The organism is Aquimarina sp. I32.4, assembly GCF_002924285.1.
Classification (GTDB): Bacteria; Bacteroidota; Bacteroidia; order Flavobacteriales; family Flavobacteriaceae; genus Aquimarina.
On the sequence record NZ_PGUB01000042.1, the window covers coordinates 1 to 41,310 of the forward strand.

At 32.3% G+C, this 41,310-nt stretch carries 11 protein-coding genes and 1 pseudogene; all 12 read left to right on the plus strand.

Going from position 1 to position 41,310, the window contains the following annotated elements; all coding sequences use genetic code 11:
- Positions 1 to 508 precede the first annotated feature (508 nt).
- Positions 509 to 1,033, plus strand: a complete 525-nt coding sequence (locus CVD18_RS11070; protein WP_103865509.1) for a UpxY family transcription antiterminator — start codon at positions 509 to 511, stop codon at positions 1,031 to 1,033.
- A gap of 577 nt (positions 1,034 to 1,610) precedes the next feature.
- The gene (locus tag CVD18_RS11075; protein WP_146052759.1) at positions 1,611 to 2,414 is read left to right on the plus strand and encodes an alpha/beta fold hydrolase; all 804 of its coding nucleotides are present in this window, start codon (positions 1,611 to 1,613) and stop codon (positions 2,412 to 2,414) included.
- Between the two features lie 398 nt (positions 2,415 to 2,812).
- Entirely contained in the window at positions 2,813 to 14,803 is an 11,991-nt protein-coding gene (locus CVD18_RS11080) for an SDR family NAD(P)-dependent oxidoreductase (RefSeq protein ID WP_103865511.1), read from the plus strand.
- An 11-nt stretch (positions 14,804 to 14,814) separates the two neighbouring features.
- Positions 14,815 to 20,922, plus strand: coding sequence for an SDR family NAD(P)-dependent oxidoreductase (locus tag CVD18_RS11085; protein ID WP_103865512.1), 6,108 nt, complete (start codon positions 14,815 to 14,817; stop codon positions 20,920 to 20,922).
- An 89-nt stretch (positions 20,923 to 21,011) separates the two neighbouring features.
- On the plus strand, positions 21,012 to 34,562 hold the full coding sequence (locus CVD18_RS11090) for an SDR family NAD(P)-dependent oxidoreductase (RefSeq protein ID WP_103865513.1): 13,551 nt from the start codon (positions 21,012 to 21,014) through the stop codon (positions 34,560 to 34,562).
- Positions 34,563 to 34,568: 6 nt separating this feature from the next.
- The gene (gene fabD / locus CVD18_RS11095; RefSeq protein ID WP_199185071.1) at positions 34,569 to 36,875 is read left to right on the plus strand and encodes an ACP S-malonyltransferase; all 2,307 of its coding nucleotides are present in this window, start codon (positions 34,569 to 34,571) and stop codon (positions 36,873 to 36,875) included.
- 12 nt (positions 36,876 to 36,887) lie between these two features.
- Positions 36,888 to 37,127, plus strand: coding sequence for a phosphopantetheine-binding protein (locus CVD18_RS11100; protein WP_103865514.1), 240 nt, complete (start codon positions 36,888 to 36,890; stop codon positions 37,125 to 37,127).
- Between the two features lie 3 nt (positions 37,128 to 37,130).
- A complete protein-coding gene (locus tag CVD18_RS11105; RefSeq protein WP_103865515.1) occupies positions 37,131 to 37,376 on the plus strand; it encodes a poly(3-hydroxyalkanoate) depolymerase in 246 nt (81 codons plus the stop codon).
- Positions 37,373 to 38,635, plus strand: a complete 1,263-nt coding sequence (locus CVD18_RS11110; RefSeq protein ID WP_103865516.1) for a beta-ketoacyl synthase N-terminal-like domain-containing protein — start codon at positions 37,373 to 37,375, stop codon at positions 38,633 to 38,635. Before CVD18_RS11105 ends, CVD18_RS11110 begins: the two co-directional genes overlap by 4 nt.
- 10 nt (positions 38,636 to 38,645) lie before the next feature.
- Positions 38,646 to 39,890 (plus strand): hydroxymethylglutaryl-CoA synthase family protein, encoded by a 1,245-nt coding sequence (locus CVD18_RS11115; protein WP_103865517.1) that lies wholly within the window; start codon positions 38,646 to 38,648, stop codon positions 39,888 to 39,890.
- Between the two features lie 19 nt (positions 39,891 to 39,909).
- Entirely contained in the window at positions 39,910 to 40,680 is a 771-nt protein-coding gene (locus CVD18_RS11120) for an enoyl-CoA hydratase/isomerase (protein WP_103865518.1), read from the plus strand.
- A 132-nt stretch (positions 40,681 to 40,812) separates the two neighbouring features.
- Positions 40,813 to 41,310, plus strand: a pseudogene (locus CVD18_RS11125) (hypothetical protein); the annotation flags it as partial.

Below are 41,310 nucleotides of genomic sequence, written 5' to 3' on the forward strand. Positions count from 1 at the left end.
TATAGGTCAAACATTTTAGAAGAGCCGTATGATGGGAGACTATCACGTACGGTTCTGGGAGAGGCTTGGGGTGAAATTCCCCTTGTCTACTCGATATAAAGTGCGTTTTTTACTATTAAATAAAAATAACTTTGAGTTAACTTTTATAAGATAGTTTTATATTTATTTCGATCATTGAATAAAATAAAGACCAAAAGTTAATATAAAGTTAAAAAACCTTTTGCTAGGTAACAATATCGTTTTAGGAGACACATACTTTAGTAACAAAAGTTTAGTTTTTAAACTTGAAGTTCAGATTAGAAATTAGTTTTCGAAATAACTTAGATAATTTTGAAGCATATATACGAATGTCACTTTTAAAATTTCTTAACAAAAAGAAACTTTGGGAGTGCAGGAGGCGAAGCTTTGTTTATTTCTTAATTCAGTAATTTATATTTCGAAGTTTCCCGTAGTCTTTAGGTATTATGTTATTAATAGTAGTATTGCACTAATCAATCATCATTAATTTATGTCAAAAATTTTTAAAAATGGTTGGCACGTCCTGTACGTAAGATCATGCCAAGAGAAAAAAGTTCATCAGCTTTTACAAGAAAACCATATAGAGTCTTTTTTGCCTTTAACTAAAATCATTCGTAAATGGAGTGATAGAAAAAAAACTATGTTAAAACCACTATTTCCTTCTTATATTTTTGTAAATATTAATTCTCTTTCAGAATTACATAAGGCTCTTTCCGTAGATGGGGCTTGTTCCTATATATCTTTTGGTAGGGAATATGCTTTGCTTAAGAAGGAAGAGGTAAAGCAAATAAGGTTTTTAGTCGATCAAAATGACATCTCAGACGTTAAAATTTATTCAGAAGTTCTAAATGTTGGTGATATAAGAAGTATAACCATTGGACCGCTGATGGGATTACAATGTGAAATTCTCAAAGCGGATAACATTAATAAAATGATTGTTCGGATAGGATCTTTACAACAAAATATTATCGCCACCATTTCCATAGATTATTTGTCAAAGCTATGTTTAATATAAAGTCTTATTTTATTTAGATGATGAATCCTTATGATATACTAAAGCTATATTTGTATTTAGAAAATATAAATAAATGAAAAACAATATTTTATATTTATAACTAGTTCTTAAAATGAGTTTAGGTCGCTTTATAGAAAAAAAAGAAAAATAAACAGTTCTAAATATAGAAAGTATATTTAATTTAAATCTATATGAAATACTTTCTGGTTAGACTGGATTCGGTTATTTAAAATAATAATAATTTAGTGTCAATACCAATTTTTTAAATATGCTCTAAAGATAGAAGAATGTATTGCCCATCAAGAGGTTTTATTGTTTTTAAAGTACTCAAAATGATGAGTAATAATCTTTTTGTTACTATTCACAATGTGGTTTTTGTAAAAATTAAAAAAGATGACGCATAGTTATTTGTAAAAAATAAGAAAATAAAATTTGGCCAATTGTATTAAAATAAATTTCAACAAAATAGAAACAAATCTTATAAATTAGATTTACTCATGTAATACATATATGACACTAATTTTGATATTAATAGATTAATTCATCAAAAATGACATTAAAACCTATATTTAAATTATTGGAAAAATTATCACCTAGTTTAACAGCTAAAATTGTTTATTATTATATCTCAAATCCTAGAACTAAAAAGTTTAGACCTTTCGAAAAGCCGATTTTAGAAGAAGCCGAGAAAAGTATTATTACTTTTAAAGGTTTTGATATTGCAGTATATAAATGGGGAGAGAGTGAAAAAAAAGTATTGTTAGTACATGGTTGGGAAGGTAGAGCTTCCAATTTTGGTGCGATTATTCCTAAATTACTAGAATATGGATATCAGGTTATTAGTTACGATGCTCCCAGCCATGGAGATAGTACAAAGAAAAAAACTAATTTTTTTGATATACCCAAGTTAATTGAAGTTTTTTTGAAAAAGGAATCATACGATCTCGTGATAACTCATTCCGGAGCTTCGGCGATGACTTTATTGATAATGAGTAACCTTAAATACTCAGGAAATAAAATGGTTATACTTACAGTTTATGATAAATTTGAAGACTATATAAGTCAGATTATAAATTATTTTGGACTAACTATGAGGACAAAAACTAAATTTATGGACTTGATTCGTAAAATAACTAAATATGAACCATCAGAACTTCAAGCTAACCTTTTTGTAAAAAACATAACTATAAAGAATGCAATCTTTATTCATGATAAAGGAGATAAAATTGTTTCTGTCGAGAATTCTAAATTTGTTAGTAGCAATATGCCTGGTTCCAAATTTTTCGAAATTGAAGGAACCGGACATTTTAAAATGCTTTGGTCCGAAAATGTAGTTAATATTATTGAGGAACAAATTTTAAAAACTAATAATCTTTCCTAAGTATAAATTAACGACTGTTTTTTATTATACACTAACAAACTGAAGTTAGAAAGAAACTGATCAGATAACGATTCTTTAAAATCGATTTAAGTTTTAATCTCTGAAGGTTTAATTTTCCGAGGATTGCCTCTTATTAAGAGGAAAGTTTGAAAACCTAATATTTTCATTGAGGAGATTAGAATTCAAGTTAGATACTCCGTCTACTTGAAAATAAGCAGTTTATTGAAAAAAAAAGAAGCATTATTTAGCGATAGACTTACCATAGTTAGAGTGAATTAACGACAACATTAAATTCAGAATCATTTTTTCAACAAAACAAGCAAAAAAAACTTGTTTAGATTAAGAAGCATGTCTTTATATTATCAGTGGTTTAAAAATATATTGAAATTAAATTGAATATGAAAATTCAAAAAAAAGAAGAAAATAATAAGACAATTTGTGCTAGGAAATATTCTTTAAATCTACCTCATTTGTTATCAGGAGCCATGTCTGAAAATTGGCTATTAAAGGAATTGGGAGATGTTCATTGGGCAATGATATTTGATTCGTTGGGAGTTAAATCCGATAAATTAGTAGATAATAACGGTGATCGATTATATGCAAGTTTTGTAAGACTTAAATGGGAAAGCGATGCTAGTTTAAAAAGTTTTAACGAAAATGAGGAAATAAAATTAAGTAGTGAATTGTCTCACTACGGAAAAAAAACTTTCTTTAGTGATAGTGAAATTGTTGGTTCAAACAAGACATTAAAAGCATCATTAATGTCCGTTTTTTCAGCAAAAAAAAGTGATAACAATGAGAATCTATCTGGGGGAGCTAATTTGAATGCTAGGATTATTAATGTTCACAAACACAAAAAATTACCAAAATTAGCTAAAGAATATTTGGCTATTAAATCATCCTTATTTTCATCAAAGCATTCTGAATTTAAAAATGATAATACTCTCAATTTATACGATACTGATTTCAATATAACCAATGATAAAGTTTTTTTCTCCAAGAGTTATCTTATAGATGCCTATGATGACATTAATGGCGTAGGACTACTTTATTTTGCAACGTATTCTAAGATTAGTGACAAGTGTGAACTTTCTTATTTTCAACAAAATTATATTGGAGTCATTAGTGGATATAACTGGGCAGACCAGAGCTCATGTATTGCGCGAGATATTCATTATTACGGTAATGCTAATGCTAATGAAAAGCTACTATATAATTTAGAAGATTGTTATTATATAAACCATGATACCATACAATTGAGGTCTTCATTGTATCGAGAAAAAGATAAAGTATTAATAGCAAAGATTTTCACGATTAAAAAATTAGCTCAACCACTTGAATTAGGATGTAGTATTGATAACAGATTTAAAACTATTAATAAAGAGAAAGTATCAGATGGATATGCTGAAAATTATCCTTCTTCAAAAGAATCTTCAGATGTTAAATTAATAAACATGAACGATTCAGAAAAAAATAAAATTAATATGACTGATAATAAAGGAGTTATTTATAATAGAGAAATTATAAATAGACTTATTATCGATTTTTTCTCATCTATGTTTGAAGAAGAATTTATTGATCTGACTACAGATTTAAGGCAGATTGGCATTGAATCTATTGCATATACAGAGCTTTCAGAATATCTAAATAGTGAATGTAATTTAGAAAGTAATCCAAGTAGATTTTATGGATTAAATACTGTTAACGAGATAACATCTTATTTGATTGATGACCATGACACTATAGGTTATCAAATAATTAAAGACAATAATGAAGTAAAAAAAATAAAAGGAAATAGTTCTTCAGAGGATATAGCTATTATAGGAACTTCCTTTCGTGTTCCAGGAGCTAATACCAAAGAAGAATTATGGGAACTTTTAAGTAATAATAAATCTGCCATATCTGAAACGCCAAAAGACAGATGGAATTGGCCGGATTGGATAGAATTAGATGGAAAGCATAAAGGAATTAATAAAGGGGGGTATATAAAAGATTTAGATAAGTTTGACCCTTTGTTTTTTAATATTTCTCCTAGAGAAGCAGAATTAATAGATCCACAACAAAGGATTTTACTTGAATTAACATGGGAGTTATTAGAGAATTCTGGCTATAAAGCATCTGTATTAAAAGATAGTAATACGGGAGTGTTTATCGGGGCAAGTGGTTGTGATTATGAGTTATTACTTAAAGATCAAATGTTGACCGAAAATAATTCATCAGCTACAGGTACTTCTTTAGCAATCCTAGCTAATAGAATTTCTTATTTTTACGGTTTTGAAGGTCCAAGCCTACTACTGGATACAGCATGTTCTTCTTCATTAGTAGCAATTCATGAAGCTGTTAAAGCATTACAAAATAAAGAATGTGATCAAGCAATAATTGGAGGAGTTCACTTAATGTGTCATCCTTCAAGGAGTTTAGTGTATTATGAATCTAATATGCTTAGCGTAGATGGTAAGTGCCAAACTTTTGATGAAAAGGCAAATGGTTACGTTCGTAGTGAAGGAGCTGCATTAGTATTTGCCAAGCCAATTTCTAAAGCAATAGAAGATGGAGATGAAATCTTAGGTATAATAAAAGGAACATCAGTTAATCATGGAGGTCAATCAGGCGGACTCACCGTGCCAAATCCTATTAAACAACAAAGTTTGTTAGAAGATGCTTATAAAAAAGCGGCTATTGACGTTTCTGAGGTTAGTTACATAGAAGTACATGGTACAGGGACAAGTCTTGGAGATCCAATAGAGGTAACAGGATTAACCAAGGCATTTAATAGTTTATTGAAAAAAACTGCAAGCATCCCTAACATTTCTCCAAATTGGTGTGGAATTGGATCTGTGAAATCAAACCTTGGGCATTTAGAAGCAGCATCAGGAATGGCAGGCGTTCTGAAGGTGCTACTATCCATGGAGAAAGGATATCTTCCAGCATCTATAAACTATAATAAGTTAAATCCAAAATTAGAATTAACAAATAGTCCTTTTTATGTCCATAATAAATTAAAGAGATGGCAATCTGGTGTTATAGATAAACCTCTTATAGCAGGTGTCAGTAGTTTTGGAATAGGAGGAGCTAATGCACATATTGTTATAGAGGAATATATTCCAAAACAAGAGAGCGAATATATTGCTACAGCTCGATCTATTATTTTATTATCAGCAAAGAATAAAGACCGATTAAAAGAACAGATAACTAATTTATGTGTTTTTATAGAAAGACAAGAAGCTGCTAATTTATATGATATAGCTTATACATTACAAGTTGGTAGGGAGTCTATGGAAGAACGTTTAGCTTTTGTAGTCAATGATATAGAAGAATTACAAACAGTATTAACAGAATACCTAGAAGGACATTCAACTAATAGTTTTAGCGGTAACATTAAAAAGGAAAAATCAGATTTTATTCTCAAAGGAGAAACTTATTTGAGTGAAGCATTAGAAAGTAAAGAGCTATCTTCTTTAGCTCAATTATGGGTAAAGGGTGGGGATATTGATTGGGGTTTATTATATGATAAGAACAGTCACCCTAAAAAAATAAGTTTACCTACTTATGCTTTTGCTAAAGAACGATATTGGATTCCAGAGGCAGAAGGGAGTGAAATAATAAGTTCAAAGAGTTTTCTTCATCCATTATTACATTCGAATAGTTCTAATTTGCAAGAACAACGTTTTACAAATGAGTACACAGGACAGGAGTCTTTTTTATTAGATCATAAAGTAAGAGGGAAAAAGGTGTTGCCAGGCGTTGCTTATTTAGAGTTAGCCAGAGCAGCAGGGTTTATTTCTTTAGAACGTTCTATTACGCAACTCAAAAATATTACTTGGTTAAGTCCTATTCAAGTTGATGAATTTCCAGAGAAGGTACAGATTAATTTATTTGAAGAAGGAGATTTTGTAGGTTATGAGGTTTATAGTGGGTCAGAAGAGTCTGAGGTAATTCATAGTCAAGGTCGTCTCTCTACAGGTGTTTTGTCGGAAGTTTCTTCATTTGATATTGCGGCAATCAAGGATCGCTTTACCTATGAGAAACCAGGATCAGAATGCTATGTATTATTTAAAGAATTAGGTTTGGATTATGGCAATAGTTTTAGGGGTATAGAAACATTGTATTATAGCAATACAGAATCATTAAGTAAGATAAGTCTACCTATAGAATCAGCTTATGTTTTACAACCGGGTATTTTAGATAGTGCCTTGCAGACGTGTATAGGTCAAAGTTTTCTAGAAGAAGGGGTAGTGTCGTTGAGTTTACCCTTTAGTGTTAAGGAAGTAAATATTTATGGTGAAATAAGTACGACAGCTTGGTGTTACGCTAGAAAGAACATTAGTAGTAAGGAAGATAGCAAAGTAAGTAGTTATGATATTGATATATTATCAGATACAGGAGAAGTATTATTATCATTTAAAGGTTTAGCATTCCTAACATTAGATGGTTATCAACAGGTAGATGAAAAGCTACAAGATTTTGATACTATTACAAAAGACGAATTAGGACTTCATTTATATAGTAATGGTTGGGAAAAAGGTGCATTAGTTTCAGATAAATTTCCGAGTGAAGAATCTACTTCATTAATAATATTAGCAGGTGGTTCGGTAAGTTTAGCGGATAAGTTAAAAGAAACTTTGGAAGAAGAGGTTATTACAATAAATGCATCTACAGAGTTAGGATATTTCAATGAGGTTTTAGGTTTGATTAAATCTAGATTAGAGTTGAAAACACAAATAAAAATTATAGTTATATACCGAAACAGTGATTATGTTGATTATAGTTTTATAAGTGGTTTATTAAAAACTGCGGAAATAGAAAGTCCAAAATTTAGCGGAAAAACAATAGGAGTAGAAAGTTTGTCAATTAAAGAGTTAGATAGTTTAGTCTCTATTATCGGTGAAGAACATTTAGATACCGCTAAAGAAGTTCGTTATTTCAGAAAGAATCGAGAAGTTCGCAAATTATCACCACACACTTTGTCTCCAAACTCTACACCTAGTATAGATATTAAAGAGGGCGGTGTTTATTTGATTACAGGAGGAGCTGGAGGGTTAGGTAATATTTTTTCTAATTATTTATCAAAAATAAAGGGTGTTACAATAATTTTAACAGGTCGTAGTTCGAAAAGCCGTTTGAGTAAATCAAGCTTACAAGCTTTAAATGCTGTTTATCATAGTTGTGATGTAACTAATAAAGAATCTACAGATAGTTTCATTAAAGAGTTAATTGTTACTTATGGTAAAATAGATGGAATAATACATAGTGCAGGAGTTGTTAGAGATAGTTTCTTACTAAATAAAACTCAAGAAGAATCTTCAATAGTGCTGAATTCAAAAATTTTAGGGGCAAAGTATTTGGATCAGGCGACGAAGGATTTAGACTTAGATTTTATGATTTACTTCAGCAGTGTAGCTGGAGTAATAGGTAATATTGGTCAAGGAGATTATTCGAGTGCTAACGCTTGGTTAGATTCTTATGCAAGTCATAGAAATAACTTAAGAGAAAAAGGTACAAGAAAGGGAATTAGTCTAAGCATTAATTGGCCATTGTGGAAAGATGGGGGGATGCGGATAGATGAAGAGAGTGAAAAATATTTGAAACAAAAATGGGGTATGGTTCCTTTACCTACATCAGAAGGAGTTAAAGTTTTTGATAATTTATTAGTGTCTTCACTAAATCAGGGTGTTGTAATTTATGGTTATTCAAGTCAGATATCAAAAAGTATCTTGAAAAAATCAATAAACTTAGAAGAGAGTACTAGTACAAGAAGTATAGATTCTTCAGTTTTGTTTAAGCAAGTCACTTCTAGTATAATGACATTAGTTTCGGATTTGCTAAAACTTGATATAAAAGAAATAGTGGAAGATGAGGACTTAGGTGATTATGGTTTTGACTCCATATCATTAACTAAATTAAGTAATAATCTCAACCAATATTATGATTTAGACTTAATGCCTACCTTATTTTATAATTATTCAACAATTGAAATCTTAGGAAAATATTTGATAGAAAATCATTCTGATAATTTATTAAGAAAGCATGATGCTGTTTTAGAAAAAGTATTAGATAAGTCAATACACTTAAAAGAGAGTATTAGTGAAACACCTACAGATTCTTCAGTTTTAGATAAACATGTTACTTCTAACATAATGACGTTAGTTTCTAATTTGCTAAAACTTGATATAACAGAAATAACGACGGATGAGGATTTAGGCGATTATGGTTTTGACTCCATATCATTAACCAAATTAAGTAATGACCTTAATCAATATTATGATTTAGACTTAATGCCTACTTTATTTTATAATTATTCAACCATCGAAGCCTTAGTGAAATATTTGATAGAAAACCATTCTGATAATCTGTCAAGAGCTCACGATACAGTGATAAAAAAGGCATTAGATAAGTCAAATATTTCAGATAGTTTTAAAGACTCTATTTTCCGAAAGCGGTCAAGGTTTTTAATTGACAAAATTGAATTAAAGAAAGAGTCAATAAAAGAGTCAATAAAAGAATCTTCAGAAAGAATAGCTGTAATTGGAATGAGTGGTCGTTTTCCAGGTTCTCCAAATTTAGATTCTTTCTGGGATAACCTAAAAAATAACAAAGATTTAATTGAAGAAATACCTAAAGAGCGTTGGGATTGGAAGGCGTATTATGGAAATTCTCAAGAGGTTGACGGTAAGACAAAGGCAAAGTGGGGTGGTTTTATAGAGGATGTAGATAAGTTTGACCCTTTGTTTTTTAATATTTCTCCGCGTGAAGCAGAGCTAATGGACCCTCAACAGCGTATCACTTTGGAGGCTGTATATCATGCATTAGAAGATTCGGGTTTAGCCACAAATGCTATTGAGGGTAGTAATACAGGTGTTTTTATAGGTGCTTCGAGTTCAGATTATTCTATGTTATTAGGGGAACAAAAGAATTTGACAAACCAAGCGCAGTTTCCTACAGGATCAAATCGTTCTATATTAGCAAATAGAATCTCTTACCTATTGGATCTGAATGGTCCGAGTGAACCTATAGATACAGCTTGTTCAAGTTCTCTTATCGCAATCCATCGCGCGATTGAGAATATTAAATTGGGTCATTGTGATATAGCTATAGCAGGAGGTGTTAATGCGTTACTTTCTCCTAATCTTACTTTAGCTTTTAGTAAGGCTGGTATGTTAAGTGATGATGGAAGATGTAAGACCTTTGATCAAAGTGCTAATGGTTATGTTCGAGGAGAAGGAGTTGGTATTTTGATTTTAAAATCATTAAGTAAGGCAGAAGCAGATGGGGATCATATTTATGGTGTGATTCGTGGGTCTTCTGAGAATCATGGAGGGAAAGCAAATACCCTAACCTCTCCAAATCCAAATGCTCAGAAAGAATTATTATTAAAAGCTTATCGTTCCTCAGGAATAGACCCTAGGGATGTAAGTTATATAGAAGCTCATGGCACAGGTACCCCTTTAGGCGACCCTATAGAGATAGAAGGTTTAAAGTTAGCTTTTAAGGAATTGTACAAAGATCTAGATTTAGATGTTTCGAAAAACCCTCATTGTGGTATAGGAAGTGCCAAGACGAACATAGGTCATTTAGAAGCTGCAGCAGGAATAGCTGGTGTGATGAAAGTGCTTTTATCATTGAAACATAAAACTCTTCCAGGTAATATTCATTTGGAAACTCCCAATGCATATTTGAAACTAAATGGCACTCCCTTTTATTTACTTCAAGAAACCAAAGAATGGTCAGTTCAGGAGGATAAAGCTCGAATAGCAGGAATTAGTAGTTTTGGATTTGGCGGGTCTAATGCTCATGTTATTATAGAAGAATATTTACAAAAGAAAAAAGAGATTTATACTAGTAATGCTCCAGCTATTATATTATTATCTGCAAAGAATGAAAATCGTTTAAAAGCTCAGGTAAAAAACTTATTAAGTTATCTTGAAGAAAACAGAGAGACTGATTTATATGATATAGCCTATACGTTGCAGATTGGTAGGGATTCTATGGAGGAACGGTTGGCGTTTGTAGCTTCAAATCTTGAGGATTTAAAGGTTAAATTGAATAATTATAAAGAAGTACAAACTGAAGGAGTATTTAGAGGTAATATTAAAAAGGATAAGTTAGACTTTTTGTTAGATGGAGAAGCAGGTCGAGGATATATCGAAATTGCAATTAGAAAGAAAGAGTCAAATTCTCTAGCTCAATTATGGGTTAAGGGTGTTTTTATAGACTGGAATTTACTGTATGGAGATAATAAGCTCAATAAAATTAGTTTACCTACCTATCCATTTGCCAAAGAGCGTTATTGGATACCAGAGGTAGTTGTTCAGAAACAAATAGAATCAGAACCATTTCCTCAAAAATTAAAAAGAGAGATTACTTTATTCGCCAATGACTGGAAAGAGATTACTCTAGAACCTGGAAACTTTCCAGAAGGAATTGTTTTGATCATAAATGCACATGGAATCAATAACTTACTTTCCTCATCACTAATTTCAACTATAAAAGGTTCATTGGTGGTTAATTCATACGAAATGGAATCTATTCCATATGAAAAGGTAAGTGCTGTAGTTGATTTAGGCGCGACTTCAGAGACAGATTATAACTGGGTATCTGTACTGCAAAAAGTAATTACTACTTCTAACAAAGAAAAAATAAAGTTGGTTCATATGAGTATATCTCAAGAACCTGCAATCGGAAAAGGTTTGTATCAAAGTCTTGATGCCGAATATAGTAAGGTTTCGAGTACTTGTTTGGAAATTGAGGATATATTAGATACTGAATCAGTTGTTAATATTCTTTTAAACTTGTTAAAAGCTTCTCAAAGTTTTGTCCGAATAAAAAACAGTTATAAAAATTGGGAAATACCTCAGCTGGAAGCTGTGAAATCTTATGAAATAATAAGCAAAACCCCTACCGGCCCTGTCTTGATAACTGGAGGGACACGTGGATTAGGAATGGCTTGTGCTAAACATTTAGTAAAAAGACATAATGTTACACAATTAATATTGTTAGGCAAAGAGCATTTACCAAAGAAAGAAGAATGGGAAGCTTATAAGACTAAAGAAAATTCGATAGGAAATAAAGTTCGTGATTTCCTTTATTTGGAAAGTTTAGGTGCAGAGATAAAAGTATTTAATACTTCGTTAAGCGATAAAAAAGGTTTGCAAAATACCTTTTCAGATATTAAGAAAGATTGGGGAGGAATCAAAGGGTTACTTCATTGTGCTGGTATTATTGACGTTAAAACTCCAGCTTTTATAAATAAATCAAAAGAAACTATAGAATTACTTCAGGAGCCTAAGGTAAAAGGATTAAATATATTGTATAGTGTCTTAAAAGAGCATGAGCTCTCATATGGTTTACTTTTTTCTTCTATATCGTCTTTAGTTCCTCGTTTGGGTTCTGGTAATTGTGATTACGCAATGGCTAATAGCTATATGGACAGTTTTGCTGTTGCTCATTACAAGGAAGGCTATAGAAGTATTCAATGGCCAAGTTGGAAAGAAATTGGTATGGGAGAGGTTAAGGATGGTATATACAGTGATCTTGGCTTACTTTCATTAGCAACAGAAGAAGGATTAAGTATTTTAGATCAAGCACTTTCTATTAAAAAAGAAAGTAGAATGGCAGTGCTTTCTCCAATGGTATATAACCCTGACTCTTTTAAGTTAGAAGACTTATTCACCGTTCAAAAAAAACTATTTAGCGAATATGTTGGTGTTATTAATACGGATAGTACTTATGTAAGTAATTGGTTAAGTGTGCAGTTAAGTGAAGTTTTAAAATTACCATTATCGTCAATGGAGTTAGATGTTCCTTTTCAGGAATATGGTGTGGATTCAATTTTGCTTGTTTCTTTAGTAAAGCAAATAGAGAAACAGCTTGATGGAATTTCATTTTCCCCAAATATTTTATTGGAGAACCCAACAATAGGTATGTTAAGTAGTTATCTTCTTACTCATCACGCCTTATCACTTTCAAAAGTGTTATCTAAAGAATTGAATTTCGTGCAAGAGCAACAAAATTTAAATGTAGAAAAGAAAGAGGTCGTTTCTCAAGTATTACCATCTTCAACAGCCCAAGAACCTATCGCAATTATAGGTATAGGTTGTCATTTTCCTGAAGCGGATAATATAGGAGAGTTTTGGGATAATCTTCAAAAGGGAAAAGATAGTATCAAAGAAGTACCATCTAGCCGTTGGTCTATTGAGAAGTATTATTCACCAGATAAAATAGCAGGAAAGAGCTATAGTAAATGGGGAGCTTTTCTGGATAACATCGAAGATTTTGATCCAGATTACTTTGGAATTTCGGCTGATTTGGCTTCTCAAATAGATCCATTAGAACGTCAATGGCTAGAGGTCAGTGCAGAGGCAATGGCAGATTCAGGTTATACTAAAGCGGAACTTTCAGGAAAATCGATTGGAGTTTACGCGGGAGCAAGAATGGGGGGGTTTTATAATAAATTAAAGAGTCTACATAAAGATTTTCTGGTAGGCACTGGACAAAACTTTATTACAGCACATCTAGCTCATATATACAATTTAAAGGGTCCCAATATGGTTGTGGACACAGCATGTAGTAGTTCTTTGACAGCAATAGATCTTGCTGTAAAAAGCTTAAGGCTAGGGGAAACAGAAATGGCATTAGCAGGGGGAGTAGATATTTTATTGGATGAAAATTATTTTATTGGGCTTAGTACTGCGGAGATTTTATCTGCAGACGGAAGAACAAAAACATTCGATGAAAATGCTAATGGTACTGGATTAGGAGAGGGTTGCGGTGTACTATTGTTAAAACGATTAAAGGACGCAATCTCCTCTGGGGATAAGATTTACGGAGTTATAGAAGGAAGTGCAGTAAATAACGATGGGAGAACCATGGGTATAACAACTCCTAATCCTGAGGCACAGAGAGAACTCATCGAAAAGGCTATTTTAAATGGAGAGATAGATCGTTCCACTATAAGTTATGTAGAGACTCATGGTACAGGAACTTTTATTGGAGACCCTATTGAGCTCAAAGGAATTACTGAAGTATTATTAAAAGGGAATAAAGGAAAACAATATTGTGGTGTAGGAAGTGTAAAAACAAATATCGGCCATCTACTCAGTGCAGCAGGAGTTGCAGGAATAATAAAAACAGTATTATCGATTAGTGCAGGTGAGTTACCTCCCACCTTAAACTGTGAACAACCAAATTCACGTTTTGATTTTGAAAACTCTCCAGTTTATCCGGTTAGGACTTCACAAAAATGGAAAGGTGTGAATGATATAAGGAGAGCGGGCGTAAGTGGATTCGGGCTTGGTGGTAATAATGCACATGTTATACTCAGTAATGCAGGTATTCCATTGGCTAATAGGGTAGAGGCTCCTTTTAATAAAAATAATATTCCATTTAAACGACAACGATATTGGCCTGAAGAACCTCAAATTATTAAAAATCCTAAGGATAAATTAGTTAGTATGGATGCTTATTTTGATATGAAGCAAACAAAGGAGGGAGCAGATTGGGTTTTTTCATTAGATATTTTAAACGATAATTATATAGTAAGAGATCATAAAGTACATACAATAAATATTGTTCCTGGAGTAACTTATTTGGATTTGATACTTCGTTGTAGTAAGGAGTTATTTGGAGAAATTTTTACTCTTAGTAGGGTATTGTTTATAGAACCCTTGGCTACCGATAAAAAGTATAACCGATGTTTAGAATTACGCTTTAGAAAAGGTAATCACTCTTTATACGAAGCTATGATACGCTCAAAACAGATAGATCATAATGGAAATGTAAATGGTGCATGGAGTAAACATATTCATTGTCGATTAAACATAAGGGAAGATAAAGAAACTTCCAGAATGGATATAAACTCATTTATTAAGACAAGTGAACATCAAATAGAAATGAAAGATGTTTACCAGTGGGCTAGATCTGTAGATATTGTTCATGAGGAATTTATGCAAACACGTGGATTGATATACCAAAAAGGACAAACAGAGTTGATGAAGTTGCATTTAAGTCAGTTATCAGAATCTTATAGGAAACATTTTTATTTACATCCAGCGTTTTTAGATGGAGCCACATTTGCTGGTAATTCTTTTTTTATATCTAGTAATATTGAAAGGCCCCCCTATATTCCTTTTTCTATAGCCGAGTTTAGCGTATATAATTCACTGCCTTCAACTATTTATGTATTCAGTAATAATCATGATTCTAAAAAATATAATAATTCTACAGAAATTGTAAAAACTGATATTAGTATTTATGATGAAACAGGAAACCTATTAGTCAAATTAAAAGACCTCGCAGTAAAAAAAATTCGTTATCCAGAGTTGATTAAGAATTTGTTAATCGGTGAAAAAGCAAAGCTAAAGGAATCGGTACTACAACTTCACAAAAGCTAAAAATAAACAAAATGGAAGTAAATCTTATACATGCATACTTACAGGAATTAATAGCTGTCACTTTAGAAAAACCAATAAATGAAATAGATATTGTAACGGGTTTTTTTGATTTAGGGTTGGACTCTAAAATGGTAACAGGGTTGGTAAGAGTTTTAGAAAAAAAAATTGGTCATGAGCTTTATCCTACATTATTATTTGAATATCAGAACATAAAGGATTTAAGTGATTATTTGTTAGAAGAAGGCAAGGGATCTTTCATTATTCCTGTTAAGAAGGAAATTTTAAATGTAGAAAAAATAAGCGACGATGATACGATAATTAAGCAAGACGAATTAAGTGAAAATGATTCACGATTAAACCTCATTGATGACATTGAGCATTTTGATAATATTTGGGGAGATACTCCAGATACAAATGAGTCTTTCGAGGTTCCTATTAATACAAAAGGACATATTGCTATAATAGGTTTGAGTGGACGCTATCCTGGAGCGAAAAATCTAGAAGAATTTTGGAAAAATCTAGAAGCTGGCAAAGACTGTATCACAGAAATACCTAAAGATCGTTATGGTAAAAAGGACTTTAATTATGAGCATACAAAAGGTAAATGGGGTGGTTTCGTTGATGATGTAGATAAATTTGATCCATTGTTTTTTAAGATAGCTCCTGTGGATGCAGAATTAATGGATCCTCAAGTTCGTTTATTTTTAGAAGAGAGTTGGAAGGCTATTGAAGATGCTGGTTATATTTTTTCATCAGAAGAGAGTAGAAATATTGGGGTCTTTGTTGGGTCAATGTTTAACTCCTATCCGACCGCAGCAAAAAGTAAAGAAACCACAGATAGACTATCCTTCAGTACTGGTTGGACTATTGCCAATAGGGTATCTTATCATTTAGGACTTACAGGCCCCAGTATGCATATAAATACAGCTTGTTCTTCGTCACTTACTTCTATTATACAGGCCTGTCAAAGCATTCAGAATGGATTTTGTACAGCAGCTATTGCTGGAGGAGTCAATCTAAGTCTTGATACTTCAAAATGGGATTATCTAAAAACATATAGGTTATTGGGTAGTACGGAAACCAGTAGGAGTTTTGGACAAGGTGATGGTTATTTACCAGGTGAAGGTGTAGGAGCTGTTTTACTAAAACCTTTAGCTCAGGCAAAGATTGATGGAGATCATATTTATGGCGTAATCAGGGGTGCAAATATGAATCACGATGGCTCAGGAAGTGGTTTTACGGTACCTAATCCAAAAGCGCAGACTACTTTGATAAAAAAATCTATAGAACAATCAGGATTAACTGCTCAAGATATTAGCTATATAGAAGCTGCGGCTAACGGTTCTGCTTTAGGTGACCCTATAGAAATAATGGCTTTATCAAACTTGTTTGCTAAGGGTGATAAAAAAACATATATAGGTACAGTTAAATCTCATATAGGTCATTTGGAATCTGCCTCGGGGATATCTGGCCTCACCAAGGTGCTATTACAGATGAAATATAAAACATTAGTTCCAGGTATTCATTCTCAAGAATTAAATGTTAATTTAGGTTTAGAAAGAACTTCATTGGAAATTACTAATGAATTAAAAAAATGGGAATCACTAGGAAATAGATTCGCAATGATAAATAATTTTGGAGCAGGAGGATCTAATGCCCATATTATTATTGAAGAATATGTCCCAAATCAAAGAATTAATTACACAAGTGAAATTCCTATTGTAATTGTATTATCAGCTAGTGATGAAAAGCGATTGAAAGAGCAGGTAAAAAACTTACTTAATTACCTTGAAGAAAACACTATTGTCAATATATATGAGATTGCATATACGTTACAGGTTGGTAGAGAGTCTATGGAAGAACGTTTATCATTTGTTGCTTTAGATCTTCAGGATATAAAGGTTCAATTGAATAGTTATATCGAAGGAAAAACCAAAGGGTTATTTAGAGGTAATATAAAAAAAAGTAACCAAGATTTTTTATTAGAAGGAGAGGCAGGAGAAGCATATATAAAAACAGCCATTTCTAAAAAACAAACTAATGCGTTGGCTCAGTTATGGAGTAAAGGAGTTGTTCTAGATTGGAAGCTGTTATATGGGGATACTTTCCCAAGTAAAATCAGTTTGCCGACCTATCCCTTCGCGAAGGAACATTATTGGATTCCTGAATTAATAGACTTAGAATCAAAATCTTCAACAAAAAATCTTCATCCTCTATTACATTTCAATAGTTCTAATTTAAAAGAACAACGTTTTACAAATAATTATACAGGTCAAGAATTATTTTTTTCGGATCATAAAGTTATGAATGAAATGGTCTTGCCAGGAGTGGCATATCTAGAGATAGCTAGAGAAGCTGGATTTATTTCATTAGAAAAACCCATTACACAATTACTCGATATTACATGGTTAAGTCCTGTTCGTGTAAATGGCAATCCCGAGGAGGTTAGTATAAGTTTGTTTGAGGAAGATGATTTTATAGGTTATGAGGTTTATAGTGGTTTAGAAGATTCTTCAATTATCCATAGTCAAGGTAAAGTGTCTACAGAAGAACTTACTTCAGTAGAGCATTTAGATATAGAAAACCTTCAGGTTACTTTGCCTAACCAAAAAACAGGAATTGAATGTTATGAATTATTTAAGGATCTTGGGTTAGATTATGGTTTAAGTTTTAGAGGTATAGAGAAATTGTATTATGGTCTTGAGGGTTCATTAAGTAAGATTAGTTTAATAAAAGAAGAAGGTTATGTATTACAACCTGGTGTTTTAGATAGTGCTCTACAGACTTGTATTGGTTTGATTTTTGTGGAGTTAGATATATATTTAAGTTTACCCTTTAGCGTTAAGGAGGTCAATATTTATGGAGATGTTGGAGATACGTCTTGGTGTTATGCTCGTAAAAGTGCAAACGCTAAGTCAGGAGGTAAAGTAAATAGTTATGATATTGATATGTTGTCAGATTCTGGTGCTGTTTTATTGAGTTTTAAGAACTTTATTTCTTTACCTATGTCTGGATTTAAAAAGAATGATAGTCCTAATAAAGAAGAAGATGTTCATTTATATTCTAATACTTGGACAGAGTGTTCTATAGTTCAATCGAATGTTGTTTCAGGATCTAAATCATTGATTTTATTGGCTGGTGGTTCTGTAGTTTTGGCAGACAAACTTGGCGAATTGTTAGAAGAAGAAGTAATGGCTATTAATGAATCTACAGAATTGAGCTATTACCATAAAGTTCAGAAAATTGTACAATCAAGATTAATTTTAAAAGAAGAAACGAACATTACAGTTATATATCCTAGCAGTGATTACGTTGATTACGGTTTTATCAGTGGTCTATTAAAGACAGCAGAGATAGAAAGTTCTAAGATTGTTGGTAAAACTATAGGGGTAATTAGTTTGTCAATCAGTGAATTGGATAGTTTAGTTAGCATTATCAAATCGGAAGAAGAGGTGCCAGGAAAAGAAGTTCGTTACACAGGAGGTAAACGCGAAGTTCGAGGTATATCAATGTTACCAATAACATTGCCTTCAGCTCCTAAATTAGTTATAAATATCAAAGAAGGTGGTGTTTATCTGGTTACCGGAGGAGGAGGAGGCTTAGGTCAGATTTTTGCTTCCCATATCGGTAAGACTAAAAACACAAAATTGATATTGACAGGTAGAAGTAAAAAATGCGCCTTATCCCCAAAAGAATTAGCATCGCTTAATGCAGTTTATCATAGTTGTGATATTACAGATAAGGAGTCAGTAAAAATATTGATTAGTGATATTGTAAATACTTATGGCTTGCTGGATGGTATTATACATAGTGCGGGAATAATAAAAGACAGTCTTCTATTTTTGAAAACCAAGGATGAATCATCGAAGGTTTTGGCGCCCAAAATTTTGGGAACAAAGTATTTGGATGAATTGACTAAAGATTTGGATTTGGACTTTATGGTGTATTTCAGCAGTATTTCTGGAGTTACGGGTAACGTAGGTCAAGGAGATTATTCTAGTGCGAATGCTTGGATGGATAATTATGCAAATTATCGAAATACACTTAGAGAAGAAGGTAAAAGAAAAGGGAAAACGTTGAGTGTTAATTGGCCATTATGGAAAGATGGCGGTATGCAGATAGATGAAGAAAGTGAAAAATATTTGCAACAAAAATGGGGTATGATTCCCTTACCTACCCAGAAAGGAATCAGCGCTTTTGATATTTTATTAGGTTGCTCAACAGATCAGGGTGTTGTTTGTTTCGGCGATTTAAATCAGATATCAGAAAAAATATTGGGTAAACATGAGGTAATTGATGAAAAAATTATAGAAAAAGAATTAAGCTCCTTGTCACAAACTCAGGTAGAAATAGAAGACCGTTTAATCGTTCTGATTAGTGGTTTATTGAAGTTAAATAAGGAAGACTTTGAATTAGATGTTGATTTTTCAGACTATGGAGTAGATTCGATATTGATGATGAATATTTTAAATGTCATCGAAGAATCTTTTAGAGTTGTTGTCGAGCCTACCGCCATCGTAAATTATCCAACAATTGGTTTATTGGCGAAATATATACAAAATGAAACAAATTATATTTCACAAAAAAAATCATATCAGAAACCATTATTCAATGTTAAATCTAAGGATAAAGTGTTTCAAAAGAGAGATAGTAAGCGTAAAATTAAGGCTAGGTTGAAACCATCTTCAAAAAGAGGTAAAGTAGCTATTATAGGAATGAGTTGTCGTCTACCAGAATCTGATACTATAGAAGAATTCTGGGATAATTTAAAAGGAGGCAAAGATTTGATATCTGATATTCCAAAGAATAGGTGGAATGCTATGGATCATTATTCCGAAACTGGGGAAGAGAATAAAGCATACACAACTAAAGGGGGGTTTATGAAAAACCCTGGGTTGTTTGATGCACGTTATTTTGGGGTTAGTGACGTTGATGCTATCAGTATGGATCCTCAGCAACGTATTATTTTAGAATTGAGTCGATCCCTATTAGCTCATTCAGGTTATAAGAAAGAAGAATTTTATAATAGTAATACAGCAGTTTATATAGGGGCAAAAGATAACAACTATGTTCGTAACAATTATCATTTACTTCCAGAAGGAGCACATCAACATACCATTGTAAATAATATTAGCAATATGATTGCGGCCCGTATTTCAGATTTTTATAATTTAAAAGGCACAAGTCAGATTATAGATACTGCTTGTTCAAGTTCTCTTGTCGCTATCCATCAAGGTTGTGAAGATATTCTTCAGGGTAAAACAGATATGGTAATAGCAGGAGGCGTTTCTGTAATGGTAGATGCATTTAATCACATAGGGTTTAGTCAGGCAGGAGTATTAAGCAAAGATGGTAAAAGTTACGTTTTTGATGAAAAAGCCCAAGGCTTTGTAATGGGAGAAGGTGGAGGATTAGTATTATTAAAATCTTATGAACAGGCAAAATTAGATGGTGATTCAATTTATGGCGTTATTAGTGGTTCATCAGTTAATAATGATGGTAAGACCATGGGGCTTACTGTTCCTAATAAAGAAGGCCAAAAGCAAGCTATTGAGCAAGTACTTTCTAAAACGAATATAGATCCTAGTGATATTACATATTATGAAGCTCATGGTACAGGAACTTTACTCGGGGATCCAATAGAAGTAAAAGCAGCTACTGAGGTATATCAATCACTAACAAGATGCATGTCTAAGAATCAGTATTGTGCAATTGGTTCTGTAAAAAGTAATTTGGGACATACAATGACAGGAGCGGGAGTTAGTGGGTTAATAAAGATTTTACTACAATTACAACACAAGACTTTAGTACCTACGTTACATTGCGATAAACCACATCCGAGATTTAAGTTTGAGGAGAGCCCGTTTTATCCAAATATTAATTTAAAACCTTGGGATGTATCAGGTTCAAAAAACCGCAAGGCTGCTATTAGTAGTTTTGGGTTTGGAGGTACTAATTGCCATATGGTTATAGAAGAGGGTGAAAATGATGTAGTGATTTCTCGAGAACCTTTAGCCATAGAATGTATATCAAATAATTATTATTGGTTAGGAAAAGAAATGATTATTCAAGATGTAAAACCATTGTTAGTAGAAGAAAATCTATTGAAAGTTTATTAATAGATATAAATAAAAGAAATATAGTTTTATAATGCTGATTGTCAATTTGTAAAAATAATTGATAGGTTAAATAAAATAAAAAAAGTATAATGAAAGAAGCACTTATTTTGTATTTAAAAGAAAAGATAGCCATAAATAAATCGGATGAAGATTTTACAATAGATAAAAATTTCATGGATTTGGGTTTGGAATCTAATCAAATGATTGAGATGACAAAATCATTGGGAGAAGATTTAGGCATAGATTTATATCCTACATTATTTTTTGAAAATCAAAATATAGAAGATCTTTCAACTTATCTTTTGGAAGGTTATAGCGAACAAATAAGTATGAAATTTGGAAATACGAATTCATCATTAGGAATTACTGGATTAAAACAAAAAGAAACTTTTAATACAACTTTAGTATCCTCATTATCTCTAAAAGAACAGGGTATTATTAAATCAAATTCTGCTCCACTGTATTTTGGTGAACCCGTTGCTAAGTTAATGGATTCAAATAAGAATAAGCTTTCGGAGAACGTTTCACAAGATATTGCTATTATCGGTTTAAGTGGTCGATATCCAGGGGCTAATACTATGGAGGACTTTTGGGACAACCTTAAAAATGGAATTGACAGCGTTACAGAGATTCCACATGATCGCTGGGATATGGTTGATTTTTATGATGAAGATAAAGATACTTTAGGCAAGAGTTACAGTAAGTGGGGTGGCTTTATTGATGATATTGATAAGTTTGATCCTTTGTTTTTTAACATTTCACCACGAGAAGCAGAGATAATGGATCCTCAAGAGCGATTATTTTTACAAACCGTTTGGGAGAGTTTAGAAGATGGTGGATATACACGAGAACGACTACAGAATATACGATCATCTAAGGCTTCAAAATTAGGTGGTCATGTAGGTGTTTATGCAGGTGTCATGTATAGTGAATATCAGTTATTTGGAGCAGAAGAGACACTTAAGGGAAATCCGATGCCGTTATGGAATAGTCCAAGTAGTATTGCAAATAGAGTATCTTATTATTTGAATTTACATGGACCAAGCATGGGAGTAGATACTATGTGTTCGAGTTCCTTAACAGCAATTCATTTAGCAATCGATGCGATTAATAATGGTCATTGTGGTATGGCTATAGCTGGCGGAGTTAATCTGAGTGTACATCCTAATAAATATAAGATGCTAAGTCAAAATAGGTTTGTATCGGATATGGGAAGATGTGAGAGTTTTGGAGAGGGAGGATCGGGTTATGTTCCTTCAGAGGGAGTTGGCGTAGTTTTATTGAAACACTTAAGTCAAGCCAAGGCAGATGGTGATCAGATATATGGAGTTATTAAGGGTAGTTGTCTAAATCATGGGGGAAAGACCAATGGGTATTCAGTTCCAAATCCCAATGCTCAAGCAGAAGTTATTAGAGATACAATAATTAGAGCGGGGGTAAAACCAGAAGATTTCAGTTATATAGAAGCTCATGGAACAGGTACGAATTTAGGTGATCCTATAGAAATAGCAGGATTAAGTAAAGCATTTGAAAGTAATATTAAAGAAAGTCAATATTGTGCGATAGGTAGTGTGAAGAGTAATATTGGCCACTGCGAATCGGCAGCAGGGATATCGGGTCTAGCCAAAGTGCTACTGCAGCTAAAACATAAACAAATAGTCCCAAGCCTTCATTCTGAAATATTAAATACCAATATAGATTTTAAAAAGACTCCCTTTAAAGTTCAACAAGAGTTGAAAAATTGGGAGGTAAGTAATGATAAGCCTAGGCTAGCAGGTATTAGTAGTTTTGGAGCAGGTGGATCTAATGCGCACATTATTATAGAAGAATATATTTCAAAGGAAAAAGCAGGCTATATAAGTGATTTCCCTACAATAATTGTACTATCTGCAAGGAATAAGAATCGTCTAAACGATAAGGTGAAAAAATTGCTAAATTATCTTGAGGGAAATATAGAGATTGCTATATCTGATATAGCCTACACATTACAGATTGGTAGGGAATCGATGGAAGAACGATTATCGTTTATAGTCTTGGATTTCGATGATTTAATAACTCAGTTGGGTAATTACAAAGCAGGTAAAACTGAGGGGTTATTTATAGGCAATGCTAAAAATCATTTTCTTTTGAAAGGAGAAGCTGGAGAAGTATACCTAAACGAAGCTATTGCAAATAAACAATCAGAAATTCTAGTTCAGTTATGGTCCACTGGAACAGTAATCGATTGGACCTTACTTTATCAAAAAGGAAATGTTCCTAATATAATTAGCTTACCAGCTTATTCTTTTGAACGAAATAGGTATTGGTTTGATAGTCATAATCCAACTAAAACTCAAAAATTTACAAATAAAAACCATTTGATGAAATTAAATACGGGTAGTATTTGGGAAAGCGAAAAGATGCAACAAAATGTAAGTCATGTTGTTGGTGATGAAATTAATACAACAATATTGAATGGAGTAGTTGCATTAGTGAAAATGCAATCCCGAGAATCTAAAAATATGTTTACTCTTGATTTAATTAAGAGCTTGCAAAAAACCTTTCTCGATTTAAGGGAGAATAAAAACTTAAAAGCTGTTGTTTTAACTGGATATGATAATATATTTTGCATGGGAGGCTCCCAAGAGGCTTTACAAGATATAGCTTCTAAAAAAGGGCGATTTACAGATTTTCCATTTTTATATAGGGGCTTATTGGAATTTGACATACCTGTAATAACAGCAATGCAAGGGCATGCATTTGGAGGGGGTATGCTCTTCGGATTATACGGAGATATCGTTTTGATGTCCCAAGATTCGATATATACTGCTAATTTTATGAAATACGGATTCACTCCAGGAATGGGAGCAACGTACATTCTTGGAGAGAAATTAGGTAAACCTTTGGCTACAGAAATGATGTATACAGCAAGACATCTAAAAGGGTCTGAAATCAAGTCAAGAGGTGCTTCAGTAATTGTAACAAGGAATGTTTTAAATGAAGCACTTCGGATAGCGCAAGAATTGAGTTTAAAACCAAGAAAAGCTTTAGAAGTACTAAAGAAAAATATGTCTGGTAATTTACTTTTAGAATTACAAAAACATATCAATGAAGAGGAAAAGATGCACGAATTGACTTTTCATACTGAAGAGGTAACTTCAAAAATAGCACAAACCTTTAAAAAACAAGGATCTAAAGATTCTTTGTTGAATAGTATTTCTGAAAAAATAATTCCCTCTAAGGTCTTAGTGAAAACAGAATTAGTATCTGTAGAAAGTGTAATGTATCAAACCTCCAAACCTATTACTCAAAGGTCAATAAATAGCATTAAACTAAAAAACACAAACTTTTCCAATACAAAAAATAATGTTTTAGTAAATATTTCGAATAATGTAAAAAAGCTTAAGGAGCTATTTGAAGACATATTACATATTCCATCTAATGAGATAGGTGAAGATGTAGCTTTTGTTGATTTAGGACTTGATTCTATAAGTGGAGTTGAACTCATTCGCTCAATAAACAATACTTTCAATGTAAATTTTGAGGCTATAATTTTATATGACTACTACACAATCAACAAATTATCAGGTTTAATTTCAAAAGAATCTAATTTATTAGATGAATCTTTTAAAGAAGATTCAAAAATACTACTTAAACCTACTTTAGAAGCTTTAGTAAATGAAGAATCTATAGCTGATGCAGATGAAATGGGAAATGAAAAAGTTACTAAACCATCTGGAACATTAGCTTTTTTTCAAGAAAAAGAAAAAAAAGCTTTAATTAATATTTCGAATAATGTAAAAAAGCTTAAGGAGCTATTTGAAGACGTATTACATATTCCATCTAATGAGATAGATGAAGATGTAGCTTTTGTTGATTTAGGACTTGATTCTATAAGTGGAGTTGAACTCATTCGCTCAATAAACAATACTTTCAATGTAAATTTTGAGGCTATAATTTTATATGACTACTATACAATCAACAAATTATCGGATTTAATTTCAAAAGAATCTAATTTATTAGATGAACATTTTAGAGAAGATTCAAAAATACTACTTAAACCCACTTTAGAAGCTTTAGTAAATGAAGAATCTATAGCTGATGCAGATGAAATGGGAAAAGAAAGCCTCACTAAAACTAAATTGGATTCTTATCAAAGGGAACATGAAAAAAAAAATATTAATAAATATATTCAGGATATAGCCATCATTGGTATGAGTGGAAGATTTCCTGATGCTTTAAATGTAAACGAATTCTGGGAGAATATAAAAACTGGTAAAAATAGTATAAAGGAAGTTCCTGAGAGGAAATGGTCAATACCTCATTTTTTTGATAAAGATATAAAAATTGAAGGGAAGAGTTATGGTAAGTGGATGGGATATCTTGATGATGAAGACAAGTTTGATCCATTATTTTTTAACATTTCTCCAAGAGAAGCTGAACGTATGGATCCTCAACAACGTTTGTTCATTGAAGAAAGCTGGAAAGCTATCGAAGATTCGGGATACACTAGTGAATTATTATCTAATCAAAAATGTGGAGTATTTGTTGGTGTAGGGCAAGGTGATTATATGATTAATATTGAACAAGAAGAAATGGATAACCATACCTTTACAGGTACATCTTCTTCTATATTGGCAGGTCGAATATCTTATCATTTAAATTTGGATGGTCCTGCTATCTCAATAGATACAGCTTGTTCAAGTAGCCTTGTAGCTATTCATCAAGCTTGTCAAAGTATTAGAATTGGGGAATGTGAAACAGCATTAGCTGGAGGTGTATATGTGATGACTTCAGAACGAATGCATATCGCAACTAGTAAATCTGGTATGCTAAGTGAAGATGGTAAATGTCATACTTTTGATAACAAAGCTAATGGTTTTGTACCTGGTGAAGCAGTTGGTGTTTTATTATTAAAATCACTATCTAAAGCTGAAATTGATGGGGACAGAGTTTATGGAGTAATAAAAGGTAGTGCTATTAACCAGGACGGAAAAACTAATGGTATAACAGCACCAAATGTAGATTCACAAAATCGTTTACAAATAGAGGTTTATAAAAAATATAACATTGACCCTTCAGATATAACTTATGTCGAGAGCCATGGTACTGGAACTAAATTAGGAGACCCAATTGAAATAAAAGCTTTAAGGCGTTCATTTGAATCTTATACTAATACTGAAGATTATTGTGGTATTGGTAGTGTAAAAACTAATATTGGTCATACGCTAACTGCATCTGGAGTTGCGGGAGTAATCAAAGTATTATTATCTATTAAGAACAAACAAATACCTCCAACGCTTAATTTTAATGCTCTTAATGAGCATATAAATTTAATAGCAAGCCCTTTTTATGTCAATACATCATTAAAAGAATGGCAAGTTGATGAGGGTAAGTCAAGAAAAGCAGCTATTAGTGGTTTTGGTTTTAGTGGAACAAATGCCCATATCGTTATAGAAGAATATATTCCTAAGACAAGGAATGTTTATGAAAAAAAGGCACCTGTCATTATATTACTTTCAGCCAAAAACAAGAATAGATTAGAGGATCAAGCGAATAATTTAGAAGAATATTTAGAATCAAATTCTGATTTAAATTTACGTGATATTGCCTACACTTTACAAATAGGTAGAGAAAGTATGGAGGAACGACTTGCTTTTGTTGTTCGAGATAAAATAGAGCTAAAAAATATTTTAACTAAATTCATATTAGGAGAAACAAAAGGTCTGTTATGTGCTAATATTAAGGAGTCTAAAGGAGATTTTGTTTTTGAAGGAAATACAGGTAAAGAATATCTTTCTGTAGCTTTAAAAAATAAAGACTTATCATTATTAGCTCAATTATGGATAAAAGGTGTTGTTATAGATTGGCAATTACTTTATGAAAAAGACAATACCCCTAATAAAATAAGTTTGCCGACTTACCCTTTTGCTAGAGAGCGATATTGGATTCCAGAAAAAGATGTGGAGAGTCAGTTAAAAGGAGAAAGTAAATTACATCCACTACTTCATTTTAATGAGTCAAACTTAAAAGAGCAGAAATATACGAGTATATATACAGGAGAAGAATCTTTTCTATCAGATCATAAGGTAAAAGAAGATAAAGTATTGCCTGGAGTAGCTTATTTAGAGCTTGCACGAGTAGCTGGTAACTTAAGTATAGGGGATTCTGTAACTCAACTTAAGGATATTACTTGGATAAGTCCTATACATGTAAATAGTTCTCCAGAAAAATTAAGTATTAGTATTTATCCGCTAGAAGATAGTTTTGGTTATGAGGTATACTCAACTAATAATGATGAGGAACAAATTCATAGCCAGGGAAAGTTGAGTACAAGTATACAAAGCTTACCACCTAACTATGATTTACTTTCTATTAAAAAACAATTAACTAAATCAAAAACTAAAGACTGGTGCTATGATTTTTTTAAAGGCATAAATCTAAATTATGGTCCTAGTTTTCAAGGGATAGAACAACTTTGGTATAATGATTCGGTAGTACTTTCAAGAATTAGATTACCAAAAGAAGAGGGGTATTTATTACAACCAGGGATTTTAGATAGTGCTTTACAGACTTGTATAGGTTTTGCTATAGAAGAAGAAACCTTAGCAACTCTTCATCTTCCTTTTAGTCTTAAAGAGTTAACTATTTTTAAAGACCTTACTGAGACGGTATGGTGTTATGTTAAGAAAAATACAGTTAATAGTAAAGTTGTTGAGTACGATATAGATCTTTTGAATGAATTAGGAGAAGTATTGATAAGTTTTAAAGAATTTGTTGTTCTACCATTAAATAATTTTTCAGCTCCCATTTTAGAGACTAAGGTAGAGACCCATTTGTATACTAATACTTGGGGTATTTCATCAGATGACTTATCTACTCAAGTCCATAAATCACAAATAGTATTAGTAGCTGGAGGTTCAATAGAGCTAACGGATTTATTAAGAGAAGATTTGGAGATTGAAGTTTTGATTATATCAGGGGAGTCAGAACAATCATATTTCTTAAATATACTAGAAATAGTAAGGACTAAAATACAGGACAATCAAGAGGTACATATTACATTATTATACGAGAATGATTATTATGTTGACTATGGTTTTATTTCAGGCTTGTTAAAAACAGCCAGTCTTGAAAACCCAAGAATAACAGGTAAAGCCTTAGGTGTGGATAGTCTTTCCATTACATGTATAGATTCTATTTTGTCAATACTCTATAAAGAGCAGGTTACAACTGATTCGGAAGTACGTTATATCGGAAGTAATAGAGAAATAAAAAGCCTTAGTGTGTCTTCACCTTCTATAGCTACAGATTCTGTTTGTATAAAAGAAGGAGGTGTGTATTTAATAACGGGAGGCTTTGGTGGATTGGGTCAAATTTTCACTTCACATATTAATAAGACTAAAGGAGTTCATCTTATTCTTATTGGGCGTAGTGCTTTAACGAAAGAAAAAGAAGTTATTTTATCATCATTACAGCAGGCGAGTTATTATTGTTGTGATGTAAGTAAAAAAGAAGAAGTGGTTTCTTTGATGAGTAAGATAAAAGAAAGCCATGGCAAATTGAATGGTATTATTCATAGTGCTGGTGTTATTCAAGATAGTATTATTAGTAAGAAGACATCAGAAGAGGTTAATATGGTGTTTTCTTCAAAAGTTTCAGGAGTTAAAAATCTTGATGAAGCATCAAAAGGAGATGCTTTAGATTTCATGCTATTCTTTTCTTCGATAGCAGGAGTTTTAGGTAACATAGGACAGTCTGATTACTCGAGTGCCAATGCATATTTAGATAATTACGCTTTATATCGTGAAGAAAAACGTTTACAAGGAGAAAGGCAAGGAAAAACATTAAGCATTAATTGGCCACTATGGGAGCAAGGAGGTATGCATATAGAGAAGGAGAGCGCACAATTTTTAGAAAAATATTGGGGCATGCTACCTTTACCTACATTAGAAGGAGTTAAAGTTTTTGATGAGCTTCTTAATAGTTCGATTCTACAAGGAATTGTAGCATTTGGCTATAAGGATAAGGTAAATAAAAAACTAATAGTAAAGAAACCAATACAACCTACATCTAAAATAATAGGTGATATTGAAATCTCAAAATTACAAGAAAAAGTTACAATAAAGATATTGGAGACTGCCTCTGATTTACTTAAGCTTGATATTAGTAACATAGAGATAGATGAAGAATTAGGAGATTATGGTTTTGACTCTATACTATCAACTCAATTCAGTAATGAGCTTAATTCCTATTATGATTTAGAGCTAATGCCTACAACATTTTATAATTACCCCACAATTGAAATGTTAGTAGTGTATTTATTGGAAGATTATTCTGATAAATTATTTAAAAAACATGATTTAGGTTTAAATGAAGTTATTGATATACCAAATATTACAAAAATTTCAAATCAATCTAAAGCCCATAAACAATCAAGATTTTTAAATTTAAAAAAACAAGCTAGAGTTTTAGAAGAAAAGACTAGTAAAAAACTTTCAGAAGGAGTAGCGATAGTTGGAATAAGTGGTCGCTTTCCTGGCTCACCTGATTTAGAAACATTTTGGAATCATATTAAAAATAATCAAGATTTAATTACGGAAATCCCCAATGATCGTTGGGATTGGAGAGAGTATTATGGTGATTCAAAATTAGAAAAAAGTAAGACCAAAGCTAAGTGGGGGGGATTTATTAAAGATATCGATAAGTTTGACCCTTTATTCTTTGGAATATCACCAAGAGAAGCAGAATTGATGGATCCACAACAACGAATTATTCTTGAATCAGTATATCAAGCCTTAGAAGATGCTTCAATAGCAACAGATGAAATAAGAGGAAGTAATACAGGGGTCTTTGTGGGTGTAGCTAGCTCAGATTACTCATTATTGCTGACTGATCAATTAGATTTAATTAGTCAAGCTCAGTATCCTACGGGTTCATCTCATTCAGTACTTGTGAATCGTATTTCTTATTTATTAGATCTTCATGGTCCAAGCGAACCTGTCGATACTGCGTGTAGTAGCTCATTAGTAGCAATTCATCGCGCGGTTGAACATATTATGAATGGTCATTGTGACATAGCTATCGCAGGAGGAGTGAATGCTTTACTATCCCCAATATTAACATTATCCTTTAGTCAAGCAGGAATGCTTAGTGAGGATGGTAGATGTAAGACCTTTGATCAGGAGGCTAATGGTTATGTACGAGGAGAAGGTGTGGGAACTATAATTTTGAAATCCTTAGATAAAGCAGAAGCTGATGGAGATCATATTTACGGAGTGATTAAGAGTACGGCAGAAAATCATGGAGGAAAGGCTAATACTTTAACCTCTCCTAACCCTAATGCACAAAAAAATTTATTACTTAAAGCTTACCGCTCAGCAGGCGTTGACCCTCGAGATGTTAGTTATATAGAAGCTCACGGTACAGGCACTCCTTTAGGTGACCCTATAGAAATAGAGGGATTAAAGTTAGCTTTCAAAGAACTTTATAAAGAAAAGAACTATGATATTCCGAAAACGCCTTATTGTGGTATTGGTAGTGTAAAAACCAATATTGGTCATTTAGAAGCAGCGGCAGGTATGGCTGGAGTAATAAAGGTGTTATTATCCTTAAAACATCAGATACTCCCAGGAAATGTTCACTTAAAGACACCAAATGAATATCTTCAATTGAGTAATAGTCCTTTTTATTTACAAGAAGAAACGAAAGCTTGGAAATCCTTAGGTAACAAGCCTCGAATTGCAGGTGTAAGTAGTTTTGGATTTGGAGGAGCTAACTCTCATATTATTATAGAAGAATATATTCCTAAGACAAGGAATATTTATGAAAAAAAGACTCCTGTCATTATATTACTTTCAGCCAAAAACAAGAATAGATTACAGGATCAAGCGAATAATTTAGAAGAATATTTGGAATCAAATTCTGATTTAAATTTACATGATATTGCCTATACTTTACAAATAGGTAGAGAAAGTATGGAGGAACGAGTAGCATTTATTTCTAATGATAAAAATGAGTTACAAGAGCAATTAAATAGATTTAAGCGAGGACAAATAGAAGAGTTTTTAACAGGTAATAGTAAAAAAGAAAAAAATAATTTTTTATTAGAAGGAGCAGCTGGAGAAGCTTATATTCAAACAGCAATATCTTCACAACAAATTAAAGCGTTAGCTCAATTATGGACAAAAGGTGTTGTTATAGATTGGCAATTACTTTATGAAAAAGACAATACCCCTAATAAAATAAGTTTGCCGACTTACCCTTTTGCTAGAGAGCGATATTGGATTCCAGAAAAAGATGTGGAGAGTCAGTTAAAAGGAGAAAGTAAATTACATCCACTACTTCATTTTAATGAGTCAAACTTAAAAGAGCAGAAATATACGAGTATATATACAGGAGAAGAATCTTTTCTATCAGATCATAAGGTAAAAGAAGATAAAGTATTGCCTGGAGTAGCTTATTTAGAGCTTGCACGAGTAGCTGGTAACTTAAGTATAGGGGATTCTGTAACTCAACTTAAGGATATTACTTGGATAAGTCCTATACATGTAAATAGTTCTCCAGAAAAATTAAGTATTAGTATTTATCCGCTAGAAGATAGTTTTGGTTATGAGGTATACTCAACTAATAATGATGAGGAACAAATTCATAGCCAGGGAAAGTTGAGTACAAGTATACAAAGCTTACCACCTAACTATGATTTACTTTCTATTAAAAAACAATTAACTAAATCAAAAACTAAAGACTGGTGCTATGATTTTTTTAAAGGCATAAATCTAAATTATGGTCCTAGTTTTCAAGGGATAGAACAACTTTGGTATAATGATTCGGTAGTACTTTCAAGAATTAGATTACCAAAAGAAGAGGGGTATTTATTACAACCAGGGATTTTAGATAGTGCTTTACAGACTTGTATAGGTTTTGCTATAGAAGAAGAAACCTTAGCAACTCTTCATCTTCCTTTTAGTCTTAAAGAGTTAACTATTTTTAAAGACCTTACTGAGACGGTATGGTGTTATGTTAAGAAAAATACAGTTAATAGTAAAGTTGTTGAGTACGATATAGATCTTTTGAATGAATTAGGAGAAGTATTGATAAGTTTTAAAGAATTTGTTGTTCTACCATTAAATAATTTTTCAGCTCCCATTTTAGAGACTAAGGTAGAGACCCATTTGTATACTAATACTTGGGGTATTTCATCAGATGACTTATCTACTCAAGTCCATAAATCACAAATAGTATTAGTAGCTGGAGGTTCAATAGAGCTAACGGATTTATTAAGAGAAGATTTGGAGATTGAAGTTTTGATTATATCAGGGGAGTCAGAACAATCATATTTCTTAAATATACTAGAAATAGTAAGGACTAAAATACAGGACAATCAAGAGGTACATATTACATTATTATACGAGAATGATTATTATGTTGACTATGGTTTTATTTCAGGCTTGTTAAAAACAGCCAGTCTTGAAAACCCAAGAATAACAGGTAAAGCCTTAGGTGTGGATAGTCTTTCCATTACATGTATAGATTCTATTTTGTCAATACTCTATAAAGAGCAGGTTACAACTGATTCGGAAGTACGTTATATCGGAAGTAATAGAGAAATAAAAAGCCTTAGTGTGTCTTCACCTTCTATAGCTACAGATTCTGTTTGTATAAAAGAAGGAGGTGTGTATTTAATAACGGGAGGCTTTGGTGGATTGGGTCAAATTTTCACTTCACATATTAATAAGACTAAAGGAGTTCATCTTATTCTTATTGGGCGTAGTGCTTTAACGAAAGAAAAAGAAGTTATTTTATCATCATTACAGCAGGCGAGTTATTATTGTTGTGATGTAAGTAAAAAAGAAGAAGTGGTTTCTTTGATGAGTAAGATAAAAGAAAGCCATGGCAAATTGAATGGTATTATTCATAGTGCTGGTGTTATTCAAGATAGTATTATTAGTAAGAAGACATCAGAAGAGGTTAATATGGTGTTTTCTTCAAAAGTTTCAGGAGTTAAAAATCTTGATGAAGCATCAAAAGGAGATGCTTTAGATTTCATGCTATTCTTTTCTTCGATAGCAGGAGTTTTAGGTAACATAGGACAGTCTGATTACTCGAGTGCCAATGCATATTTAGATAATTACGCTTTATATCGTGAAGAAAAACGTTTACAAGGAGAAAGGCAAGGAAAAACATTAAGCATTAATTGGCCACTATGGGAGCAAGGAGGTATGCATATAGAGAAGGAGAGCGCACAATTTTTAGAAAAATATTGGGGCATGCTACCTTTACCTACATTAGAAGGAGTTAAAGTTTTTGATGAGCTTCTTAATAGTTCGATTCTACAAGGAATTGTAGCATTTGGCTATAAGGATAAGGTAAATAAAAAACTAATAGTAAAGAAACCAATACAACCTACATCTAAAATAATAGGTGATATTGAAATCTCAAAATTACAAGAAAAAGTTACAATAAAGATATTGGAGACTGCCTCTGATTTACTTAAGCTTGATATTAGTAACATAGAGATAGATGAAGAATTAGGAGATTATGGTTTTGACTCTATACTATCAACTCAATTCAGTAATGAGCTTAATTCCTATTATGATTTAGAGCTAATGCCTACAACATTTTATAATTACCCCACAATTGAAATGTTAGTAGTGTATTTATTGGAAGATTATTCTGATAAATTATTTAAAAAACATGATTTAGGTTTAAATGAAGTTATTGATATACCAAATATTACAAAAATTTCAAATCAATCTAAAGCCCATAAACAAGCTAGAGTTTTAGAGGTAGAAACCATTAAAAAGCCTTTAATAAGGATAAACGAATTAAATAGTTTAGTTACCAGTCGCATTAAATCTAATGATGAAGTCACTTCTGACTTGAATAAGCATGTAATTTGTTTTAAAGAGGCAAAAAAAGGCGCTATAGCAATAATTATACCCGGAATGCCCGGAATAGTTGATGGTTATTACGAATTAGCTAAAAATTTAAAAGAAGAATCGGTATTTGGAGTTCATATGGTTGGTTTTGACGGTAAAGAGCCACTCATATCTATGGAATCGATTGCTGAACACTATTGCGAAATGATAAAGACAATAGCTATTAAAGAAGATATTAATTTATATGCCCATAGTTTTGGAGGTCTAGTACTTTTTGAATTATTAGGATTATTAAAAAATAATAATATTGAAGCTAAATCCATTGTTTTATTAGATAGTTATACAAATACCTTAAAAATGAAATCTAAAGAACGATTGGCTTTTTTTATTCATTTATTGTGTGAACAATTGAAGTTGATTGTCGAAGAAAAAGAGATTATAGAATATTGTCAAAAAATATCTAAACGTCCTAGGAAAAATAGGATTGATTTAATTTATAATTTTTTGATAGAAAAAGGAGCGATAATAAATAAAGAATTCTTCTCTCGCATATATACTTTATATGATTACTCTATGAGTATTAAATATAAGCTTAAACACAAGCTTCCATATGATATTACACTTGTTAAGGCTAATGAATCTTTTTCGGAATTCGATGACGATGCATTAGGTTGGTCGTCTTATTACAAATCAATTGAAGTAATCAATTCTCCTGGAGATCATTTTAATATAATAAAAAAACCATTTTTAAGTGAATGGATTAATAAATTAAGAAAATAGAAATTAATGAAAAAAGTAATTATGTTTCCTGGTCAGGGATCCCAATATAGGGGTATGGGAAAAGATTTATTTAAATCTTATAAAAATAAAGTTATTCGAGCTTCTGATATTCTTGGTTATGATTTAGAAGAGTTGTGTTTAAAAGACCCAAACAAAGAATTGTCAAAAACTCAGTTTACTCAGCCAGCATTGTATGTTATTAATGCTCTTTCATATTATCAGAAAGGAGAGGTGAATGCAGATTATTTAATTGGTCACAGCTTAGGTGAATATAATGCATTACTTGCAGCAGAAGCATTTGATTTTGAAACAGGATTGAGATTAGTTAAGAGAAGAGGTGAGCTTATGGCAGAGGCATCTGGAGGAGGTATGGCTGCAGTACTTGGTCTCAATGCAAAAGCACTACAAGATAAGTTAGAAGAAGGTAAATACAATCAAATTGATATAGCAAATTTTAATACACCATCTCAAATTGTAATTGCAGGCCCACAAAATGAAATTAATAGAGTGATTAAAGATTTTGATTATCAAAATATAAAAATCATTCCACTATTTGTTACTGCTCCATTTCATTCAAGATATATGAACTCGGCAGCTGAAGAGTTTTCTTTTTTTCTGAAAAATTATGAATTTTCACCTTTGAAAACTACAGTTATTTCTAACGTAACGGGACTTCCATATCAAAACAATAATATTTCAGAATTATTAAGTAAACAAATTTCAAGCCCTGTTCATTGGATAAATATGATTCGGTTATTAATGGGAAAAGGTGTTACAGAATATGAGGAAGTTAATAGTGTAATACTTACCAAAATGGTAGCTGAAATTAGAGATAATTGTTCTCCAATCGAAGAAGATTATGAGAAGTCTAAAAATCGATTAGTTAATGATTTTGAAAAACAAGTTACTCCAATAGCCACATCCAGTTATAAACAAAATGGAATGAAAAAAAAATCAAATTTAAGTACTCAATTAGGTAGTCTTACTTTTCGTAAAGCTTATGATGTTAACTATGCATATGTAACAGGTGCTATGTACAGGGGAATTGCCTCTAAGGAGCTTGTTGTACGAATGGCGAGGGCAAAAATGCTATCTTTTCTTGGTACTGGGGGGATGCCTTTAGAAGAAATAGAAAAATGTATACATTTTATTCATAGAGAATTAATTAATGGAGAGTCATTTGGTTTGAATCTACTTCATAACCTTATAAATCCTGATGTGGAAATGGAGACTGTAAAACTATATCTAAAGCATAATATTAAAATCATTGAAGCAGCTGCATTTATGAGAATAACGCCAGCTATTGTATATTATCGATTAAAGGGTCTTAGTAAAAATAAAGAGGGTAGGATAATTTGTAATCATCATATAATGGCAAAAGTGTCGAGACCAGAAGTAGCAGAAGCATTTATGAACCCCGCTCCTGAAAGAGTTGTTAATAGGCTGTTAGATCAGGGACTTATTTCCAAAGAGCAAGCTGAAATATCTAAGATGGTTCCTATGAGTCACGATATTTGTGTGGAAGCAGATTCAGGAGGACATACTGATGGTGGAGTAGCATTAGTATTACTCCCTTCGATACAAAACCTAAGAGCAGATATTCAAAAAGAATTTATTTATGAGGAATTTATACGTATTGGATTAGCAGGAGGAATAGGAACACCGCAGGCGGTTGCTTGTGCATTTATTATGGGTGCAGACTTTGTATTGACTGGTTCCATAAATCAATGCACTGTTGAAGCAGGAATGAGTGATGTAGTAAAAGACTTATTACAAGATATTAATGTTCAGGATACTGATTATGCACCAGCTGGAGATATGTTTGAAATAGGCGCAAAAGTTCAGGTGTTAAAGAAAGGAATCCTGTTTTCGACAAGAGCGAATAAGTTATATAGACTCTATCAACAATATAATTCATTAGAAGAAATCCCAGAGAAGACTATTAAACAGTTAGAGAAATCATATTTTAAAAAATCAATATCTGATGTATGGGAGGAAACAAAGAATTATTTGATTAATAAAGGAGAAAAATCTGTAATTAAAGATGCAGAACAAACTCCAAAGAAAAAAATGGCTCTTGTATTCAGATGGTATTTTGGATATAGCATGCGATTATCTTTTGATGCAGATATAAAGGAAAAAGTAAATTTTCAAGTGCATACTGGTCCTGCTTTGGGAGCTTTTAATCAATGGGTAAAAGGAACTGAACTGGAACATTGGAAAAACCGTCATTCTGATATTATCGGAATTAAAATGATGGAAGGAGCCATTAAAATTATAGAAAACAATTTTGAAACTATACATAATAATTAAATAAGATAGGATATGAAAAACGATATTATAAATTTAATAAGAGAAAATCTTATAGAGATTATTCCTGAATTAGTAAGTAAAGACATTTCTAATGATTCCACTTTGGTTGACCTCGGTGCAAATTCAATTGATCGTGGTGAGTTGATAACACTTACACTTGAGCGACTTAATAGTGATATATCGAGAATTGAATTTGTAGGTGTTCAAACCATACAAGAATTAGCAGATCTAATAACTGATAAAATAAGTTAACTCATGAATTATAAAGAAATTTTTGAACTGATTGTAAATAATCTAAGGGAGATTGTTCCAAGCTTAGAAAACGAATCAATATCATATGAATCTAAGCTATGTCTTTTAGGAGCAAGTTCAGTGGGTAGAGCTGAATTGATAGAAAAAACACTTGAGGATCTGAAATTAGACGTTGATCGCTTTGAATTTCACACAGCAAATAATTTGGGTGAATTGGCAGATATGTTTGTTCAAAGAATATCAGCATGATTTCATCTAAAAACGATGTAGTTACTACTGGTATGGGTGTAATCACTCCCATAGGAATAGGTGTTCCTGCATTTTCACAGAGCTTAAGAAAAGGATCTACAAATTTTTCAAAAATTTCTTTTAAAAAAGAAGGAACCTTATTCGAATATCCAATAGCACAGGTAAATGATTTTAATTTTAAAGAGGAGGTAACAAAAATTAATCTTGAAGATGAATTATTGACTAAAGTAAAACAGTTTAGGAATATTTCGAAGAGTACAGAGTATGGCCTTTATTGTGCTTTGGAAGCATGGAAAGATGCAGGGTTAAGTAAAGATATCGATTTAACCAGAGTTGCCATTGTATCTGGAGGTAGTAATACTCAACAATCAAGTTTAGACGAGGTTCATAATAAATATGCAAATAGATTACAGTTTTTAAACCCTAATTATGGATTTAATTTTTTTGATACTGATTTAGTAGGTGTATTGTCAGAATTATTTGGAGTAAGAGGCGAAGGGTATTCCATAGGAGCTACCTCTGCTAGTGGTAATATGTCTATTATTCAAGGAAGTAGGTTAATTAAAAGTAATGAATATGATGTTGTTATTGTAGTAGCACCACTAATGGATCTTTCTATTTATGAATACCAAGGTTTTACGAACTTAGGTGCAATGGCTAGCGTTGAGGAGCATTTAGATTTTTCTAAAATATACAAACCATTTGATAGGAAACATAATGGTTTTGTATATGGACAGTCAGCAGGATGTATGATTTTAGAATCAAAAAAACATGCTTTAGAGAGAGAAAAAGAAACGTATGGGACTATTGCAGGATATGGGGTGCATATGGATGCCAATAGAAATCCCAATCCTTCTGTGGAGGGAGAACAACAAGCAATTCAATGGGCTATGAAAAGTGCAGATATTACTATTAATGAGATAGACTATGTAAATACCCATGGCAGTGGCTCTATTGTAGGTGATAAAACTGAGGTTGCCGCATTATTGTCATTAGGATTAAAAGGCATAAATGCTAATAGTACAAAATCTTTGATTGGTCACAGTTTGTCATCAGCAAGTATGGTAGAAGCAATCGCTAGTCTAATTCAAATGAAAGAGGGTTTTTTACATAAAAGCAACAATCTTATAGAAGCCATCAATGATGATATTGATTGGGTAAAGGATACTTCTCGAATAGTAAATATTGACCGTACATTGAGCAATAGTTTTGGTTTTGGAGGTATCAATACAGCTATAATTTTGAAAAATAATAAATAACAAAATAAAAATGAAAGTAGGAATAGAAGCTATGAACATTTATTGTGGTTCGGCTGCTTTAAATGTTGAAGTATTAGCAAAGCACAGAAATTTAGATACAGATCGGTTTACAAATCTGTTAATGAAAGAAAAAACAGTACCAATGCCTTATGAAGACCCTATATCAAATGGTGTAAATGCTGCCAAACCAATCATTGATAGTTTATCACAAGAGGAAAGAGATAGTATTGATATGGTGATTACTTGTACCGAATCAGGAATAGATTTTGGTAAATCTATGAGTACCTATATTCATCATTACTTAGGGCTGAGTAGAAATTGTAGGTTATTTGAGCTTAAAAATGCTTGTTATTCTGGTACAGCAGGCTTTCAGATGGGTGTCAACTTCATTCTTTCTCAGGCTGCCCCTGGTAAAAAAGTGTTGGTAGTAGCAACAGATATTATGCGCATGATTGAAGTTGATGGTTCTATGGAAGTGTCATTTGTAGAACCCTCTTCTGGTTCAGGAGCAGTAGCAATGCTGATTAGTGATAATCCAGTTGTTTTTCAAATTGATAAAGGCGCTAACGGGTATTATGGATATGAGGTGATGGATACGTGTCGCCCAGTACCTGATCAGGAAGCTGGTGATGCAGATCTATCTTTACTTTCTTATTTGGACTGTTGCGAAAATAGCTTTAAAGAATATCAAAAAAGAGTAGAAGGATGTGATTATCAATCTACGTTTAATTATTTAGCATTTCATACTCCTTTTGGCGGTATGGTTAAGGGAGCGCATAGGACTAATATGCGTAAATTCAAGAAAGCAAATCCAGCGAGTATAGAAGCGGATTTCCAAGAGCGAGTGGTTCCTTCTCTTGAGTATTGTCAGCGCGTAGGAAATATTATGGGCGCTACAACGCATTTGGCTCTAGCCAGCACAATAGATAATGGTAATTTTGATCAACCAAAACGATTGGGTATTTTTTCTTATGGATCAGGATGTTGTTCAGAATTTTATAGTGGTATAGTTACCAAACAAGGACAGGAGAAACAGAAAAAATTTAATATCGCTGGGCATTTGGATGATAGAACACTTCTGAGTATGGATGAATATGAAACTACCTTTGAGGTCAATAATCAATTGAAATTTGGGACTAAAAATTTTAAGATAGATACCAGTCTATACCCTAAAGCCTTTAATCACGTGAAAGGTAAGAATAAACTTATATTTTCAGAAATAGAAGATTATCACAGAAAATACGAGTGGGTATAAACAAACCAAATTAGATATAATGAATACGCTAAGTACTATAGAAGTAATAGAAAAACGAGGAGTACTTTTAATCAAACTTAGTAGACCCGAAGCTAACAATAGTATCAATACTATATTTATAAAAGAGATACTTAAAGTTTTTATTTATGCAGAAAAAAACACACTTATTAAAATAGTCGTATTAGAAGGAAATCAAAATGTATTTTGTACTGGTATGGATTTTAATTCAGTAATTTCAGAAGGAAGGGATGCGTCAATTCGTGTTGATTCCAATGAATATTATAATATGCTCAAGTATATTTCTTTTTGTTCTAAAATTATAATCGCAAAAGTAGATGGAAAAGTAAATGCTGGAGGTATTGGTATAATTGCTGCCAGTGATATTGTTATTGCTGGAGGACAAGCTACATTTGGTTTGTCTGAGGCGCTCTTTGGGCTTTTGCCTGCTTGTGTGATGCCATTCTTAATTAAAAGAATAGGAGTTCAAAAAGCCCAATGGATGACTCTTATGACACAGGAAATTAATTCAAAAAGAGCATACGAAATAGGATTGGTTGATGAGATAACTAGTAATACTGAGAATACCTTAAGACGAAGTGTACTTCGTTTGCTTAGGCTTGAGTCCAGCACTGTTTTAGATTTAAAAGATTATATGTCAAAACTTTGGATTATAAGTGATGATACCCAGAAATTAGCAGTAGATAAAATAACTTCTCTGGTGGAGTCAGAGAAAGTTCAATCTAACATAAAAAACTTTGTGGAAAACGGAAAATTCCCTTGGGATAAATAGTTGTTTTAAGCTTTGATATTCAGATTCCTATGTATGCATCGTGTGAAGAGGAAAGCTTGAATACCTTAGATTTTTATGGCTATATTCTATAATACGACTTAATTAGTTATCTTTGTTTAAAAACAAATACAAATGGTGCCAGAATCTTTCACACAATTTTTCAAAAGCCTAGATGAATCGGGTCGTGAGACCGTAATTAAGGAGCTATTGTCTATGGTCGATCCTTCAGAGCCTGACTTGTATACTGTTCATTCCGAGGTACAACAAAGCCAGTCACTACATTGCCCTAATTGTCAAGGCATCGATATCCGTGCAAATGGCAAGGCTAATGGTGTACAACGCTACTTTTGTAAATCGTGCAAGAAGTATTTTAGGGAAACTACAGGTAAAGTTACTTTTGGTTTAAAAAAGAGGAACTTGCTTAGCGTTTATTTGTACCATATGCTATCAGGCAATTCGATAAAGAAATGTGCTGAACAGACAGGTATCTGTATTCAAACTTCATTTAACTGGCGTCATAAGATATTAAGTGCCTTTGAAGGGGCTGTTCCAGATGGTTTTGAAGGTATTGTAGAGAGTGATGATATTTTCTTTCTTGAATCTGGCAAAGGAAACAGGGAATTACCTTGT

What these genes read in the sequence shown, in the direction of transcription:
- CVD18_RS11070 (WP_103865509.1), top strand. Translation starts at nt 509, where the DNA reads ATGTCAAAAATTTTTAAAAATGGTTGGCACGTCCTGTACGTAAGATCA.
- CVD18_RS11080 (WP_103865511.1), top strand. Translation starts at nt 2,813, where the DNA reads ATGAAAATTCAAAAAAAAGAAGAAAATAATAAGACAATTTGTGCTAGG.
- CVD18_RS11085 (WP_103865512.1), top strand. Translation starts at nt 14,815, where the DNA reads ATGGAAGTAAATCTTATACATGCATACTTACAGGAATTAATAGCTGTC.
- CVD18_RS11090 (WP_103865513.1), top strand. Translation starts at nt 21,012, where the DNA reads ATGAAAGAAGCACTTATTTTGTATTTAAAAGAAAAGATAGCCATAAAT.
- fabD (WP_199185071.1), top strand. Translation starts at nt 34,569, where the DNA reads ATGAAAAAAGTAATTATGTTTCCTGGTCAGGGATCCCAATATAGGGGT.
- CVD18_RS11100 (WP_103865514.1), top strand. Translation starts at nt 36,888, where the DNA reads ATGAAAAACGATATTATAAATTTAATAAGAGAAAATCTTATAGAGATT.
- CVD18_RS11105 (WP_103865515.1), top strand. Translation starts at nt 37,131, where the DNA reads ATGAATTATAAAGAAATTTTTGAACTGATTGTAAATAATCTAAGGGAG.
- CVD18_RS11110 (WP_103865516.1), top strand. Translation starts at nt 37,373, where the DNA reads ATGATTTCATCTAAAAACGATGTAGTTACTACTGGTATGGGTGTAATC.
- CVD18_RS11115 (WP_103865517.1), top strand. Translation starts at nt 38,646, where the DNA reads ATGAAAGTAGGAATAGAAGCTATGAACATTTATTGTGGTTCGGCTGCT.
- CVD18_RS11120 (WP_103865518.1), top strand. Translation starts at nt 39,910, where the DNA reads ATGAATACGCTAAGTACTATAGAAGTAATAGAAAAACGAGGAGTACTT.